This window comes from Mucilaginibacter phenanthrenivorans (assembly GCF_024721155.1).
Taxonomy (GTDB): Bacteria; Bacteroidota; Bacteroidia; order Sphingobacteriales; family Sphingobacteriaceae; genus Mucilaginibacter; species Mucilaginibacter phenanthrenivorans.
Genome location: NZ_JAHVAP010000007.1, coordinates 115,344 through 173,014, shown reverse-complemented (window position 1 = coordinate 173,014; position 57,671 = coordinate 115,344). Strand labels below are relative to the sequence as shown.

Annotated in this window: 34 protein-coding genes (2 of these 34 cut by a window edge); 2 read left to right on the top strand and 32 right to left on the bottom strand. The window is 43.1% G+C overall.

All coding sequences use genetic code 11. The annotated features are described in order from the left end of the window. The 7 genes from KXD93_RS18155 to KXD93_RS18125 form a co-directional block, all read right to left on the bottom strand. Nucleotides 1–1,211, bottom strand: the 5' portion of a protein-coding gene (locus tag KXD93_RS18155) for a BamA/TamA family outer membrane protein (protein ID WP_258138754.1). It extends 136 nt beyond the left edge of the window; 1,211 of the gene's 1,347 nt are visible here — the first part of the coding sequence; it begins with the start codon at nt 1,209–1,211; its stop codon lies off the left edge, out of view. A gap of 234 nt (nt 1,212–1,445) precedes the next feature. Next, on the bottom strand, nt 1,446–2,609 hold the full coding sequence (locus tag KXD93_RS18150; RefSeq protein ID WP_258138753.1) for a beta-1,2-mannosidase: 1,164 nt from the start codon (nt 2,607–2,609) through the stop codon (nt 1,446–1,448). Between the two features lie 19 nt (nt 2,610–2,628). Beyond that, a complete protein-coding gene (locus KXD93_RS18145; protein WP_258138752.1) occupies nt 2,629–3,969 on the bottom strand; it encodes a sugar porter family MFS transporter in 1,341 nt (446 codons plus the stop codon). A 28-nt stretch (nt 3,970–3,997) separates the two neighbouring features. After that, nucleotides 3,998–5,053 carry a LamG domain-containing protein gene (locus KXD93_RS18140; protein WP_258138750.1) on the bottom strand — a complete coding sequence of 352 codons (1,056 nt, stop codon included), beginning with the start codon at nt 5,051–5,053 and terminating at the stop codon, nt 3,998–4,000. Nucleotides 5,054–5,078: 25 nt separating this feature from the next. Continuing rightward, nucleotides 5,079–6,587: a RagB/SusD family nutrient uptake outer membrane protein gene (locus KXD93_RS18135; protein WP_258138749.1), complete on the bottom strand. Its 1,509-nt coding sequence runs from the start codon at nt 6,585–6,587 to the stop codon at nt 5,079–5,081. A gap of 17 nt (nt 6,588–6,604) precedes the next feature. Beyond that, nucleotides 6,605–9,916 carry a SusC/RagA family TonB-linked outer membrane protein gene (locus KXD93_RS18130; RefSeq protein ID WP_258138748.1) on the bottom strand — a complete coding sequence of 1,104 codons (3,312 nt, stop codon included), beginning with the start codon at nt 9,914–9,916 and terminating at the stop codon, nt 6,605–6,607. A gap of 253 nt (nt 9,917–10,169) precedes the next feature. Next, complete coding sequence (locus tag KXD93_RS18125; protein ID WP_258138747.1) at nt 10,170–11,258, bottom strand: FecR family protein; 1,089 nt, start codon at nt 11,256–11,258, stop codon at nt 10,170–10,172. A 140-nt stretch (nt 11,259–11,398) separates the two neighbouring features. On the opposite strand from KXD93_RS18125, the gene KXD93_RS18120 reads away from it, so the two are divergent. After that, nucleotides 11,399–11,941: an RNA polymerase sigma factor gene (locus KXD93_RS18120; protein WP_258138746.1), complete on the top strand. Its 543-nt coding sequence runs from the start codon at nt 11,399–11,401 to the stop codon at nt 11,939–11,941. A 63-nt stretch (nt 11,942–12,004) separates the two neighbouring features. Further along, entirely contained in the window at nt 12,005–12,853 is an 849-nt protein-coding gene (locus KXD93_RS18115; RefSeq protein WP_258138745.1) for a 3-keto-disaccharide hydrolase, read from the top strand. A 4-nt stretch (nt 12,854–12,857) separates the two neighbouring features. Here KXD93_RS18115 and KXD93_RS18110 read toward each other — a convergent pair whose 3' ends face one another. The 25 genes from KXD93_RS18110 to KXD93_RS17990 all read right to left on the bottom strand — a co-directional run. Next, a complete protein-coding gene (locus KXD93_RS18110) occupies nt 12,858–13,880 on the bottom strand; it encodes a LacI family DNA-binding transcriptional regulator (protein ID WP_258138743.1) in 1,023 nt (340 codons plus the stop codon). Nucleotides 13,881–13,996: 116 nt separating this feature from the next. Then, nucleotides 13,997–15,235 (bottom strand): sugar MFS transporter, encoded by a 1,239-nt coding sequence (locus tag KXD93_RS18105; RefSeq protein ID WP_258138742.1) that lies wholly within the window; start codon nt 15,233–15,235, stop codon nt 13,997–13,999. A 132-nt stretch (nt 15,236–15,367) separates the two neighbouring features. Continuing rightward, nucleotides 15,368–17,644: a GH92 family glycosyl hydrolase gene (locus KXD93_RS18100; protein WP_258138740.1), complete on the bottom strand. Its 2,277-nt coding sequence runs from the start codon at nt 17,642–17,644 to the stop codon at nt 15,368–15,370. 114 nt (nt 17,645–17,758) lie between these two features. Beyond that, on the bottom strand, nt 17,759–18,964 hold the full coding sequence (locus KXD93_RS18095; protein ID WP_258138738.1) for a DUF5005 domain-containing protein: 1,206 nt from the start codon (nt 18,962–18,964) through the stop codon (nt 17,759–17,761). After that, nucleotides 18,961–20,130, bottom strand: coding sequence for a prolipoprotein diacylglyceryl transferase (locus tag KXD93_RS18090; protein ID WP_258138736.1), 1,170 nt, complete (start codon nt 20,128–20,130; stop codon nt 18,961–18,963). The genes KXD93_RS18095 and KXD93_RS18090 overlap by 4 nt, the downstream gene beginning before the upstream one ends. A 140-nt stretch (nt 20,131–20,270) precedes the next feature. Continuing rightward, complete coding sequence (locus KXD93_RS18085) at nt 20,271–23,408, bottom strand: SusC/RagA family TonB-linked outer membrane protein (RefSeq protein WP_258138735.1); 3,138 nt, start codon at nt 23,406–23,408, stop codon at nt 20,271–20,273. A gap of 34 nt (nt 23,409–23,442) precedes the next feature. After that, complete coding sequence (locus KXD93_RS18080; protein WP_258138734.1) at nt 23,443–25,161, bottom strand: RagB/SusD family nutrient uptake outer membrane protein; 1,719 nt, start codon at nt 25,159–25,161, stop codon at nt 23,443–23,445. A gap of 26 nt (nt 25,162–25,187) precedes the next feature. Next, nucleotides 25,188–28,304 (bottom strand): SusC/RagA family TonB-linked outer membrane protein, encoded by a 3,117-nt coding sequence (locus KXD93_RS18075; protein ID WP_258138733.1) that lies wholly within the window; start codon nt 28,302–28,304, stop codon nt 25,188–25,190. A 152-nt stretch (nt 28,305–28,456) separates the two neighbouring features. Beyond that, complete coding sequence (locus tag KXD93_RS18070; protein WP_258138732.1) at nt 28,457–29,497, bottom strand: DUF4961 domain-containing protein; 1,041 nt, start codon at nt 29,495–29,497, stop codon at nt 28,457–28,459. Nucleotides 29,498–29,516: 19 nt separating this feature from the next. Beyond that, nucleotides 29,517–29,942 carry a DUF5004 domain-containing protein gene (locus KXD93_RS18065; RefSeq protein WP_258138731.1) on the bottom strand — a complete coding sequence of 142 codons (426 nt, stop codon included), beginning with the start codon at nt 29,940–29,942 and terminating at the stop codon, nt 29,517–29,519. A gap of 51 nt (nt 29,943–29,993) precedes the next feature. After that, on the bottom strand, nt 29,994–31,718 hold the full coding sequence (locus tag KXD93_RS18060) for a RagB/SusD family nutrient uptake outer membrane protein (protein WP_258138730.1): 1,725 nt from the start codon (nt 31,716–31,718) through the stop codon (nt 29,994–29,996). A gap of 359 nt (nt 31,719–32,077) precedes the next feature. After that, complete coding sequence (locus tag KXD93_RS18055) at nt 32,078–32,911, bottom strand: alpha/beta hydrolase (RefSeq protein ID WP_258138729.1); 834 nt, start codon at nt 32,909–32,911, stop codon at nt 32,078–32,080. 20 nt (nt 32,912–32,931) lie between these two features. After that, nucleotides 32,932–34,320: an SGNH/GDSL hydrolase family protein gene (locus KXD93_RS18050; RefSeq protein WP_258138728.1), complete on the bottom strand. Its 1,389-nt coding sequence runs from the start codon at nt 34,318–34,320 to the stop codon at nt 32,932–32,934. Nucleotides 34,321–34,335: 15 nt separating this feature from the next. Beyond that, nucleotides 34,336–36,660, bottom strand: a complete 2,325-nt coding sequence (locus KXD93_RS18045; protein WP_258138727.1) for a GH92 family glycosyl hydrolase — start codon at nt 36,658–36,660, stop codon at nt 34,336–34,338. A gap of 117 nt (nt 36,661–36,777) precedes the next feature. Continuing rightward, nucleotides 36,778–39,351, bottom strand: a complete 2,574-nt coding sequence (locus tag KXD93_RS18040; RefSeq protein WP_258138726.1) for a glycoside hydrolase family 38 C-terminal domain-containing protein — start codon at nt 39,349–39,351, stop codon at nt 36,778–36,780. A 19-nt stretch (nt 39,352–39,370) separates the two neighbouring features. Beyond that, the gene (locus KXD93_RS18035; RefSeq protein ID WP_258138725.1) at nt 39,371–40,765 is read right to left on the bottom strand and encodes an SGNH/GDSL hydrolase family protein; all 1,395 of its coding nucleotides are present in this window, start codon (nt 40,763–40,765) and stop codon (nt 39,371–39,373) included. A gap of 164 nt (nt 40,766–40,929) precedes the next feature. Then, on the bottom strand, nt 40,930–41,658 hold the full coding sequence (locus KXD93_RS18030) for a hypothetical protein (protein ID WP_258138724.1): 729 nt from the start codon (nt 41,656–41,658) through the stop codon (nt 40,930–40,932). Nucleotides 41,659–41,790: 132 nt separating this feature from the next. Then, nucleotides 41,791–44,001: an alpha-galactosidase gene (locus KXD93_RS18025; protein ID WP_258138723.1), complete on the bottom strand. Its 2,211-nt coding sequence runs from the start codon at nt 43,999–44,001 to the stop codon at nt 41,791–41,793. A 73-nt stretch (nt 44,002–44,074) separates the two neighbouring features. Then, a complete protein-coding gene (locus KXD93_RS18020) occupies nt 44,075–46,402 on the bottom strand; it encodes a glycoside hydrolase family 95 protein (protein ID WP_258138722.1) in 2,328 nt (775 codons plus the stop codon). Between the two features lie 12 nt (nt 46,403–46,414). Next, the gene (locus KXD93_RS18015) at nt 46,415–47,716 is read right to left on the bottom strand and encodes an alpha-L-fucosidase (RefSeq protein ID WP_258138721.1); all 1,302 of its coding nucleotides are present in this window, start codon (nt 47,714–47,716) and stop codon (nt 46,415–46,417) included. 4 nt (nt 47,717–47,720) lie between these two features. Beyond that, nucleotides 47,721–49,679 (bottom strand): SGNH/GDSL hydrolase family protein, encoded by a 1,959-nt coding sequence (locus tag KXD93_RS18010; protein ID WP_258138720.1) that lies wholly within the window; start codon nt 49,677–49,679, stop codon nt 47,721–47,723. A gap of 357 nt (nt 49,680–50,036) precedes the next feature. Then, nucleotides 50,037–51,281, bottom strand: coding sequence for a DUF4998 domain-containing protein (locus tag KXD93_RS18005; RefSeq protein WP_258138719.1), 1,245 nt, complete (start codon nt 51,279–51,281; stop codon nt 50,037–50,039). Between the two features lie 27 nt (nt 51,282–51,308). Then, the gene (locus KXD93_RS18000) at nt 51,309–52,553 is read right to left on the bottom strand and encodes a DUF5000 domain-containing lipoprotein (protein WP_258138718.1); all 1,245 of its coding nucleotides are present in this window, start codon (nt 52,551–52,553) and stop codon (nt 51,309–51,311) included. A gap of 41 nt (nt 52,554–52,594) precedes the next feature. Next, a complete protein-coding gene (locus KXD93_RS17995) occupies nt 52,595–54,499 on the bottom strand; it encodes a RagB/SusD family nutrient uptake outer membrane protein (RefSeq protein ID WP_258138717.1) in 1,905 nt (634 codons plus the stop codon). Nucleotides 54,500–54,528: 29 nt separating this feature from the next. Next, nucleotides 54,529–57,671: the 3' portion of a SusC/RagA family TonB-linked outer membrane protein gene (locus tag KXD93_RS17990; RefSeq protein ID WP_258138716.1), read on the bottom strand. Its footprint extends 154 nt past the window's final position; the window shows 3,143 of its 3,297 coding nt (coding positions 155–3,297); its start codon lies off the right edge, out of view — the gene reads right to left on this strand; it ends in the stop codon at nt 54,529–54,531.

Below are 57,671 nucleotides of genomic sequence, written 5' to 3'. Positions count from 1 at the left end.
TGGAATAATTTGGTGCCTGATTCGTCGTTTGCGGTTTGTACGTTGGCAAAAGTTACGCCGCTTAAAAATTTATTATTCAGGATCGGGAAGCGGTACTCCACTTCAGAATAGTTGTATTTTGTTCCCTTAAAATAACCAGAGGTATAACCGCGTCCGCTACGGAACCCACCACCATCCTTAGATGTTCCGGGTAATTCAAGGTATGGCACGTTGCCGCTGATCAGGTATGATCCCCAGTTCCAGAAAGCAATAACGTGCTCAGGGTGCTCGTCAGACAGGCTGAAGTATTTTCTGAAATCGGTGGTAAACTGTACTGAATTTTTTGAACTGGCCAACCATCTCGAATTGATGCGAAACCCAGCGTCAATGTATACACCTTTGTAGGCGCGGTTTTGGTTATCGCGGGTAGTATATTGAACGTTGAAAAGCAAACCATCGGCGCGATAATCGCCCCCGTTGAAACCATGCCTGTCGTTATAAATATTATAAGGCGTTAATTGGTGGATTGATGTATCTCCCCTTTCCTTTATCCTTGTTCTGATGTCAAATGACGCGCCGGCCCCGATAAACAGGTTTTTTTCCACCTCCTTATACACCTTTTCCCGGATGTTAAAATAAAGGGAATTCAACGCCCGCACCTTGCGCTGCGGGTTAGCCAATATTTCGTCTACTCCGTTGCCACCGGGGTTGTTGCCAATTCCAAGGCCTTCATCCGGGCTCACAGTTTTTGCCACGACTAAATTACCCTGGAAATTCCATTTGTTGCCCGGCGTATAGATGTTATGGTTGATATAAAAATAAATAATGTTCTTGGTAGTTATTGATGCCGACGTGGCCGCCACAGACAACAGGGTATTAGGGTCATCGCCCAATTTCCTGCCCGCAACGGCTTTAATCCCTAATTGCGAGCCGATAGTTGGGTTTGATGCAATATTTGGCACGATAGTAATACCAGACGATTTTTTGACCGGGGCATCGGGATCTTTTTTGGGATGAAGAACAAGGTTAAATAAGTCACCAACGTCAAATTGCTTTTTCAGATCTGCCACTTGTTTTCTCTTTATGGCAGCTATTTTCGCGGTGTCGCTTTTAACCGAATCAACGGGGGCACCTACCTGGGCAAAGGTATAGTTGCTAATTATTATGAATGACAGAAATATTAATCCCTTAAATAATATATTAAACCTGCTACTCCCCTTATTATCCTTCACTTCTTGTTTGTAAATTAAAATCAAAATCAATGGCGCCGCAATATAGTGAACGGACAAACTCATTAACCTCAAAAGGTATCAAATGTTTCCACTTAAATAAACTTATGATTTTTGTATGATGGTATTTTTGCCCTATAGCCCTTATAAACAGCAAAAACGCGCATCAAAACTTAAATATTCGATGCGCGTTCGGTAAAATAAATATTATAAATATCAGCTATCCAGATATTAAATTCAATTTGCGGCAACAGGATCAGGTGGCGCAGGATGTTGCGGATCGTAAACCGCTACAGCAACCCTCGAATCGGCGCAGCCATAATATAAAAACCATTTCTTTTTAAAGTAAACCATTCCTTCTATAAAAACAGTTCCGTTCACATACTGCCCGCTTTTTTCAAAGGGCTCCATTGGGCGCAGGAACGGCAGATCAAGCCTTGTTATCGCTTTCGACGGATCTTTGCGATCAAATAACATCTGTCCCGCACAATACGAATTGGCTGTAAATCTTGTGTCGCGGCCGTCAGCCGGTTTATTTTTGCCATTGTAGAACAGGATGATCCCTTTATTGGTCATAATTGCCGGCGGCCCACATTCTGTTAGGTCGCTATCAAAATAACCATCCCTTGGTGAGATCAATTCTTTTAGTTCGCCATCCTTATTCACTACCGGTGCCCAATTAACCAAATCAGTCGAGGTTGCGCCATATACATGGTGCTCGCCCCAATACAGCCAATATTTTCCGTTGATTTTGATGATAACCTGTTTACCGTTAACCACTTTAGTTAATATCGATGCCGATTTGGTGGCGACATTAAAAAATTTGCCGTTATAAGCCTTTTTGAACATCGGCCCGTTCTTTTTCCAGTGGATCAAATCGCGGCTGGTGGCAGCGCCAAGGCGTGGTAAGTCGCGGTTCCATTCGGTATAAAAAACGACATAGGTACCATTAGCCGTTACAGCAACGCGGGGATCTTCACAACCGCCAGGCCATTCATATTTTTTTGCGATATCATTCGACGGATAAAGCACCGGGACAGGCTTTCTTTTAAACGTGATGCCATCGCTGCTCTCCGCATAACCAAGGCGCGACGTGCGGAAACCTATGCCGATGCCATAAAGATCTTCGGCACGGTACAAAACGACCACCTTGCCGTTTTTTATTGCCGCACCCGGGTTAAACGTGTCGTTTGCCTCCCATTGAACAGATTTTTTACTCACGGGATCAATAAATCTCGATGAAGTATCGGGCGAAATAATGGGATTAACCTTTTCAACCCGCACAAAACCTCCGAAAGCCCACGAGGGCAATTTGTTTTCAATTTGCTGCGAAAAGCAATTGTGGCTCAATAGCAAGAAGCTTAAAACACTTCCTGCTTTTAAAATATTTTTTGTATACATATATGATAACTAATAATAACTAAACCTGGGTGTATAGTGCTTCAATTTTTTCTAATGGAACGCCTTTTGTTTCAAATACATAACGGCTTACAAACAATACCATGCTGATGTTGATAACGCCATAAACACCAAAGGTTACTGCAGCGCCGCAGCTTGCCAACATAATGGGGAACGTAAGTGATACTATTGAGTTTGCTACCCAGTTACCAAAAACGGCAATGGAAGTTGCAGTACCACGGATTTTGTTAGGAAAGATCTCCGCAACATAAACCCAAAGCACCACACCCCAGGTACAGGCAAAGCCGCCGATGTACACGAAAATGGTTATCAGCACAAAGTAGTTTTGCAGCATATTCAGGTAGAACAAAGCCGCCAGCGTAAACATGCACAAACCCATCACCCATGATCCAAAAATCAATAGCTTTTTGCGTCCGAGCCTGTCGATCAACCAGAATGCAATAACGGTAAAAATAAGATTAACAACGCCAGTCAGCATAGTTTGATACAGAACGCTGCCGCCAACGTGTGTTTTTTCAAAGATGAGTGGTGCATAATAAAATACGATATTGATTCCGGTTAGCTGCGCGATTGAAGCAAAAACCAACCCAATGATAACCACTTTTCTGAATCTTGGCGTAAACACGTCCTTTAAAGCAGGGGTGCTTTCTGAGGCAATATCATCGGTTACAATTTTCACCTGCGCAGTGCTTTCGGCATTTGAGTAAATATTACCGAATACCTTTTTCGCCTCATCAATCCTGTTTTTCAGCACCAGCCATCTCGGGCTTTCAGGCACCAGCAGTAACAGGATAAAAAAGATAACCGATGGTATCACAGCTGCGGCCAGCATATAGCGCCAAAAATTATCATTACTTAAAAACGAATAATGTGCATTTACAATCAGGTAATTTGAAATAAACGACAGCAGAATCCCGGTTACAATAGCCAGTTGCTGCAGCATTCCCAGCCTGCCCCTGAACGTTGGCGGGGCAACTTCAGAAATATAGATTGGAGCCAGCGTTGATGCCATACCGATAGCTACCCCGCCAATAAGGCGGTAAACCACCAATTGCACAAAACTGCCCGCAATACCGCTACCCAGCGCCGCAATAATATACAGCAGCGAGGTTACGATCATTAGTTTCTTACGGCCAAAACGGTCAGCTAGTCTTCCGGCAAACAAGGCGCCGGGGATACAACCAAGTGATGCCGCGGCAACAACTAAACCAATCTGCGCATCATTCAGCTGGAAGAATGGCTTTAAATATTGGATAGCACCGGCAATTACTGCGGTATCAAACCCAAATAGTAGCCCCCCTAAGGCGGCTACTATTGAAATTAAGATGGTGTAACTTTTCATGTGTTATTAAAAAACATTGATAATGTTATCAATTCGGGCTTTCCTGTATAAATATGGAATGCACCTCCGCATCGGTTAGTACTTTGTTGTATAACCTCATGTCATCAATCGACCCCATAAAGAAACTTGCTCCATAAAAATATTGCGGGCTGGATGAGTCGGTAAAATTATAGCCCCCCTTAGGCATTTCGTTACCTATAGCCAGGTTCACGATGGTTGGCAGCGGAATTGGTGTTCCCGGCGAGCTAACTGTCTTAGTAAGCACACCGTTGATGTAGAACGTCGCAGTACCGCTGGTGTATGAAACAGCAACCTGCGCCCATGTGCCAATTGCTACAGCGCCCGGGTTATCGTCGATATCATGATCGCCGGCATCGGTGTTTATAGTTACAAAAGGAAAATTGTTGGATTGCAGCTGGAATTTGTAACCGTTCCACCTGTCTAAAGAAAATATATAATTTCCATTGCTTGCGGCAGCTACCTTAACCCAGGCGGTAATGGTAAAGCTTGATGGCCGCAGGCTGGCTGCGTACGGAACTTCGATATAAGCACCGTTATTAAAAGCGTAAGCCATATTTGCAACCCCATTCCTGTCGGTTGTTAACGTTGGCAAGGTACCACCATCACTAGCTGTGGCTACTGAGCTTCCCACCCATCCGGTCTTTAGCGTACCGTCATGCCCGTTACCCGAAGCATCCTTAGTATCGCCATCAAATTTCCAGTAAGCTACCAAGTTATCCGGTGACACTTCCTGGATAATATTAGTATTGAATGCTGTTTCAGCGCGCTTTAAGTTTGCCGCGGCATTATTTACCTCCTGTTGAGTAAAGCTTCCGGACTTAACACCTACTGCAAGGTCGATAGCCGTTTTAAAAACCGTCTTCGATCCTATGGAGTAATCCCCTGCTGCCTTGCCCTCTATTGCTGCGCTGTATAATGTTTGTGCAGAATCTATTTGCAGGCTAAGCTTGGTTTTATCGGAGTTGTAGTTTGGTTTGTTATTGTTTTTTTTGCAGGATTGTATGCTGAATATAACAGCAATCACCGCAATGATCACTGTTATTATTTTTTTTGGTTGTTTCATTTTTTACGATTTAAAAAATTAACTACTATAAACCTAACTTCAAATTAGTCTCTCTTTCGCTTTCAGGGATCGGGAAAAACTTATTCTTGTCATAATTAAACAACGGCTGATTTGATAAGGCTGAATTTGCATAAGCCGACCCATAACGGATGATATCAAAGAAACGGTGAAACTCCAGTGCCAGTTCTGAACGGCGCTCCCTGCGTATAATATCACGCAACGTAGCCTGATCTGTTGTTGTAATATCAGGTAATAACCCCGCCGGCACAGTACCATAACCCGGCAATGTAGTATCATGGAGATAACTTTCCCTTGCACGTTTACGCACCCTGTTTAACGGCGCCAATGCTTCCGCACCGTTTCCGGCTTCATTTAACGCTTCCGCTTCGATCAATAAAACTTCTGCAAAGCGGATGGCCTGGTAATTTAAGTTTCCATCACCTTTAACAGTCACCGGAATTTCTGACAATGGCTGGCAATGTTTTTTGCTCAAATAGCCCGTTGATGTCCACGTTGGATCAAAAGCGCTGTCGAAGTACGGATGCCCTGCTCTCGCAACTGAATAATCCAGTCTTGGATCATCTACCCCACCTGCTGATTTCTCAAAGTTGTTAACAAGGCTTTGTGTTGGATAATAAAAGCCGTACCCGTTTATTGAACGCGGAGCAAACCAAACGTTTAAGTTGTTTCCCTGGAATGGTACTAAACCTGTTTGATGCTGAACAGAGAACACGCCCTCGGCATTATTCTTTGTGGCTGCCCTAAAATTATCGGCAAATACCGGCAATAAGCTATAAACACCTAATGCATCTACTGACTTTGCTGTTGAAGCCGCCAGCGCCCATTTTTGTTCGAATAAATAGGTTTTAGCAAGCAGCGCCAAAGCAGCGCCTTTGGTAGCACGGCCTAAATCACCGCCAGTCCAGCTAGTTGGCAAAGCTGATGCAGCAGCAGTGCAATCCTGTTCAATTTGAGCGTAAATTTGAGCCTGGGTTGATACCGGCTTTTGTGCCTCCTGCGGCGTTTCAACCTTTAAATGCAAGGGAATATTACCATAGGCTACGGTTAGGTTGAAATAATAGTAAGCCCGCAGAAATTGCGCCTGGGCCAATGCCTGGGCTTTAACGGTAGCAGATACGCCTGAGCTGCCCGCCGCAGATAATCCGTCGATAACAACATTACAGGTAAAAACCCCCTGGTAATACCGCTTCCAAACAGCTTCAACAGCGGCATTTGAGGGGTTGATGTTAAATTGATTGATCAACTGAAAATCTGCCTGATCACCGGCGCTGCCGCCTTTTATTGCATCATCTGATGCAACATCACCCAACACCCAAATGGCATTTGACGATGCATCTGTAAACGTAAGCGAGGTGTATGCCGCGTTAACGGCAAGAACAGCGTTTGCGTCATTTGTGAAAAAGTTACCCGTTTGGTATTGCCCTAATATAGGCTGATTCAGGATCTTTTTGCATCCCATAGTTGAAAAAAACAGGATCACTAATAAATATATCGATATATTTTTTGCTTTCATCTTTCTGTAAATTAAAGTTAGAAACTAGCGTTAAGGCCACCTGTAATTACGCGTGCCGCCGGGTAGGTTCCCCAATCAATACCTACAGCTCTTACGCCATCGCCTAAGTTATTGCTGTTGCTGTATTGCTCCGGATCAAGCCCCGTGTATTTGGTAAACGTAAGCAGGTTTTGCGCACTTGCAAAAATCCGTACCGATGATAAGCCAAGGCCTTTCAAAACATTCTTCCCTAATTTATAACCAAGCTGAACATTCTTAAGCCTTAAATATGATCCACTTTCCAGGAACCGGGTAGACGGTTGCTTGTTGTTTGTAGCGTCGGACCATGACAATAACGGTAAGGTATTGCTTGTGCCGGGTCCGCTCCAGCTTTGCGTAGCTGCTCTTTCAGTAAGGTTAAAAGGCCTGTAGAAACCCTCAATATCCGTATTGATCTGGTTATAGATCTTGTTGCCGGATACGCCCTGGAAGAATAGGCTAAGGTCGAAGTTTTTGTAAGCAACATTACCTGTAAATCCATAAGTGAATTTAGGGATCGGGCTGCCAACTATGGTTCTGTCGGCATCATTGATAACGCCATCACCGTTAACATCCTTGTACATAACATCACCCGGCCTGATGTTTGGCCCCTGGTAAGCATGTGTAAATACCTGCTGTGCATTCTGGAAGATTCCCTCCTGCTGCAGCAAATAGAACGAACCTATCGGATGCCCTACCTCGGTAAGCGTGGCAAAGTAGTTGTTATCGATGCGACCACCTGCTATCGGCGGTGCGCCATCAAGGGAAATAACCTTATCGGTCAACGTTGCGAAGTTGCCGCTGACACCAAAGCTCCAATCATTATTGATCGTATGCTTGTAGGCCACTTCTAACTCAAAGCCCTGGTCGCGTACTTTGCCGGCATTAACAACCGGGGCTGCTGCACCTCCTGCACTGGTTGGCAATTGTAACGGTAACAACACGTTGTTTGTGTTCTTGATATAATAATCAGCGGTTACCGTAAGGGAATTATTCAAAAATCCGATGTCTAAACCCACGTCTTCCTGTGTGCTTACTTCCCAGCGAATATTTGGATTACCTATCGAATTGATGGTGTATCCCTGGTGAGTAGTGCCGCCAAACGGATAATAACTATTCCCGCTTAAAGTTGATACATACGGATAAGCACTCAAACCTTGTGCGTTACCCACCTGGCCAACGTCAACCCTTAATTTAAGCGACGAGATCGGCTTGATGTTCTTCATGAAATCTTCCTGGTCAATCCTCCAGCCTAACGAACCTGAATAAACCGATTGCGACTGCGCATCTGGATCGAGCTTGGAAGAAGCATCCCAACGGTAGTTGAAACTTGCCAGGTATTTGTTATTGTACTGATAGTTAACACGCCCAAATACAGAAGAATAGGAATAATGAGATTCACCACCTCCGTTTTGCTCGCCGGTGAGGCCGCCATTATCAAGGTATTGAAAAGCTGCAGTCTGGTTTACGTAACCTGTACGCGAACCTGAAAGCCCCTGCTGATCCTGCTTAATAATTTCAGTACCTGCAAGGAAAGTGAATTCATGTTTGTTAATGGTTAGATCATATGTAGCGGTATTCGTCCAGTTATAATTCAGGTCGTTATTATGCGATTGCGCCAGTGAACTCGGTGAATTGAAAGAGCGATCTGCACCATAGGTCGCAAAAAACTGCTTGTAATCGGTTTGGACAAGATCGAGGCCAACGTCTGATCTGATCTTTAATCCCTTAATTGGCGTCAACTCAACAAATGCGTTACCCAATACGGTGTAAGCATAGTTGTTGTCATTAGTCGCGTTCGCTTCCTGTGCCGGGTTTACACCATCTCCAAGAAAATTCCCTAAAACCGGGTCTTGCTTTGGAAGATCGACAAACTGTCCGTTAGGTCCATAAACCGGTGTACCCGGCGTACGAAACAATGCATAGCGGACCACGCTGGCCGCTGCACCAGAATAACCATCTCCCGATGTACCAACCATCCTGTTTTTTGAATAAGCCAGGTTAACATTGGTTCCTATTTTTAAATACTTGGTGATGCTGCTGTTTACAGCAGTACGCAAATTGTAACGACTAAACGACGAATTTTGAATTAAGCCGGTTTGGTTAAATATATTAGCGGAAACAATATAATTCGAACTCTCATTTCCGCCGCTAACAGCTAAGTTAGCATTGGTTATTGGTGCTGGTTTAAGCACTGCTTTTAGCCAGTTTACGTCAGATAAGGTGCTGGCCAAACTATCTGAGATCCGTGGCCTGCCGTCATTTGTAGCAGCGGTGTTGTAAGCGCTTACATACTGCGCATTATTTGCCATTTTTATCAGGTTGTCGGCAGTTTGTACACCTGCATACATACTCAGACTAAGCTTGGATTTTCCCGAAGCGCCATGTTTAGTGGTTATGATCACCACACCACCTGCTGCACGGGCACCATAAATAGCTGCCGATGAGGCATCTTTCAGGATGTTGATGCTTTCAATATCATCAGGCGCAACTTCATTTATACCATCGGTGGTCGGTACGCCGTCAACAATATAAAGCGGATTAACGCCATTGATAGTTCCTAATCCGCGGATATGCACCGAGATAGCATCGCCCGGCGCACCTGTATTTTGGGTTACCGAAACACCAGCTGCTTTACCCTGCAAGATCTGGTCGACCCCGCCAACGGGTATCGCGTTGATGTCCTTGCTGCTGATCACAGACACAGATCCGGTAAGATCCTTTTTCTTTTGTGTGCCGTAGCCTACAACTACTACCTCATTTAGGCTGCCTGCCGCTTCTTTAAGCACAACTTTAATAACTGTGTTGCTGCCAATAGGTACTTCCTGTGTGAGGTAGCCTATGTAGCTTACCAATAGCACCGTATTTTCCGGTACGGTTACTGCAAAGTTTCCGTTTGCATCAGTAACGGCTAAATTTTTACCGTTTTTTATGCCGATGGTAGCGCCAGGCAAAGTTTCGCCCTTTTCGTCGGTAACGGTGCCCGTAACTTTTATATCAGCAATTTGCGGTGCCGATTTAAGCGTTATTACAATAAGTTTTTCTGATAATACCTTGTAAGATAAGCCGGTGTTTAATAAAGCGTTATCTAAAATTTGAGGAACGGTAAGTTCCTTAGCGTCTACGTTTATGGTTTGGCTTGGTATAGCCTGGTTATTGTACAGGAAGGAATAATTACTTTTTCTTTCCAGGAGGTCAAAAAACTTCTCGAGGTTAACATTTTTTACATTAAGATTTAGTTTTTCCTGTGAATGCACCGTTGCAGAAACATGCAAGAGCGTTACCAGGATTAAAACACATGTTAATTTCACGCAGAGTATAATTTTTTTGACAATAGGACGCTTGATGAAAGAACTAAAAGTTTTTTTCATACTTTTGATTTGTTGAGGTTAATAAAATCTAAAAAAGCCTGAGATCCAGCCAGATATTAGGTTAATTGGAATATAGCCGCAATGGAGGAAGTGTTCCCGCACTTCCTTATTTTTTGGCTATCAAATTGGTGATGTAGCCTTTATGTCATATAGTTTCCCTTTCTTCCCGTTAAGTTTATTGGTAACTGGTTAATTACCATATATGTATTTGGTTATCTATTATTTTATAGTGAAATGCCTGCGTATACTGTAAGGCACGCATTACCTCGTTAATATCCTGGTCCTTAAATCTGCCAGTAAACTGCTTATCAACGTATTTACCATTATCAAAAATGATCTTCACATTAAACCAGCGTTCCAGTTGACCGGCCAGTTCTGTAAATCCCTCCTTTTTAAACGTCAGGTAATTGCTCACCCAGGCAGTTTCGTCAATTTCGTTGTTTGGAATTGCAGGTTTAACAGCTCCATTGTTCGCTGTTCCCACAGAATCGGCAACGGGTTGCTTATTTACTATCGTGATTTTTTTGACGATGTTTACTTCAGTGTTTACCCTCACCTTTTCATTTGGGTACAATACTATACCGGCGCCCGGCTTGGCGTCATTTAAAATTTCAACCTTACCTCTTATCAGTGTGGTTTCAATAAAAGCATCAGAATTGTAAGCCTTCACATTAAAGGCTGTACCTAAAACAACCACATTTAGTTTACCGGCATGTACAATAAACGGATGTTCGGCATCATGCTTAACATCAAAATAAGCTTCGCCATTAAGTGTTACTTCGCGCTTGCCACTTTGTGAATAGCCCGTGTATTTAACAGAGGAACCCGAATTAAGCCATACCACTGAACCATCAGGAAGCGTGGATTGAATACGCTTGCCATAATCAGCAACAATCAACTGTGGTGGCTCTATCTTTTTTGATTCAAAAAAGCGAACTGCAAACAGCCCGATTACAAAAAGTGATATGATGGAGGCGGCTATCATCCAGCCTTTATAGTTGCGGTTTGGTAATGGCTCAAGCCTTTGATTGAACAATGAACGTTCGGTAAACTCGTTTTCTGAAAAAATACGGTCGAATTTATCAAGCCCGCGTTCCATCGCCCGGCGCTCGTCTATTGAAGATTCAGGAACTTCCAGCCTTATTTTTTTTAGGTTCTCGTAATCAGCGCGGCGTTCTGGCTCGTTAATAAAAATCGATTCCATTTCCCTGAGTTCAGCAGGAGAAATTTCGCCTGCCAGCGCCCTTGAAATTAAAAGCCATATCCTATCTTCTGATGCCATATGTATAAAGACACAGAAAAAGTAAAATACCCCCAAACCCAACAAACAAATATTTTACAAAAAGCTTTTTAAGCTGATGATTAATATATCGTTAAAATAACACTACCTTTATTTCGCCAATTATAATACTGCAAACTACTATGCAAGTAATACTTAATGAAAAATTTGAGCGGTCTGTTCTTAAAGACGAACTTGTTTTTAAGAACGTGTATCGCCAATATTTTGTTAAGCTTTACAGGTTTTCATTCTCCCTTGTTCATTGCAGGGAATCAGCTGAAGAAATAGTTCATGATGTTTTAATCAACCTTTGGAAAAAACGTAACGATTTTACCGGCATAGAAAATCTTAATACCTACTTATATGTGTCTGTAAAAAACCTGTCCCTTAACTATCTTAGAGACCAGGCTAAACATAACCATGTTGATATTGAGACCATTTATGATGAGTGTAATTTCATTAGTATTGATCCGGAAAGTCTGCTGATAACCAAAGAGCGGGCAGAAAATTTAAACGCGCTGATAAACAACCTGCCTGTAAGGTGCAAAATGATCTTTAATTTGATAAAGATAGATGGCCTGAAGTATAAGGAAGTAGCCTCGTTATTAAATATATCTGCAAAGACTGTGGAAAATCAGCTATCTATAGCGATTAAAAAAATAGCCGAGGCCGTTAAAAGATCCTGATGGAATTAACTGCCAATTTTAAATTGGATCTGCTATATCGTTAGAAAACTAAACCCCGCTATAATGAAACCTTTTAAGCTTTTATCATTACCGCTGCTCTGTGCAGTTATATTTGGTTTTACCATTACCGTAAAGAAAGATCATTGGAAACAACTCTTCAATGGAAGAGACCTGACAGGGTGGGATACCTACATCGGCCCCAATCTCGACGATAACGGCAAGCCAATAACCGGTGAACCCATTGGCTTAAACAACGACCCCAAACATGTTTTCACAATTGTAAAGGACAACAACGAAAACGTGATCCGAATTTCGGGCGAGAACTGGGGTGCCATATCAACCCAAAAGGAATACGAAAATTACCACCTGCAACTGCAGTTTAAATGGGGAGCGCTTTCATGGGGACAAAAAAAAGGTAAAAAGAAGGACAGCGGATTGCTCTACCATTCCGTTGGAAAATATGGCGCCGATTATGGCGCATGGATGCGTTCGCAGGAGTTCCAGGTAGAGGAGGGCAATTGTGGCGATTATTGGGGTGTTGCCGGTGGTTTTGCTGAAATCCCTGTAATTAAAAAATCGGAAACCGATTACGTGTACAGCCCGCAAGGGGTGCTTACCGTATTTAAAGAAGGAAACAAAGAAGGCAGGCACTGCATAAAGGGCGGTGATGCAGAAAATCCATCGGGGCAGTGGAACACTGTCGATCTGTATTGCCATGGCGATACCAGCGTACACGTAATTAATGGGAAGGTGATGATGATATTATACCACAACAAGCAACTGGAAAACGGGCAGGAATTACCGCTTACAAAGGGAAAAATACAAATTCAATCAGAAGGTGCCGAAATTTACTATAAACAAATAAAAATCCAACCGATTGACAAGCTACCTGGTGAACTTTTGAAACAATAAAATCTTATTCAGCTTTTTTTGACGAGTTCCTGATCCTAAGCTCTGTTTTTAAAACAATGGCCTGTGGCTTTTGATGAGTTGATGAATTGTTAAGCCTGCTTAGTAAAACGGTGATCACATTATCGGCTATTTCTACTATCGGCTGGGCAATTGCGGTTACCGGTGTCGCATAGAGCTTAAACACATCATAGTCATCAAACGATATTACGGCTAAATCCGATGGTACTTTAATACCTAAGCTGTTTATCACTTTTAACCCGCATGTTCCCACATGGTTGGTACCAAAAAACACGGCATCCAAATCCTTATGCTCTTCCAAAAACGCTTTGATGGGCTCTATTATAAGCTCCTCATCCTGGTTAAAAACAATCTCTTTTATCACAGGCTTTAAGCCTTTGGCAATTAATGCATCCTTATAGCCCTGGAGCCGTGACAGCATCTGCGTTTGTTTAGATGCGAAGGTAATAAAAGCTATATTTTTATAACCCTGTTCAATAAGATGCAGGGTAGCATTATAGGTACTGAAAAGATTATCAATCTCCACAAAGTCTGTATCAACCTTAGGTAGGTGCCTGTCGAACATAACTACCGGCATTCCGTCTTTTATGAGTGAGGTAACATCGTCTTCTATTCCCTCTGGCGGCGCAATGATATAGCCATCCACATGCCTGTCGCGGAACATGCCGATCAAATCCTGGGTTTTGCGGGTATCATTGTCAGTGCTGCAATAAATTATTTTATAGCCGTTTTTGTAGGCCCTGTCTTCTATAAGCCTTGCTATACTCGCAAAAAACGGGTTGGAAATATCCTCGACCATTAAGCCAATAATGTTTGATTTACCGGTGCGTAAACTCTTCGCCAGCGAATTTGGCTTGTACCCAACTTCCTCTACAAATTTCTGAACCCGCTCAACCAATTCAGGACTTATCCGTTTTTCCTGGGCGCGCCCGTTGAGGATAAATGAAACCGTAGTTTTTGATACATTTAGGCTTTGGGCGATATCAACTATAGATAATTTTTTTTTCACTGGCTATGATATTCATCAAATATAAGGTAATATACTTATTAATTCAGCTTAACAGCAATAGCATTTTACCGTTTTACCTACAAAATAAATCGATTTACTAAATCAAATATAACGGTTTAAGCCATATTTTTATTCAGCCGCGGATACAGGTAGCCAAACGAAAATATTACCGCATAGCAAATAATAGGCAAATAATAAGCGGTGGCTACATTATGGTCAGCAACCCAGCCCATCAGGAACGGGAACAGCCCGCCCCCGACTACGCCCATAACGATAAACGACGAAGCCTGTTCAGTGTGCTTACCCAGATCCTTTAATCCCAAACTAAAAATGGTTGGAAACATAATACTAAAGAAGAAATTAATCATTATCAATGCAACGAATGAAACAATGCCGAAGTTTTGCGCTACAATCAAACACATGATGATGTTGCATACGGCAAAGATCCACAACAGTTTATTTGGTGCGATTGCATAACGCATCAGTAACGTTCCAACTAATCGTCCCAATACCATCATTAACATGCTCAGGCTAAAAAAGTAACTGGCTTTAGACGATGAAAGCCCCATGATATCATGCCCATAATTAATAAAATAAGCCCAGGTACCGCCCTGCGCTGCCACATTAAAAAGCTGCGCTACAGCCGCGAATACGAAATGCTTATGCTGGAATAATTTTTTCTCAACCTTTTCAGCTCCGGCAACGGCGTAAGAATCATTGGCTATAACATGTGGGTCGGCTAATACCGGAACTCTTACAAACGAAAATAAAACAGCGATAACGGCTATTCCAGTACCGATAATTAAATATAAGTTTTTAACGGCCACCAAATCGTTTGAGTGTATATTCCCTTCAGCCAACACAAAATAGCCGCCAACCAGCGGGCCGATTATGCCACCTAATCCGTTAAAAAATTGCGAGAAGTTAATGCGCTGATCGCTGGTACGCTGATCGCCAAGCGAAGCCACAAATGGGTGGGCAACAGTTTCCAGCGTTGCCAGTCCGCAGGCTAATACAAACAGTGCAAACCTAAAGAAACCGAATGATTCAGCATTGGATGCCGGTACAAACAAAAATGCCCCTGCAGCATATAAACTAAGCCCCAGCAATACACCGTTTTTATAACCAAACCGTTTCATAAACAAACCCGCAGGGATCCCCATTACCGCATATGCGCCAAATAGCGATAATTGCACGTAGGCCGACCTGGCTTTGGAGATGTGCAGCACATTCTGAAAATGCTTATTCAATGTATCTCCAAGCGACATGGCTATCCCCCAAAGCAAAAAAAGCAATGTCACAAATAACAGGATCACTACGTATTTGCGTTCGGTAAAATTGGGTTTAGCATCCATTACGGAGTTGGTTAAATAGTTTAAAATTGGAGTCGTAAATTAATTGAAAACTTTTTAAAAAACCGATAGGTTAAGATTGTTTATTTACCTACCATCACCACGAAACTAATTTTTGTTTATCACGATAATAAATTAGTTGTTTTTTGACAGCGAGAATGGTTTGTCGTCTTCGGCAAGTCCGCGGTTTAATGCCGGTTTATTGCTCATTTCAAAATGGAGCACGCCACCGTTCATTATGTCTGCATGGCTGATCCAATTATGTGTATAAGGCTTGCCGTTTAAGGTTGCCGACTGGATATATACATTTTGACTGCTGTTATTATTGGCCTCAACCGTGAATTTCTTTCCATTCTCAAGCGTGATAGTAATTTTTTTAAACAGCGGACTGCCGATAACATACTGATCAGTACCGGGGCAAACACTGTAGATCCCTGCGGCACTCAGCACGTACCACGACGACATTTGTCCCTCGTCTTCATCACCGGGATAGCCGTTTTCAGAAGCATTATACATTTTGTCCATCACCTCGCGCAAATGTTGCTGCGCCTTCCACGGTTGACCTGCATAATTGTACATATACAGTAAGTGATGAATAGGCTCATTACCTTGCGCGTATTGCCCCATGTTAAACTTCGCCATCTCCGTCATTTCATGAATCACGGTGCCATAGCCGCCAACCTTTATGGTGCCGGGTTCGCTGAATACGGAATCAATTTTTGAGGTGAAGTTTTTATCGCCGCCCATCAGGCTAATCAAGCCCTGCACATCCTGGAAAACCGACCACGTCCAATGCCAGGCATTGCCTTCGGTATAAGGGCCGCCCCAGTCCATCGGGTCAAACGGTTCTATCCAATTTCCCTTCTCATCCTTTGCGCGCATAAATCGCGTTTTGGGGTCGAACAGGTTTTTGTAATTATACATTTGCCGGCCAAACACGTTTTCATAAAATTGGTTGCCGGTCGCCTTCGCTAACTGGTAGCCGCAAAAATCATCATAGGCAAATTCAAGTGTCCATGCGCTGGCTCCGAGTGTTTTTGGCGTATATGGCACATAGCCATTTGCAAAATATTCCTTCCAGCCGGGCCTGCCATTGGCGCTGCCCCATGGGCCTTTGTTAGTCGCTTCGTGGTAGTAAGCTTCCAATGCTTTTTTGGGGTCGAATGTCCGAATACCTTTTACCCATGCATCCGTTAACAACGAGATGGAGTGATTCCCCAACATCCCGCCTGTTTCCGCCGGGAACGACCATGCCGGCAACCAGCCGCATTGTTGCTGCGCGTCAAGCAAAGCCTGGCAATATTGCCCTTCCATTTTTGGATGGATGATGGTATTTAAAGGAAATTGCGCCCTGAAGGTATCCCAAAAACCATTATCGGTATACATATAACCATCATGGATCTTCCCATCGTACGGGCTGTAGTAATAGGGCTCGCCCTCTTTATTGTATTCAAAAAACTGGTGCGAAAACAAATTAGCATGATAAAGGCACGAGTAAAAAGTAGCTTTTTGATCTTCTGTCCCGCCTTCAACCTTCATACGCCCCAGCAGGTCATTCCATATCTTATCGGCTGCCTTATGGGTATCATCAAATGTTTTATAGCCGCCTAATTCGGTTTTTAAAGTTAATTCCGCCTGTTCCGGGCTGATGTATGATGAAGCAACTTTAGCAGAGACCGTCTCCCCATCCTTAAATTGAAGATAAGCGCCTATTCCATCACCTTCGGCTGTTAAATTTTTTGCTGATAGCTGATCCTTTTTATTTTCCCAGGTACCGTAATCCTTAAAAGGTTTATCAAAAGCAATCACGAAGTAATTCTTAAAGTTTTGCGGCGCCCAGCGGCAATTGTTTACGTACCCTATTATCTTTCGTTCTTCAGGGATAATCTTCACCATGCTCATTTTGGTGTAACCATCAAGTACAATGTATGAGCCTTTGCCTTTCGGAAAGGTAAAGCGCAAATGTGCGCCGCGCTCGGTTGGGCTCATTTCTGTGGTAATATTGTTATCCAGCTTAACCTTGTAATAGCTCGGTTCGGCTATTTCATTTTCGTGTTTAAATGGTGTTGCACGTTCATTTTCGTTAACCGTTAGCCTTCCAGTTACGGGCATTAGCGAAAACACTGCATAATCATTAACCCATGAGCTGCATTGATGCGATTGCTGAAAACCACGGATGGTATGTTCAAAATACTGGTATTTCCAACCATCGCCGTTTTTGCCGGTTTGCGCCGTCCAGGTGTTCATACCAAATGGCAGCGCCGTTGCCGGATAAGTATTACCATACGAGAATTCGTATTTTGAATTGGTTCCCTGGCGGGTGTTTGCATAGCTAACAAGGTTGCTTTCCTGCGCCATCAGGCAATTAGCCGAAACCAAGGTAACCAGGTATATAAGTAGGTTTTTCTTCATTTTAATTGGTTGGAACAAATTGGTCTGCCAAATCTAATCAGCAAACAAAAATATTAAATAAATCGATTTAGCAAACTCTATATTAAAAATAATACAAAGGCTTAGAAACCGCAACTATTGAAATTTAACCCTGATAAAACGTGGGCGGTACAAATTAGGATGCTTTTCCAGGTCCTTAATAAACTCCACGGAATTGATGTTATAGCTAATCAGCAGTTCACCAGGGGCAGAAAGGCTTGGGTGCGCTTTTGCATTGTAAACCAAATAGGTTTTTTCCTCCAGGTCAGGCTTACAATCCCAAAGTTTGATAATTGGGCCAAATGGGCCGTAAGGGGTCTTCCCTATCCGCATGGCTACGTCGGTACTCATACCATTCACCTGGAAGACAAGCGCATAGCGGCCATCGGGTAATTCTGTTAAACTAAGTTCGTTTGATACATGGTTGGTAACATCGACCACTTTATTAATATCATTGCTCCAGTTTGTTCCATCATAATAGGTCCATTTATCAAAATGCTCAAAGTCCTTTGGTAAAACGCGTGCTACCATTACTTTTTTAGTGAACCCTCTTACGCCATAAACATAAATATAGCCATCTGCCTTAACCGCATGGGCCGCTTTGGTGTTTACAAACACCCCAGCTCCAAATGAGCCACTCTCCCCAGCTTCGTCAGTAAGGTAAAGTGGTGTGTCCATTTGGGATTGATCTGCATAAGGTGGTTTGCTACCATGCGGGATTTTTATTAACGTATTGCCGACTTCCTTAAACCCAAATGCGCCGCCGCTTACATTGCGTACCCGGTAACCGAAAATATAAATATTATTATTCAGTGCCTGGTTTACAAAGCCATCTCCAAGCCAGTAATAATCTGTTTTTTCAGTTTTTGGGGTATTAGGCGAAAAGATAGACCCAGCACCGTCCTTATCATCCTTTTTCCAATAAAAATTAATATTATTTGCTAAAGGTTTGTTACCATCCAGTATCGCTACTGCATTATGGATCATTTTGTAACCCGGCACCATAGTATTATTGCGAATGTTGCCTATCATGCTATCACTGAAAATGAAAAGTACTTTATCTTTTGCCGCTGCGACCCTGTTTTCAACGCCGTTTAATGGAATGGTGTAGATCCCATCACCACCAAACCAACCGGAATTGCGTTTCAAGAGATCGGACCACCCGGGTGCAGGGCTTACAGTAAATTTAATATGCTCCAGGTCGGTGGTATCGCTTTTTTTAGACGCAATCTGCCCGTTTGACGATAAATCAGCCAATAAAACCACAACGACCACAAAAGCAAGCTTCTTAATTATACTCATGTAAAAATCCTTTGATTCCTTTTTATTTTGCGATAGATCACAAATCCAATTCCTATAAATCCACCTATCAGCATCGCAAAGCTGATCCATTCCGCCTGGCTAAAGTTAATGCCTAAAAACCTATATTTTATATTAATTCGAATGGTTTCAATAAAAATTCGTTCAACACCACTTATAATTAAATAGATATAAAACATCAAACCAGCAGCATAAATATACCGTCGTATCGCCCACATAAATATAAACAAAAGCATACAAAGCACAACTTCATAAAACGGTGTCGGGTAAACTCCATTGATCAATTCGTTACAGAAATTCCCAACGCATCCTTTTATTGGCACACCCGCATTTATTTCGTTATGCGGATACTTGAAAGACCACATCCAGTCGGGCAACCATTGTAGCCAATTTGGTTTGGGGTTCATGTTTACTATCCCCCAATCACCGTCGCCGGATAGTTGACAACCAATACGACCTATGGCATAAGCCAGCATCATTCCCGGCGAGCCAATATCCGCCAAATGTGAAAGCTTCATTCCCCTTTTGTAGCAGATGTACAGGTAAGCAAGTGCCCCGAACACTAATCCTCCATAATAGGAAAACCCATTTGCTGAAAAGAGCACGCCCCATGGATCATACTTAAATCTGTCCAGGTGTTCAGCCATATCAAAAAGTTTGGCGCCGATAAACCCCCAAAAGCCAAGGCACAGCGTAAGATAAGGCATCAGTTGATAAGGGTGCACGGTTTTCTCAACCACCACTGGCTTAGGTAAGCGTTGCTTTTGCCTGTCGTACCAGGCCCAGCCTCCAAAAGCAATCCCGCAAATTATCCCGGTCACCAGATTACCGCGCGTTGAAACAATAAACGTTTTAGGATCATACAAAAACAGCTTGTACGCCAGTGCGGCTCCAATTATCTTAAAGCCAAACAGAAAACCAAGCAGCCCGTTAACAAATAATTCTAATGCAGATGCAGGATTACCGATGATTGTCTGTTTTGCAAACGAATGAATTTTCCCATCCTTTTCCTTGCGCTTAAATTCCGAAACAAAAACCTGGAACGAGAAAATAAAGGATAACGCCATAAAAAGCCCGAGGGTTTGAATGGGCAGCGTTATGTGGGTATGCAGCAAATAATTTATAAGGTCTGCAAGGGTTGGAAACATACCTCTAAATTAGGGTAAAAATTTGTCGTTCTGAATGAAGTGAAGAATCTTATGTAGTTGGCTAGTCTGCGTTACACATGGCGCATTCTTGTCGCTTGAATAAGATTCTTCGCTCCCGCTCAGATTGACAAACTGCGCTATTAAAACCCAATCTGCAAGCCTAAATTCACTACGCGTTGGTTAATGTAGGCATCACCCACGGTATTGGTGGCAATTTCCGGATCCTGTTGGTATTTGCTGTAATTATCCCAGGTTACCAGGTTATAAGCACTCATGTAAATACGGGCGTTACTAATATGGAACGGCAGCATCTTCGATGGAAACTGGTAACCAATATCAACCGTTTTTAACCTTACATAATAGGCGTTTATCAACCAGTAGTCAGATGGATATGCCGACGGGCTGTCAACTGTTCCCGGTACAGATGTTAACCGCGGAAACTCCGCAGTTGCTGCGGTGGCAGGTGTCCATCTTTTTAAATCAATTGGCTGAAACTGGCTCTGGAAAGGTTCAATTGCGGTGCCTGATAATATAAAGCTATAGTTGAACGCTCCCTGGAACAATGCCGTAATGCTGAATCCTTTGTAAACAATACCAACTGATAACCCAAGCGTTGTATTTGCCAGGTTTGGGTTACCGATAGCACGCTGATCATACACGTTGATCACGCCATCGCCATTCAAATCCTGGTATCTTAAGTCGCCCGGTTGCAACGGTAAGCCGTTATCGGGAATTGCAATTGGGTTACCTACGTTAGTTCCCTGGTGCGATGCCTTCCAGTTTGCAATTTCTGTTACATCTGCAGCAGTATAGTATCCAAGGTAATGGTAGCCAAACGGTTGGTTTATCGGGTGACCGGTACGCAATAACCAGGGATATGCCGGAGTTGATTCACTTTCGTACAGGATCTTGTTTTTTGCATACGAAAATACAAATGCAGTGTTGTATTGAACCTCTCCAATGGTATTATGATAACTAATCTGCCCGTCAAACCCCTGGTTTTGAACGCGACCTATATTAATTGCAGGAAGCCCCACGCCTAATAGCTCGCTGATACCCCCCGGGGTGATCAATTGATCATATCTCACATCATGAAAAACATCGATTGTAGCAGAAAGCTTGTCATTCAAAAAGTTCATATCAATCCCGATATCCGCTTTTCTGTTCTTCTCCCAAACCACATTGTCATTACCCAGCGAGCCTTCATAAATGGTAGTGTAGTTTTGCGGACTTTCGCCAAAGTTGTAGCCTCCACCCTTGTTATAATTTTGCGTATAAACATAACGGTTACCGGGTGCTGCATCCGACCCAACCAATCCAAATGAACCCCTGATTTTAAACAGGCTAAATGTAGGGAAGGCTTCTTTAAAGAATTTCTCCTTCGCCATGTTATAACCTACACCAAGTGCAGGGAAGAAACCGTAGCGGTGTGCTGCTGAGAAGCGATCGGTACCGTTATACGCAACGTTTAAGTCGATCAAATATTTGCCATCGTAATCATACCCGGCCTTGCCGCTGATCCCGCGGAATTTTTGCGGAACGCCAACATCAGCAGAGCCAAGCGTTGGATTGCCGTTACCATCCGCAGCTGCATATGGTGTGTATGACTGCTGGTTCAACAATAATAAACCGGTATAATGATTTTTCCCAAAAGACCGCTCGTAATTTGAAAAGAGCTGTATGTTTAAGTTGGTGTTATAAATATTGGTGTTTCCGAAATATATATAAGTGCCAAACACATAAGGAGCATTTGGTTTTAATGAATAACTATTGGTTACCGGATCGTAATGATAGGACGGATAATTGCCGAAGTTACTAACCCCCCTTGAAAACTGATCGGTACTTGCATAAGCTACGCGGGCAGTAACTGATAACCCCTGTGTTATATTGTCCAGTTTTTGAACTGCACCAAATAACGTATTGAAATCAGTACGCCTGAAATGCTGATAACCATCTCCGGCCAGCCTGGCATTTAAGGTTGGCAGTGCCCCCGGCGTAAACTTTGAATAGTTATAAGCAAAGCTGCCATTTGGATTGATAAACGGCGCCGAAAACGGAGTTTCCTGTGTAAAGTTATAAATCCCGTTTATGGCATTTTCAGAACCCGGTTGGTTGATATCCGAAAAACGGGTGGTAATATCCAAACGCAGATCCAATGTTTTATTAGCCTTCAAATCCAAATTCGAACGGAAGTTGTAGCGTTTAAAATAGTAATTGGTATTTACCTGGTCGGTTGGGTCTTCAAAATCCCTATTCAAACCATTTTGAGAAAGCGCACCGCCAGAGATAAAATATTTAATTGTGTTATTACCGCCTGATATATCAAGGTTCGTATTTGCCTGGTATGAGTATTTTTTAAAGATCTTGTTATACCAGTCAACATTAGGGTGTCCGTAAGGGTCGCTGCCGTTTTGAAACAAGTTCAAATCGTTTTGTGAAAACGTTGGCACCAGCCCGTCATTGATCTGCGCCTCATTGATCAATTGCGCTGTTTGGTATGAGTCAAGAAATTTCGGTGTGATGGTCGGATTTTGCAGGCCGCCCTCAACCCTGAGGTTAATTTTAGGTGTGCCTGATTTACCACGGCGGGTTGTTACCACCAATACGCCGTTCGCTCCTTTTATACCATAAATAGCTGTTGTTGACGCGTCTTTTAAGATAGTGATATTTTCAATTTCGTTTACGTTGATCTGCTGCAATTGATCGTAGCTGTACTCAATATCATCAACCAAAATGAGCGGCTGATTTCCATTTGCATTCAATGAGCTGATACCCCTGATAAAAAAATCGGAAGCATCCTTACCAGGCTGACCTGAAGATTGCTGCGCAAAAAAGCCCGGCAATTTGCCCATTAATGCATTTTGAACGTTAGCAGTTGGTACCGTACGGATCTCGGAAGCAGAAATGGTGCTTGAGGCGCCTGTACTGGTGATACGTTTTGATGGGGTAAAACCTACAATGGTTACCTCGTCCAAACCGTTGCTGTTAGCCTGTAAGGTAACGTCAACCGATTTTTTACCGCCAACGTTGATCTCCTGGCTCACATAGCCGATAAACCTTACGATGATAATATTGGAGGTGCCTTTTAATGTCAATTTAAAGTGCCCGTTATTCTCGGTCACCGTGCCATTGTTGACTACGCCCTTCTCAATTACCGCAGCACCCGGAAGTGTTCCCCCCAAATCTTTAACCGTACCCGTTATTTCCCTGCTTTGCGCAAGTAATATACCAGGCAGCAGCATTAATATAAGTTGAAAGAAAAGTATTATTCTTTTCATAATGTCGTGATTAATTGGTTAATGTGAATTTTAACTACCATCCGGGATTTTGTTTCATATTTGGGTTCTTCAACACTTCATCGTATGGTACCGGGTACAAATACATTTTAGGTGCTACAAACTTTGTGGTGAGTACATTCACTGTGTTATAAGTGAATGAGCCGCCTGACTGGAAAACTGATTCTCCCTTGCGTGGCTGGTTCATTATGGCATCGGCAATTTTCCATCTGCGGATGTCAAAGTACCTGCTTTCCTCAAACGCAAGTTCAATTCGCCTTTCATTCTGGATTACTGTACGCATATCGGCCTGGCTTAAGTTTGCTTTAAGGCCGTAATGCCCATCTGCTCCGGGAGCAATACCCGCACGTAGTCTTAATTTATACAAGGCGTCGTAAACGTCGCCTTGAGCAGAAGTTGTGGTTTCATTCTCTGCCTCTGCATAGTTTAATAAAATCTCGGCGTAGCGAAATATTACCCAATCCTCGCTATGTGAGCTATATGAATTTGTACTTTCAAAATTTCCCATAAACTTACGGGCATAATAGCTGGTAAGAGTTTGTTGAAGGCCGTTATTTGGCTTACTTTGCCCGCCTTCATAGGTTGCCAGCGTGGTATTCAACCACTGCGACCCATTGTGCAATGTGGTGTATGACAAACGCGGATCGCGGTTTAAATAAGGTTGATCAGGATTGTAACCAGATGTTGGATCGGTAATTGGTAACCCATTTGCCATTGGATATGCTTCCGCAAGTTCTTCTGTGGGGCTTGTTCTGCCCAATGCGTTTGCAGCGGGAAAGCCTACCGGGCCATTAGCACTTTCAACTGAATTGCCATTATCGCCCTGGCGGATGAAGATCACCTCCGAATTATTTTGCGTAAGGAAAACATCCGTAAAGCTATTGTCAAGCGAATAAGCACCGAGGTCCATAACGTCCTTTGCGGCGGCGGCAGCCTGTTTCCAGCGATCTGCATTATTGCTCGAATAGCCTGTAAGTGGGTTTGATCCATCAATATTACCACCGTTAAAAAGTGGACTTGCTGCATACAACAAAACACGCGACTTTAAGGCCATAGCTGCCCCCTGCGTGGCCCTGCCGTAATACGCATTTGCTGATATGATTGGCGAAGTAAGCATCGAACCTTTTATCGCATCGCACTCGCTTACTATGTATTTGACGCAATCATCAAACGAGTTACGCGGTAGGGCTATATTATCGGTAAGCCCATAAACCTTGTCGCCCAATAATGGTACGCCACCGTAACGCTTTACCAGTTCGAAGTAAAAGTATGCACGTAAAAACCTCGCTTCGGCCTTCCATGCATACTTCATGGATACGCCGTTATACGTTTGCTGAACAGGTACTATGTCGATATTATTGACAAATTCGTTCACCATTCTTATTCCCGCCCAATAGCTTTTAGAGCCCGACCACACATTTTCGTCTGCAGGCATAGTAAATGAGTTGTAGGTTGCAGTAGCAAGTATGGTAACCGAGTTACTGCTTGACGCTGCCGATGATACGGCATCGTCGCTCGCAGCATCCAGGTAATCTCCTCCAACTGCGTTCCGTCCGTTCCGCAGCAACGCATAAATTGAATTTAAGTATTGGTGCGCATTGGTGCCTAATGAGTCATATTTATCAAACACAATATTAATTGGCACTTTGTCAACAGGAAATTGCTCATACTTTTTACACGCGCTAAAAGCCAGCAGCAGTAAAACCAGTCCTATTATATTTTTGTAATTCTTCATAATTTCAAATTTTTACCGATCAACAATTAAAGCTTAACACTTACCCCTGCGTTTATTACCCTTTGAATAGGATATGGATTAGGATTCAACGGATTTCCAAAATAAACTTCCGGATCGATGCCCTTAAAGCTGGATAGCGTTGCCAGGTTCTCTCCGTTTACAAAAACTCTTATGCTTGATAATCTTAATTTTTTGCTTACGCTGTATGGCAATGTATAACCAACCTCTGCATTCTTAAGTCTCATGTAATTTCCTGATCTTATCCAGAATGATGAAGTTGCGGTATTGTTAGCGTTACCTAAAGACAGCCTTGGTAGTTGGGCGGTGTTAGCAGTCTCAGGCGTCCACCGGGTGGTCAGTCCTTCATATCCCTGGCCTACGTATTGATTACCAAATATTCCCAGGCCATTAAAGCCCGAAAACTGGTTATCATTTATGCTGATCTGTCTGTTGGTTACACCCTGAACTATGGCGCTGAAGCTAAAGCCTTTGTAATTAAAACCAATTGTTGTCCCAAAAAATATCAGCGGCTTTGTGCCGGCTATAGGCGATTGATCAAATTGATTGATAACACCGTCGTTATTTAAGTCCTTATACCGAATGTCTCCGGCAACTGGTGTGTAACCAACAGTTGTTGGTGATGACGCTGCTTCCTGTGCAGTCTTGAAAAAACCAAGAGCGGTATAGCCGAAAACGGTACCCACAGGCTGACCTGTGCGTTTTACCCACGGATATGGCAATGGTTCCTCATCTGAGAATAATACCTTCGACGATTGGATTGACACGTTGCCGGTAACGAAGTAATTAAAATTATTAACATGATTGGAGTACGTTAACGATAACTCGAAGCCCTTGTACAGGTTAATTCCCAGGTTTTCGAAAGGATAATTAGTACCAAGCAGCGCAATACTGTTACCACGCTGTTGCAGCAAGTCATAATACTTATCGTGATAATAATCGGCTGTAATTTTAAGGCGTTCCTTAAATAGCGATATATCTGCGCCTATGTTAAACTTATGAGCATTTTCCCAGCTAATGTTCGGGTTGGCCAGCGGGTCGGCTATATAGCCGAATCCCAGGCTTCGGTCAGTTCCCTGCGGATAAGCTCCGTATACTGAACTGTAAGTTTGCGTATATTGAAAATAACCGTAATTATCAATGTTGGCATTCCCTGTTTTTCCATAGGTAGCCCGCCATTTCCATGAGTCTATCCAGCTAAAATTATCCTTTATAAAATCTTCCTTCCCCATCTGCCAGCCTATCCCTCCGGCATAAAACCAACCGAACTGATGACCAGGCGGGTAACGGTTATAACCGCTATTGTTGACCGCGCCTTCAATAAAGTACTTTTCGTCATAATTATACCCGGCCTTAAGCGCCCTGTTTGAGGCGGTCGTGCTTAAGTCGTATGTTAACGATACCGTCTTCACATCAGCAAGCAACATTGCTGATACATTATTTTTACCAAATTGCCTGTCGTAATTAAGACCGCCTTGCCCAAAGGAATAGCGCGCGCTGGTAACAGTATGAAATTCATTGCTTTCAGGAACTGTGGCGCCAACTGCGGCATAGCTGCTGTCTTTAACGGAGTACTGATATCCCTGATTTTGCAGGTTACGGGTAACAGCTGTTTGCGACTCGATAGACAAATTTCCCTTAGCCTTAAATGATAATCCCTTTACAAAACTGCTTAAATCATAATTCAAATCCAGGTTGGCCAATACATCATGGCTGTTGGATTGAACGTAGCCGGAATATTCTGTTTGAGATAACAGGTTATTGCTGTAAAACGCAGTGCCCCCAAAAGAGCCGTTCGGGTTATATACCGGGTAGGCATTATTGGGCGTACTATAAATTTGATTCAAAATATTGCTGTAACCGGCCCCTGGTTCAGTTCCGTTCTGAATACGTCCAAACAATTGCAGCTCAACTTTGAATTTTTTAGTTACATCAACACTCAGGTTCGAGTTGATAATATACCTGCTCAAATCATTGTTGGTGTTGTACGGGATAGAATTGGCTGTTTTGAAGATCCCGCCCTGATCTAACGAATTTAATGCGATGGTATAGCGGGCTGTTTCAGTTCCGCCGCTAATATTTAGCTTATAGCTGGTCATCGGCGAATACTCATTCAATAATGTTTTGAACCAGTTAACATCCGGGTGCCCGAATGGGTCTGTATGATTGCGGTAGGCTGTGAAATCCGCAGGAGAGTAAATGGGAGGCTTATTGTCGTTTTGCAATGCCTCGTTATACAAATAAGCATATTGATAGGCCGGCAATGGCGTTGGCAATCCCAACGATTGCTGTACGCCGGTTTGGGCGGTAAACGAAATGCGTGGCGCTCCGGCCCGTCCCTTCTTGGTGGTTACCAGCAAGATCCCGTTCGAACTGTTAATACCAAGCAATATATTTGATAACGCATCCTTTAAAACCGATACCGATTCAATGCTTTCAGGATCGATCGAAGACAATTCGCGCTGTACACCATCAATAATGGTAATTACACCTTGCCCGCGAATTTTCATACTTATTTCAGTATTATCATTAGGAACCACATTATGGCTGGTTACTACGTTGGTAAATATGCCGCTTTGTGTTTGAATGGCTGTTTGTGCCGATGTGAAGCCGCTATATTGCTGAGTATATAAACCAGGCAGCTGGCCCGGCAATGCATAAACATACATTGAAGCCGGAGTTGTAGTAAGCTGGTTGGTGTATATGGTTGATACGGCGCCCAGTGAGTTTTCCTGCTTTACTGTACCATATAAAATATCAATGTTTTTTGGCGACTGCAGGTAAGTATCCAACAATCGTACAGTCAAATCAGCACCGTCGGCTACCTTTACTTCCATAACATTATGGTTTGGATAGGTAAATACCAATATGCTGCCCGTGCCTGCTTTTATTTCAAAGCTGCCTTTAGCATCAGTGGCAGCGGTTATCGTAGTTTGTTTTACGGTAACCACAGCTCCTTTTAAAGGGCGTGCATCCTGGTCTATTACAGTACCGGTTACCATTCCGGGGGTTTTAACTGCCGTATGCACGGTTGTATCCTGCACAACGGCAAAGCTGGTTTTCACCAGGAACAGCATCAGTATGATGAATCCCGTAACGCATTTTTTTGAGTAGCAATAAGCCATAGTTTCAGTTTTAAATTGTTGGCGAAAAATTGAAAACATATTTTAGTACCTGCATAGCAACCCTAACCTTATATTAAAAAGGAGGTTAAAACTTTATAATTTAAGGGGTATGCACTGCCTGCAATGCAATAGTTATCTCTTCATGGTTTATGTTATTTACACTTAAATGTATAGGTGAACGGTGATGCCGTATTTCCATACCCCACTTTTATATTCCCCGTCGCGTCCGTTATGTAGTAGGTCATGTTCGTGAGCGTTTGTGCGTCCGTTATTCCAAAAAACTTTCGCGGCCAAATGGTTATCTTGTACCTGTTGCTGTTGGAGGTTGTTTGCGTAAGCTTTGTTTTGGCAGTCTGCTCGCAAACCGTAATTGATTTTCCATCGGCTGTATTTCCGGTTGCACACAGGTACACCGCAGCCGGATTTTTCAGGTCTGTATCTGCAACTGTTCCATCGTAAGTAATGGTAATAAAGTCGTTGTCGAGGGCTTTAGGCGGGTCGTAGCTGGTAAGTTGCGGGTTACAAAAATCTACGATGTCGCCGGGGCCACCTGTTAACTGAAAGCAGGGAGTGATCATTTCCGCAAAATATTCATATTTAACACCGGGGTCTTTATCGATAGAACCATCGGGATCATGTAGCCCGTCGCTCGTCTCTGCAACTGCATAACCCAGCTTGCACAATGTGTTATTACCATCGGCACCCATTTTCATATCGATAGTTAATTTTACGGATATATCCCCGCCATTACTTGTCACAACACTCACATCCGACTGATAAACTACCCACTCCATATCATCAATAAGGTTGCCGCCAATACCAAACTTTTTCTTCATAGCTGCAGACCAACTCAGGCCATTGCTCTGGGGCTCAATAGCAGCAGGATCCATAAGCTTCATGTTACCGATGCCTGAAGTAGCCGTACTTGTGTAAGTGATTTTTGCGTTTTGAGCCGTCGCCCAGCCTTTGGGGGCAAGGAAACCGAACACCAGGCTTTGGGTTTTGGATTGGTAGATGTTGTGATAGGTAAATTGAACTTTTATTGTTGTATTGGCACCAACAACCGCAGTATCGGGCTGATCGACAGTAAAATTGATAAGACTGCAGCAGGTAATTATGATTGCCATAATTATCGCAGCACACATCCCCCATAAGATGCGCCCTTTTATATTAATGTGTAAAAATGATCTCATATATATTTTTTTAGCTTAATTAATTGGCTTTCTTAAATGTGTACACATAGGTATTGCCCGGGCAGCCGGGGCTAAATGTTAGTGTCAGCTGCCTTATACCGTTCACAATTGGATAAGTGAATGCCGTAGCAACCGCCGTTTTGCCTGTTGGCGTGAAACTTATTTTAAACGGATATTGCGGATCGTCGAACGAGTAAGCTCCATCATTACTTACCAAAAATGGAAGTTTATTGATCAGCGTGTACTTTCCATCCTTAAAGCTTACCTTAAATTGCGAAAAATCAACTATGCTCATCAAATCCGTACCATTACGGGTTGCCGAAATAACCGTCCAGTCTCCCGAGATGTCTTTTGTACTTTCAGCTACCGGGGTCAGTCTTTCCACTTTGCATGATGCGAAAGTCATCACAGCGATAAGTACAAGCAGCCATGTTATTCTATTCATTTTGTAAAGCTGTTTCATGCTTTTATATTTTTTTGATGTTATTCTATTTAATTAATACCCCGGATTCTGAACCAAGTCGGTTGATTTAGCAAGTTCTCCCTGCGGAATTGGCCACAGGTACATTGCCTTCCTGAAATTGTGCTTCCTTACATTGAAGCGCTTGTAACTGGCCGTAGTATTTGTCCGGGTAATTTCCATACCGGTCATTTCCTGGTTTTCAGTCTGATCGGCAATCATCCAGCGCCTAACGTCCCAAAATCGATGTCCTTCGAAAGCGAGCTCAATCTGCCTTTCATTTCTAATCACATCCCTCATTTGGTCTTTGCTCAAGCCGGTCGGCAGCTGATAAGGATTAAGGCCAGCCCGCATCCGTATTTGCTCAACAGCGTTATAAACATTTGAAGTAGGACCTTCAAATTCATTAGCGGCTTCAGCATAGTTTAGCAATATCTCTGCGTAACGGAAGATCGGTAAACAGCGACTCGTATTGTGCAAAGCATCTGTAGATGCCGCATTAGGGTCAAGCATCTTGTTGGTATAATACCCGGTTGGCGTACCTGTGTAAACTGCATCGCTTCCTGCGGCAATGCCGTTGTAGGTTCCGAGATAAATATTTACCGGCGAAAAACCTGTTCCTAACCTGATTATAAGCGAAGTTTGATCGTGAATAATAGAATAGCCCATTCGTGGGTCGCGATTAGCGTACGGATTATTCGGATCATATCCCGAAGTTGGGTCTGTAATAGCTTTGCCATTACTCATCGGGAATGCATCCACAATTTCCTGGTAAGGAAACCCACCGCCAGAACCCGACCGCGATGGCGGATCCCAAACTCCCTCCAGGTCCCAATTGCCAGTCGGGCGCATTAGCGGTAAAATATATTCGGTATTATAACGCATTGGGAAAAGACTCTGAAATCCCTTACCAGGAGTCGAGTTGTCAATATTTAAACTGTAGGATTCCGAGCTGATAAGTTGGCCTGCTGCGTCTTCTGCCAGTTTCCACCTGTTCGCATCAGCTGTTGGATAACCGATAATCGATGCCAATGATCCGCTGGCCAGGGTAGTTCCGTTAAACAGCGGGCTTGCAGCGTACAATAATGTTCTTGAAATCAGCGCCATACAGCTTCCCCGTGATGCGCGTCCGTAGCCTAATCCGGTTTGCACAGAAGGCAAAGCCAGTGCCGCTGCATTACATTCTGATACTATATAATTAACACAATCAGAAAAATTACTGCGTTTTACCGGGATATGATCTGTATATGTGTAAAGAGTGTCACCAATCAGCGGCACACCTCCGTAGTGTTCCAACAGGATAAAATAATAGTATGCTCTCAAAAAGCGGGCTTCGGATATTATTTGCGATTTAGTGAAAGCAGATACCGGCGTATTATGAATATTTTTTAACAACTGGTTCACCGCCCTTATATTATTATAGCAAGTGCTGAATGCATCATCACTAACTATACCCGCATTGATAGTTCCTGTGGCCCAATCGCTGGCTAATGAAATATTTGTATTGCCTACCTCGCTCTCATCCGAAGCTACATCCAGGCCACCGTTGCCAAACCGGGTAACATTTACCGGGAAACCTATCTGGCTGTAAATGTTTGCAAGGAAATACTCCGTGTTGCTACTGTCTCTAAAAACAGTAGTTTCCGTTAAATTTGAAGTGGTGGTGGGAGCCAGGAAGCCACCTTTTTTACACGACTCTACGCTCAACAGCACAACAACGGGCACAATAAAAGCAATAACCTGAAAGTAAATTTTCCTCATACTATATGGTTTATATAGGTTAAATTTAATAGACTCTCTAAACAACTTTAAATAAGATTAATAAAATTTACAAAATCGTTTTAGCAGATTGTTATAAATTCCATTTATTCAGTCATTATCAAGATTCTCTTTTTGAATATTTATAATTGGTTTATATTATCAGATATAGAATCTGGTACTAATTTAGGATATAAAAACGATTTAGCAAATTTTTTTTCAAATTATTTTTATCCGCTCTATTTTTAATTTCTGTTATTATTTCGTTCATTTTCCGGTTTTTAAACATCTAATCCAAAACCTGTTAATACTGTTAATATTTAGCCGTGTTTTTTAAATTTCCGGTAAAAAAATGACTCAAATCAATTAACAGGCTTATTGAAAAAACGACTAAAAAACAACGCCTGGTAATTGATAGAATTACCCCAAAACTCCCAGGTATGCGCGCCCGGTCTTACCGTATAATCATGCTGAATTTTCCTGTACATTAATTCTTTGTGTAAAGCCTCGTTTGAGGGATACATGAAATCGTCGTAACCAACATCAAACGTTATTGCAAGCGAATTTGGCTTTATCATATAAAGCATGTTTATCACGCTGTTTTTCTCCCACCTTTCGGGATACTCACTGTATTTACCCAATACCTGCTCCACACCGAACGCGTCCGAAAATTGTCTTATATCCACTCCCCCACTCATGCTGCCAACTGCGCCGAAGGTGTTCAAATGTTTAAATGCCAAATAAAACGCACCATGCCCGCCCATGCTTAACCCGGTAATGGCACGACCATTCCGGTTTTGGATGGTGCTGTAATGCTTATCAACCCAATTTACCAACTCAACGGCCACATATGTTTCAAATTGCCATTCTTTACTCACAGGGCTATCAAAATACCAACTGGCAAAACCACCGTCGGGGCATACAATTATTAGGTTGTATTGATCGGAAAGACTTCTTATCGATGGCACTTTAAGGATCCAGTCAGAATAGTTACCGCTAAAGCCATGCAACAGGTACAAAACAGGAAATTTTTTATTGGCCGAATAACTATCAGGCCGGATAACTACCGCTTTTAAATCCTTATTCATAGCCGCGCTGTGCGTTAAAACAGTGTCAACAGTAGCGGCATTTACCCGTACGCAATTGGCGATCATGAAAATTATCGCCGGCAGAAAAAATCTTTTTATTCTATTCATTTTATTAAATGTTCTGTTTCTTATTTAGCGGCAGCTATGGTAATCCGGTGTGTCTGCGGTTTGTTTATGGCGTAAATCTCGTCGATGATCACGTTCATCTCTTTTTGCCAGGTTTCCCTCACGCTTTTATAGCGGGCGCGGGTATAATTATCCTTGTTGCCGTTCACAAAAACGTCCTTAACGGCATATTTGCTTATGGTGTCCATAGCGGCATTATTATCTTTATAAAGCATATTTTTTCCCTTCAAAAAATCATACTCCATCCACATATACATCCTTAAGCGACGTTCAATTTCCCAGCGTTCCTCGTTTAACTCCCGGATCTGTATAGCCTGCTGATATTGCGGTGTCCTGGTCAATTCCGCCATATTAACACCATCACTAAAATTTTGGGCGGCATAAGTGGCTATGCGCTCGCCATCTATCATTAAATTATAATTACCAGCTTTTAAGCCTTTAACAGTTAATATTTCCTGGTTAAATTCCTTTGTAAATGGTACCAGCTTTAGGGCATCAGCCTGTTTTTTCTTATTACCCCAGCTACGTGGAATGGTATCAATTGGGTAAGGCAATGAGTTGGCCAGATAATTAAATGAAAGTGAATCAGCAGAAGCCATTACATTCGAGATCCTGCAATTAACCGATTTGGTCACTTTCTTGCTTTCGGCGTTGATGGCAATATCCGCTACCGCCTTATTGTCCAATCCCTGAGTTTTTAAAAACAGGTATGCCATTACCAGGTGCCCATCATTATCGGGATGTACCCTGTCGTTTGGCGCAAGGCTGAATGTGGTATCCTTCGCCTGTTCGCGCAGGTTAATAGCAGTCATCGGGTGATAAAAATCAACAATGCCCCAATTGTTTTTCTTAGCAGCATCCTGCTGAAAATCAATAACTTTACTGAAGAGCGCTGTTTTTTTTGGATAGATATTCTTTGTGGTGAACTTTGTAGTTTCATCATAAGGTGACCCAAGGATAATTATCTTCCTGATCTCCGGTCGTTGTTTCAGCTTATCCTCAACCAGTGCGTAAGTTTTGTACGAATCACCAATCCTTTTATCCATAAAATCCTGTGCGTCGGCGCGATACCATTCAAAATAGCCGGTATCGTTCATGCCCCATGTTAGGGTTAAAACCGTTGGATTTTTAGAAAGTGCATCATCGTCAAAACGGGTATTGATCTGCCCTATCGCGTCCCCTCCTATCCCAACATTAAAACAAGTAATCCGCATGTTTGGGAAATGTGTCATGTAGTACAACCAGATATACGAGTGGTAATGGCCGCCATCGGTAATGCTATTACCTACGAATGCCACCCGGTCACCAGCTTTAAAGGGTGCTACTGTTTGCGCGTAAATACTGAAGCAGGCAGCCAGGTTGATCAATAAAATTGTAAATATTTTTTTCATGCTAATATGTTCGGTTTATTTTATTCCCCAGGTCTTATTCGGTGTATCGTCCATTGTTAATTCAAGCGTACCGCCTGCGGCTATGTCTTTATAATCGATGTAGCAATGATTATATACCTTTCCGTTTAGCTTAGCTGATTGGATATAAATGTTTTGAGCTGAATTATTTTTGGCGACGATGCTGAAGGTCTTTCCTTTAGCATATTTAGGATCGAGTTTAAAGGTCACCTTGTTGAATACCGGGCTGGTAATTTCCTGCCGCGGATCACCGGGGCAAACGGGATGGATACCACTCGCTGCCAGCACATACCAGGCAGACATTTGCCCCACGTCTTCATTGCCTACCAGACCCTCAACCGAGTTTTTATAAGCCCGGCGACAAATCTCTCTTGTCCATTTTTGAGTAAGCCATGGCGCACCTAAACGGTTATATAAGAAAGGCACATGGTGAACCGGCTCATTGGAGTGGTTATAATAATCATTCCACATCATGTTATCGGGGGTTTTTTCAAACAGGTTATTGAGATCGGCTATTGTCTTATCCCTGCCGCCCATCAGTTTGGCCATTCCGTCAACGTCCTGCGGAACAAACCAGCCCTGTTGATAGGGGTTACTTTCAATCGTACCATACCACTGCTTCAACCTTGCAGAATCAGGCCATGGCAGCCAGTTTCCGTCCTTATCCTTTGGCCGGAACCACCTTTTTTCAGGGTCGAATATATTTTTGAAGGCTTCGCCGCGAAGCGCATATTTTTGTTCATCTGCCGGTTTATTCAACCGTTTAGCCATTTGCGAAACGCACCAGTCAGCATAAGCATATTCCAAAGTATAAGACATGCTCAAAGGCTCGGTGGTATAACCTTTTTCACCGTTGCCAAATTTTTCAACAGAGTTCACGGAAAGCTTATAAGCTTCCGGAACATTAAAATTCCGGATCCCCTTGGCATACGCATCAGCAATAACAGAAACTGCGGGATTGCCGATCATACAGCCGCTGTAAGAGTTTAAGATCTCCCAGCGCTCCAGGTAATCCCTTTTCTTCTCGCCCGCAAGGGTAACCAATGAATTGATCATGTCATTAACCAACGATGGATTGATGATGGTTTGAAGAGGCATCTGACTACGGAATACATCCCAGCCGCTAAAAATGGTGCGCTTTTTAAACCCATTAGCACGGTGAACTTTTCCGTCACCCCCCATATAATTACCGTCCACATCATTTACAATCCGGGGATCGATCATGGTATGGTAAAGTGCGGTATAGAAAACTGTCTTTTGTTCCGCTGTACCACCTTCTATGCTTGCTTTTGACAGGGCGTTGTTCCACAAATCAACAGCGCGTTGGTGTACAGCATCAAAATCCCAGCCTTTTATTTCGGCAAGCAAGTTTGTTTTGGCGCCTGCTACGCTCACAAATGAAATACCTGATTTTAGCAGCACCTGCTCTTTGTTGGTAGTCGGGAATTCTGTATAGAAGCCTAAATGCTTGCCTTGCTTTTCTTTAACACCTTTTAAAATTGCTGCATGTGCAACCATTTTCTGGTATTTTTCGCTGGTTACATCTTCCAGTTTCCTTCCCTGTCCGTCAGGAATATCAGCGCTCCAAACACCAAAGTTTTTTATGGGCTTGCTGAATTGGGCATAAAAGTATACCGTATAGTCTGCGTGACCATCACCATTACCCCATCCGCCGCCATCGGGCGTGCATTTCATCCAGCCTTCAATGGTATGGTCATCAACCACCTTAACGTATTGCAAGGTTGAAGTACCGCCAACCCTGCGGGCCAGGTCAATTTGAATCCGTGATTGTTTATCTTCAGGGAACGTAAACCGTAACATCCCGCTATGCGGCTGGGCGGTCATTTCGGCCTTTACTTTATATTTTGTTAAAAATGCGCTGTAATAACCTGCCGATGCCTTTTCACTTTGTTTATCATAATCTGAGCGATAACCTTCTCCCGTATTTTTAAGCGAGCCGGCACTTGTCTTTAAATCGCCAGTGGTTGGCATCACTAAAAAATTGCCCAGGTCTCCATACCAGCCTACGCCGCTCATTTGGGTAAATGCAAACCCCTCAATACTGGTATGTTCATAGCTGTACCCGGAGCCATTGTCACCGCCGGTTATGGTATTAGGGCTCAATTGCACCATGCCGTAAGGCGTAGCAGCACCCGGAAAGGTTTTACCAAGGCCATGGTATACGCCTGCATCGGCTGTACTGGTGCTTGCCCCGATAAAAGGGTTCACAAATGATGCCGGGCCATGTGTTTTATTTTGTCCATATAAGGACATAGAAAAACAAGCGAATACTAAAAATAAGGCAGTATTTTTAACGTGCATATCCGATTTAAAAGTTAAGAATAATAAAGGCCAATTGGTTGTTGGTGATAAATTATCGTCCAAATTATATAAAAAAAACGATTTAGCAAATTTTAGCGCGTTTATTTTTTAATATTATTACCGCTTACTTATTATGTTTATTCCACTAAGCTTTATCGTCCTGAAACCAAACCGTGGTATGGTTAAATTTATAAGGGTTTTATCCCCGATTTTGGTTATTTTAACGTCACTCCTTTTCGTGCCGTTCAGCTCTACGAATTCGGCTTTGCGAACTTGAGCGCTAAAGGAAATTATCTTTAGTGAAGTATCTCCTTCAGCATTATACAGCCGCACCGACAGGTCATCACCATCAAACACCATCGATGAAATTTCAATGCCGGGCTTGTTGATGCTTATAAATGAAGCTGATTTATTTTTTGCAGCTGATTGTGAAACGGTTGTTATTAATGGCTCTGCCCATTTAGTAGTTGCCGTCCATGTGCCGCTTTTATCCCATTTGCCGGCATGAGGGATCAACGCATAGCTGATAGCGCTTGGCCCGTTTATTTTATAGTCCCGCCCCCACAAACCCATACCGGAATATTGAAGATCCAGCCCCAAAGGAAAATCCTTTCCATGTGTGTAGCTGGTGGTGTGGTCCGTTAACATGGTCATGCCATATTTGCCGGCGCCGTCGGTCACATCAACCCAATGTAAAATCACGTTGTTCTTGATACTATCCCAGCTGTTATAGAATGTATTTTCCAGCTTACTCTCTGTTACGTCAAAAGGTGCATCTTTGTAAACCTTTTGATTAGGCAGATTTAAAGGGAACAATGCAAGCATCTTAAAGCGGTCATCGTAAAATGCTTTGTTTGGATTTTGCCATTTATAGGTACCTGCCGGCGTTGGTTCGCCAATTCCCGGGTTACCCTTCCAATCGATGTTAACACTAAGATCGATCCTCTCCTCTCCCAGTTTTACCGTAAGCAATTGTATGAATTGATTATTTGCGATCGTCCCTTTTATCGCCAGCTTTATCATCAACGGTCCTTGCTGTAATATTTCTATCATTGCAGGGTTTTCTTCGCTCGATCTGAAACCACCATCGTTATAAAAATTTCCACGCAGTTCATTAAAGCCTTTCGGGTTTGCTTTGTCTACAAACTCACGGTTGTTTAATTTCTTTGCTATTAAGCTTTTGATAATGCCGCCTTTTTTAGGATCGATCAATATGGTATAAAGGTCAGTTTCTACCTGATACAGACCGTTGGGAAGCTGTTTTATTGTAGCGCCTTTTGTTACAGTCGACTTGCCTGGCAACAGTTTATAAGTGCTATACCCAATAGACGGGACATCGGCTTTGAACATTATTTTCTTAACACCATTATCTTCATTCACCTGTGAGACAACTTCCTGTCCGTTCGCATCAATAACTTTAAGCGACGCGCCAGCCAATTCTGCCGGGACGGTAGCAGCTACCATTTCGTTCCGCTTTGCTCCAACCGTGTTGTAAACCCTTACATAGGTCTCATTATTTTTGCTGCCTGCGAAGGCATTCGCTGAGGAAGCTATAATACTGTCGCTTTTACTGATTGTATTATTAGTCCATAATAAGATCTTATCTGCCCAGGTATTGCCGGGCTTACCATTATACGGCACTATCCATGAATCATGGTGCTGCGACAGCAATAGCGTGCGCCACGCAGCATCCAGGCTATCGGCCGGATAAGTTGTATCATTATAGATCTTTGCCAGCGAAGCCATTTTTTCGGCGCTAATGATCTTATTTTCAGCTACCCGCACCTCCTGTGCTATCTTCTGCATTACCTGCGATCCCCATACCAGGTTTACCAGCATATCTTCCTGCGTTGGCTTCCATTGTGGTTTAGCATCGCCGGCTGTTACGTTTTCAAAATAATTGCGCCAGGTGGTATATGTAGTTGTAATACCAAACCGGGCACCTATCCCCATAAATGGACCGCCTTTCCAACCAGCATCCTGTATCGTCATACCGATTGGATGCTTAATGCCGTCAGCATAAGAAGCGTTTACAAATGCCGGCGAATTTTCCCAGCCGATAGTTTGCCACGTTGATTTGGTGGAAAGCTTTTCAACGCCATATCGGGGGGCCGTGGTTATCCCTGTACCATCCGGCCCGATCCATGTCACCAATTCGCCGCCATGTGCTGCTGCATAGCCGCCAAAGCAGGTATTTGGATTTTTAAGGGATGCGTATTTATAACCAAAGGATCTAAGGATCTGCGGCAGCGCACTTGTAAAACATGGCTCCTCTGTTGAATAAGTACTAAACACAGCATCGGGAAAATGCATCTTTATCTTTTTTATCCCGTAACTGAACTGCCGGATAATGCTTTCGCCGGATATATTATATAAATAGCTTTGCGCATAAGCCGGGTTTATAAATTCAATCCGCCCGTTAGCAGACTGATCGGCGGCCAACGCCTTAAACTCGTTATAGGCTGCAGGGTCAACTAATTTTGCCTTGTCCCATGTTTCCGGTTCAATCTCGATATTGATACGCCAGTCGGGATGCTTGTTGAGCATATCCACCATAAAACGCGTAAAATTATCCGGGTACCCGCCGTAAACTCCGCCATGATAGCCATCGATAAAATATGCTTTTTGAGCAGATACGGTACCTGCTAAATTCACAAGTAACACAACCAACAGCAACAGTTTAAATTTCATTGACCGCATGTGTTCAGGCTTAGTATATTAAGGTTATCTCAACCCGGCGATTTACCGGTTTATTTGTTGCATAAATTTCGTCAGTAAGCAACGCGATCTCTTTTTTCCAGGCGTCGCGTACGCTTTTAAAGCGGGCCTTTTGATAGGTAGGAAGTGTTACAGCGACAAAAAAATCCTTCTTTGCAAATCTTTGCAGTGAGTCTACAGTTGCATCCCCATCGTTAAACAGCAGGCCATGAGGTTTTAAAATTGAAAAATGGATCCAGTAGTATTCACGCAGGCGGCGTTCAATTTCCCAGCGTTCTTCGTTAAGCTGCATTACAGCCATTGCCTCCTGGTATTGCGGAGTTTTATTAAGCACGGCAAGGTTGATACCTTTTTTGTACTCATCGGCACCCCAGGTTCCTATAATTTTATCATCTATCTTTAATTGATAATTTCCTGTTGATTTCAGCCCCTTTACGCGCAGGATCTCCTGGTTAAACTCTTCAGTAAAGGGTACAAGTTTTAAACCAGCTGATTGTGCCCTTTGAGGTTTGCCGAAACCGCTTTCAATGGTATCCATCGGGTACGGCAATGCATTAGCCAGGTAGTTAAATGTAACACGATCTGTAGTTGCAGCCAACGCCGTTACTGCGCAATTATCGACGCTTTCCACTCTGGGAGTCGAGGCGTTTATTACTGACTCAGCCACCTTTTTCCCGGCCAGGCCCTGCGCTTTTAAAAACACGTAGGCCATCACCATCATTGCATCGTTGGTAGGGTGCACTCTGTCGGCATTCTCCATGGTGAAGAGTGAATCCCTTTGCTCTTCCCTGATATTGATGGCGGTTAAAGGTCGGTTAAAGTCTACGAAGTCCCAACCGTCGGCTTTGGCTGTTTGCTGCTGTACGTCGGCAATTTGTAGCAAGGCATTATTTTTTCCGATGAAAGGTGTCAATTTACTTTTTGATGTTTCGTCATATGGCGGCGATGCGATCATGATCTTCCGTACCTCCGGATGTTGTTTGTATTTATCCTCAATCAGCCTAAAGCTTTTAAGAGATTCAGCGATCTTTGCTTTATAGGTAGAATCGGCAACTGCCGCAGTCATATATTTATAGCCGGTATCATTCATTCCGAAAGTAAGCGTAACCACTGTGGGATTATGCGAAAACACATCGTCATCAAGCCGTTCATAAATTTGTTTAGATACATCCCCTCCTATCCCGGCATTATATATATCAATTCTGCTATTGGGGAACCGGGTCATGTAATACAGCCAGATGTAAGAGTGATAATGCCCGCCATCCGTAATGCTGTTGCCCACAAACACCACCCTGTCGCCTGTTTTAAATGGTTTTATTGTTTGCTGGGCGATAGCGTGTATAACGGAAAAGGCAAAGCAAAAAATTGCAGTAAAGGTCCTGATCATAATTGGCTAAATTGATTTAGCAAATAAAATCAAAAAAAACGATTTAGCAAATAATATTTGAATGTTATAGGTAGATGTTACAATGTATTATTCCTGTACGCTAAAAGAGATTTATTTCAGGCCAGCAGCATGAATACCTGCGATAAATATTGAACGGGATACGGCTATAGCTTTCTATCTGCCCTTTTTGCCAAAGCTGGCAAGTCTCTGAACAGCGCCATCATAAGTTCATCCAGGGCGCTTTCGCACAGCGGCTGCACCTTTGCCGGGGTAACAAAAGGAATACCTTGTACAAGCGCGCCAGATATTTTTGACAATGCCTCTTCCTTTATCGAAAATACTTTATCGCCCGCTTTATTATAGATAATGATATGTGCACGTGCGTTTACCTTCACAACCGCCACGCCACCGAAACCCTTCTTTTGCAGATCAAAATCTACATAAACCTTCATTATTCCATCGCAGTCATTAAACATCTGCAATAGCTTTTTTTCATTCTCGGTCGACTTTAAGGACTGAACAACCTTATACCCTTTTATTGGCAGGTTAACGTCATCTTCCAATAGATTAGCGCTTGCCTTCATTTCTGGCGCAAAGTCTCTATAAGAATCATTCTTTATCACCTGTTCCTCCGGCAAAAACTGCAAGGGGAAATTTTTCAGGCAATCTCCAAAAAACTGATCGTGAAACCGTTTGAACGATGGTGTCAACTTAAAATTGGGATCGTTAGCAAGTCGTAACACGGCATCAGCAGTATTGGCGGTTCCAAAGTCCGATACATCGATCTGTTTATTAACGTAAAAAGTAACAACTGCTACTTTTTTGTCCTGGGCCTGAATTGTTGTAGTGAAAATTAGAATAAGAACTGGAAAAAGCAGCAATAATTTCTTCATGTTAGCGTACAGTAATTTAACGTGCGTAGCGTTGTTCAGCGCAAAAATAGTAAATAAACAACATCAGCCGCCTTTTACTATCTATGCTAAACTAACCCGATAAACGCGCAATTCAAAGCTTTGTTTCCCGCCTTAATTGATTTCGCTTATTTGCAGCACCACGCTGCTTCTTCCTGTATTAACCTGCGGATTGAATCCAACCTTCATCAAAAAGTCGCCCTGGTAAGTTTTTTCGCCATCTATTGATGATGAAGCGCCGGGATAAAGATTAATTTCCTTCAACTTATAATTCTTTTTCGGATCCAGCCCTTTTAGCCTGATCGGCGTTTTACTGCCCTGGTCGTAACGGTAATTTACAAGGTAATTAAACATTACACCATTGGCTTTGGCTGCGTCCAGATACATTATCGATGCCACATTTTTTTCACGCGGATCAGACAATCGGTATTGATCGCCCTGCCAAATAGTTTGCTTTACGGAGTTATAGGTCTTAACAGCATCCTGCGCAAATTGAAGATCGCTGCCACTCAACTTGCTTACCACAATATCAAAACCCAATCTGCCCATCATGGCTACATCCGTGCGGAACTTCAATGGTTGCTTGCCCCAATCGGTTACGTGGTTGGCGCTGGCCATTGCCGGGTAAAAATAAGAGTACTCCCATTGAATAAAGATGCGTTCAATCGGGTCGGTGTTATCACTTGGCCAAAATTCTGTGAAGTATTGAAGTGCGGCATAGTCAACACGTCCGCCACCGCCTGAACAAAGCATCATCGGCACAACCGGATATTTAGCCCTGATCCGTTCCAGCACTTTATATAAGCCGCGTACATAATCTACATAAAAGTGAGATTGATCCTTCAGACGGGCAGAATAAGCGTTATAGATCACCGCATTACAGTCCCACTTAATAAATGCCAGGCCTGGATTTTTAACGAACAATGAATCCACAATATTGAATACAAAGTCCTGTACTTTAGGATTGGTCAGATCAAGCACTAATTGATTCCTGAAATAATATTCATCCCTTTTAGGTTGCTTAACTACCCAATCCGGGTGTTTTTCATATAAAATACTTTTGGGGTTCACCATTTCCGGCTCAATCCAAATCCCGAATTTCACACCATCAGTTTGTGATTCCTTAACAAGCGCAGCTATTCCATTCGGCAACTTGCTTTTATTTTCCTGCCAGTCGCCAAGACCTGCGTGATCGCCATTACGCGGATATTTATTGGCAAACCAGCCATCGTCCAGCAAAAACAGGTCGACTCCCAACTTTTTGGTATCCTTCAATAACTCGCTTAACTTTTGCTCGTTAAAATCAAAATAGGTCGACTCCCAATTGTTCAGCAATGTCATGCGTGTGCCTTTTCCATCAAGCAGTTTGTAGTTGCGCGCCCAGCTTTGCAGCTTGCGGCTGGCATCCCCCCGTCCTTTGTCCGACAGTGTATACCAAACAGCGGGTGTCTTGAAATCCTCACCTGTTTTTAATGTATATGCCGATGCGTAATTGTTGGCGCCTGCAATTATCCGCAAGTTATCAGTTGGATCAAGCTCAAAATCCTCCCGAAAGTTACCGCTCCATTCAACGCCGCCATAAAGTACGGTGCCTTCGTCCTCTGTCGCCGGCTTATCCAACGATACCATAAAAACCGATGGCTCAAATAAATTAGCCCTGGTTCCTAATTTGGTGTCGATGGTTTTTACACCGTGTGTTATCTGTGTTTCTTCAGGCTGCATTTCCTTTGCCCAGTCACCGTGATATTGCCTTAACCAAAAGCTGCCTGCCTTTAAATACAGGTTAGCGGAGGCGAATTTATTAAGGGTTACTACACCTTTTTCATTGTTCTTTATCGTGCTCCATTGCTCAATTACATCGTCTTTAAAATATGATTTATAATACAGCGTAACTTCAAAATCATAAACCGGATCCTTAAGTTGTATTGTCAGTAAGCTCACATCATCGCTTACTTTGGTAATATTATGGCTAACATATTTTAAATCAAGCGAGTTATTACCATCTGCATGGGTAACGCTGATGGCGGGCTCAACCAGGTTGCGTGAGCCTGAAGAAGTATAGGCCGAGTTCAGCATCCCTGTATAGTCATCCTGGTTATAAACACCTGGTACCTTCCCGTATTCAGCAGCATTTGAAAGCTTAACACCGAAGTATATCGTATTCAGGTCCTTGTTTTTAGCAACTTGTAATACCATCGCATTATTTGCGGTTTCTATGGGGATGGTAGTCTCCTGCGCAAAGGTTGCGGAGGCTGCTACTGCAAAAAGAAATAGCAACGCAGCTGATTTATATCCCGATTTTAAGTTTGACGAATTAAAGCCCATTATGATGTTTATGTATTGGTAAATAATTTCCTGCAGTTGATGATCGGCAATTGGTTTTGCGGGGTTAAGATATCTATAATTTCACAGATGTAATATCCTTAACTTCCCCGTTAATTTTAATTTTTACTTTATGTGGGGTAACGGATGCAACCCGGTAGTTGGTAATTTTACCATCTGCCCATTTCATATCAACAGTAAATCCGCCCCGCGCTTTTAACCCTTTGGCCTCGCCGGTTGCCTTCCATGCATCGGGAATCGACGGAATAAACTCAATGTATCCCTGGTTACTTTGGATCAGCATTTCGGCGATGCCTGCGGTAGTGCCAAAATTTCCGTCAATCTGGAAGGGTGGCCCGGCAGATAACAGGTTCGGATAAATCCCGCCTCCAGCTCCGTAGTTTATCCCGGTCTTCAAAGTAGGCTTCATGATCTCCTTAAACAGCTTATAAGCCCTGTTGCCATCATGCAGCCTGGCCCAAAATAACAATTTGTAAGCTATAGACCAGCTTGGACCATCATCTCCCCTAACGTTTAATGTTTTCTTTGCGGCTTCAGCCAAATCAGGCGTACCATCAGATGTTATCAGCGATGCAGGGTACAAACCGTACAGGTGCGAAATATGCCTATGCTGTGGTTCTGTTTCCTTGTAATCTTCCAGCCACTCCATAATCCTGCCATCCTTTGAGATTCTTCCCGGTGGAGGAAGTTCTTTAAGCTTTGCCTGTAATTTACTACTGAACGCAGCATCCAGCCCCAAAACCTTTGAGGCGGTGATCACATTATTAAACAGCTCGCGGATGATCTGGTTATCAATAGTAGCGCCCATGCAAATACTGGCCGTTTTACCATCGGGCAGGTAAAAACTATTTTCGGGTGATGAAGAAGGCGCGGTAACCTGGTACCCGGTCTTCGGATCTTTGATCAGGATACTGTTATAAAACTGCGCCGACCCTTTTAATATCGGGTAAATGCGTTTTAAGTACGCTTTGTCATTGGTGAAGGCGTAATGCTCCCAAAGATTATCGCATAGCCAGCCTGCGCCGGCTTTTGTAATTCCCCATGAAGCGCTTTCACCGGGCTCAGTATACCCCCAAACATTGGTGATCACGTGTGCAATCCAACCGTCGGCGTTATAGTAAGCCATGGCTGTTTTCTCGCCGTGCTTTATCATCCCTTCTACCAAACTAACCAACGGCAGGTTTAGTTCCGACAGGTTTGATACCTCCAGCGGCCAGTGGTTCATCTGCACATTTACATCGAGGTGGTAATCACCGTTCCAAGGCGTGTGCACCTCATTGGCCCATAAACCCTGCAGGTTTGGTGGCAACAAGCCCACACGGGTGCTGCAAATGCTCAGGTAGCGCCCAAATTGATAAAACAACACCGGCATACCCTTATCTGCATCCGGGTTATTGTGGAATGAAATGAGCCGCTTATCGGTTGGTTCGTTTGCAGCTTCACTATCGCCTAAGTTTATCTTTACTCTGTTGAACAACTTTTGAAAGTTGGTTGTGTGCTGCTCTTTTTGTTGATCATACGATTTGCTGATAGCGGCAGCAAGCTTACCGTCAACACCGGCGATATAAGCTGGGTTTTTAAAATCTGTTCCTGCAGAAATATAAATTGTAGCCGCTGTGGCGTCCTTAACTATTAATGTATTGTTCTCAATAACCTGTGAACCACCTGTAAGCTTTGTTTTAAGCTTTGCCTCATATTTCATACCCTTCCCATCGGTTCCATTATCCAACTGACCAGCCAGTTTCAGTTCGTCACCAATAACTGAGACAACACCCCGTTCAGGCCTGCTTAAAGAAAGCGAAAAATTCAGCATTCCAGGCTTATCGGCGCTAAGCCTTATCACACTTACGTCATCACCAAAGCTGGTAAAGTATTCACGCTTATAGTTTACGCCATTAACGGTAAAACTACTGGTGGCAATGGCATTATTCAATGATAATTCACGGTAGTAGCCTGTAAACTTCACATCGCTGCCAGCATCCTTGTAATCGTATTTCAAATTCAGATCGCCAAGTAACTGGTAGCACCCAAACGGCACGCCACCTGATCCTTTTCCCACACAAATAAAATCCTTATCAATCAATGCCTGCGCCTCGCTGTTTTTTCCGGCCAGCAGCAATTGCCTTATCTCGGGCAGCTTTTTGTAAGCCTCATAATTATTGGCGTCCTGCGGCGAGCCGGACCATAAGGTAATATCGTTTAATACCACCTTCTCGGCGGTTACTCCTCCGTCCGGCATCATACCTAAATGGCCGTTGCCTAAAGGCAATGTTTCTTCCCAAACCTGTGCGGGCCTATCATACCAAAGTTTTAAGGGTTGCTGCGCAAAAGTGGCAGTAGCAGTAAAAAGGGTAACTAGTATAAAAAGATTTTTCTTTAGCATTTCGGCGTTGTTTTAAATTACCGGGATCAGTTCAGCATTTTTGTCGATGTCCAATTCTATAACCGAAACATTTTCGTCCGGCAGTGTATCAGGCAGGTTTATTTTGATGCCATCATTTTGGGTAAAGGTTAATGCGTTGCCACTAAGCCAGCCCGCTTTGGTTATTTTAATACCGGGTATGGCTGGCAATGTTAGCATCGCACCATCTTTTTTGAATAGCTCAATGTAGATCTTATTGCCTTTTCGGGTAGTAGCGTAACTGTCGTTTGGCTTGTAAGGTCCGCCTTTTGTACTGTAAATGGCGGTTCCGTTTTGTTTTAGCCAGCTGCCTATTTCAGCCAATCTCTTTACCTGTCGGGCTTCCATACGGCCATCCATCATTGGACCAACGTTAAATAACAAGTTACCGTTTCCACCGGCTGTTTTAGCCAGCGTTTGCAGGCATTCTTTTAACGATTTCATGCTATCGTTTGGCTTCCATGCCCATTGGTTACAAATGGTAATACAGCTTTCCCACGGGTTTACCATATCCAGCTTGCCTATCTGCTGCTCCGGTGTCAAATAATCGCCTACTGATCCCTCTGAAAATTTTGTTGGGTCACCCTTACCAAGTCGGTTATTAATAACCACACTGGGATCGACAGTTTTTATATACTGATAAACTTCCTGCCCGTATTCCTTTGTCCATGGCTCTTCCCAAAAACCGTCAAACCAAAGCATGGTGGGTTTATAATTTGTAATCAACTCATGCAGCTCATTTTTCATCCTGTTCACAAAAGCCCGCATGTCACCCTTTACGTTGAATTTTTTATCATTCGGATTATGGATGGGATAATCAGCGTCATGCCAGTCCAATACGGTACAGTAAATACAGAAAACTATCCCCTGCTTTTTGCAGGCTTTGGCCAACTCGCCCACTATATCCCGTTTAAAAGGCGAATTTGAAATATTATAGCCGGAATACGATGTGGGCCAAAGGCAAAAACCATCATGGTGCTTTGCCGTAATTGTAAGGTATTTCATCCCCGCATCCTTAGCTGCTTTTACCCATGCATCAGCATTAAACAAAGCTGGGTTAAACTCCTTGTAAAGCGAATCGTAATCGTCCTGCGCAACCTGCTGATTACGGCTCCATCCTATCTCCGTTCCGCGCAGGGTTACAGGGCCGAAATGAATGAACATACCAAACCGCATGTCCATAAACTGGTCAATCTTATCCTTGGGTGTTTTAAGGAAAGTTGGTGTGCTTTGCTGCGCAATAGCACCGCAGACAGTAAACACAGTAATTATTAGCAGGAATATTCTTTTTTTCACGATTTTAATTATTGTTCACTAGAAAGTATACTATCCGGCAGGCGTTTCCCTTGCTTGCATTATTTTTATCAGGGCTGATCTTAATTTTTAAAGTATGGGCCTTGTTATCTAAATGATCCCCCAACAGTAAGTACCAGGGTAAATGCAGAAAGCTGCTCCACTGCGTATAGAGGTCACGATCCTTAAAAGGGGCGCCATCTATTGAAAAGGAAATTCTCCCGGCATCTCCACCTGACACAACGGCTATCCCAACGGCATTTCCCTTAAACGAAAATGAGAGTTCCGCGCCTGGTTTGGTTGCACTCAGTACCGGCACGTGTACAAAGCCATCGCGGGTTTGCAAGCCATCCTGCGGCGTCCAATCCTTTGTGATCGTCCAATCCTTATCGTGTCGGGCATTTTCAATATTGCTGTAGCTGCCGTTCTCAAAGTTTGCTTTATTTAAAGGATGAGGGAGTCCCGACTTCAAATTATTGCCGGCAATTCCGGCATCTCCAAAACAGGTATTCAATAAGCTTTTGATGGTCGCGAAGTATAGTTCCTGTCCAAAAACTGCCGGGTGCAGGTCCTTAAAATCATCGTTCCAGGTAAACTCCTTATTGTTCATTTTGTCCCTAACTTCCAAGGCCAGGTTGATAAATGGCAGATTATAATGCCCTGCAACCAATTGGTGATTTTTTATTTCGACGGGCGTTATTCCCTTATTGTAATCAGCAGTTTTATCCGGGTCGGCAAAAGCCATGAAGACTACATCCATAGCAGGGTTGCTTTTCCGGGCATGGCGTACAATACCTTCCAGATCAAGCAGTTGAGTTACACTATCTGTACCATTTACCCTGTCATTCACCGCCGCTTCAACAAACAATAGGTCGACTTTGCCGGAATCAAGCACATCCCTTTGTAGTCTAAATGCATGAGGCAGGCTCCCTAATGATGGGATCCCGGCGGCGATAAAATGAAAATCAGTTTCAGGGAAACGTTCCTTTAAATACCTGCATACCTTTTGCCGCCAGCCGGGGTTGAAGGTTATAGATCCCCCTAAAAAAGCTACGGTAGCCTTTTTTTGAAGGGTTGCAGCATTATAAAAGCGCGGCAAACCTCCCGCGGTCTCAAAGTATTTATTATATGGCAAGGGCTGCTTTACTGGATACGAGTTATCGTATATAAATTTTGCGTAATAATCCGGCCTGTCTATCGGAAAGTGGTGCCCCTGCAATTCCTGTGGACCAATAGTTACCGGGCTTACACTCATGGGCCCTCCCGCAGCAATATAACGTTGCGCAAACAGGTTGCTATTTTCGGCAATAGGGGCAAGTTTATCATTCAACCCTATTACATGCAGAACAGGCACCCGGAATGATGCCAGGCCTTCTAGGTTATCAACCGGGTTATCATTGTATGCGAGGGCCTGTGCCTCTGTAAAGTGATACGCTTGTTTAAGTTGTCGCCATAAAGCGGTGTCGCCCGGGCCTTTTCCCTTACCACCCGGCCAGCTTTTAATATCGCAAACCGGGGTTTCGGCGTAAATGCAGCTAACCTTGTCTGGATTGCGCTTTGCCCAACCATAGGCATACAATGCACCACGACTTACCGCTTCAAGCGCAACCTTTGGAGCGAACAACATTTTGGCAGTAAGGTAATTGTAAAACTGATCCCAAATTTGTAATGATTGCGGGCTGCCGTACTGGTCATCAACATTGATATAGGCAACATAAAAACCTTTGGCCAGTAAAATACTATCCATATCCGTATGCCAATCGGGGAAAGATGATCGCCATATCCATGGGTTTCCGGACAAAGCGTGCGCCGGCGTTACATAATATGCCTGGTGCCCGGCTATTGAAAAATTAGTTCTTTTAAAGCCCTTCCAGTAAACCTGCCCGCTTTTATCCTGGCCTTTTACAGCAGCACAAAACAGGATGAATATGATTATTAAAGTAAAACTATTAAATTTTGTTACCACTTTATACAGGTATAATTCAGCGTTCGTCACCATAAACAAATTAACCAAAATCAATCAGTTGTTGCTATAAAACCCGGTTTTATTATATGAAACAGGTAATTGATTATAATTTGGTTTTGTTATCAGATTGGTAAATATATAGGCTTGCAATGCATCCAAAAATGGATAAACCTTTTAATAAGATGGATTATTAAATTATAACAATAGTCATAATTCTAAAGCATACAGCAATTATAACTTCAACACTGGACAAATCAATTAGTTATACCGCAATAATTTTTATTATAAACAAAAACCGGTAAATCATTCTAAGCAGATGACTTACCGGTTTTAACGGTTTATGAAAAGGTATGTCTGTTAGTTAAGCACGTTATAAAACATTGTGATCTCGCTTAAATTGGTGTAGCTGCCTTCACCATCGACGTTATGGATTATCCGAATCCGTACATAACGTACCGGAGTGCTGGTATTATCCAGGTTAACTTTAAGCGCAGCCTGCCCATCATCTGATCTTTTAACAGTTTTAAGCAATTTCCATCCTTTTGCAATAGCTTCATCGGCCCAGCCCGGGTCGTTTGGCTGTAGTTTAGTTGCGGCATTGGTAATGTCGGCTATACCCCATACCTCAAAGTTGTCGGGGTTATGACAGCAATTACGGCCGGTTTCTTCAATCTGGGTTACACTATTATAAACTTTGCCCATATCAAAGGTTAATGTTTGTGGGAGCGGGTGTGCCCCATCACTGTGAAATATATTGGGGTATCCCTGCGGACCGACGCTGCCATCCCATAATCTATCCTCGTCGGTATCACCTTCGTAAGGGTTCATATCATAAGGTAATTTCACCTTGGCAAAAAGGGATTTATTACAAGCAGCATATCCAAAAATCTGCGGGAAAATAGTGTAAGTAGCAACATTAAAAGTATCAATGGCTCCTATAACCGGCACATAGGTTGATCTGTAATCTAATGTAGACCCGCCTTTAAAATCAGTTATGGTTATACTGCTATCCCTGAATAGGTATTTTTGAGTGGCTTGCCCCGCTCTGTTCGTATACCTTATGGTTGTCGAAGTGTTATGAGCAAAGCTGAATGACTCACTTGCAGTATCTATCTTGTAAAAATTCAGGGTTACATTTCCGTTGGCATCCACTGTATATGGATTTGCTACCTTATAGGCCCGGTTAACAAGCCCTGACTGGTAATTCGGACCAAAGATCTTAACATTATTGATATTAAGCGGAATAGATCTATTGCCTTGTGCATCATACGAGTAAACTGTGAACGAATAAGAATATTCATTAAGATTCGGAACGATCACCTTTAATGTATCGGACGGGTTATGGTTTGTTGAAGTGTAGGTCAATGAATCGGCCTTGTTGTTCCAATAGATCACGTATTTGGTGATACTTGGATCCGGGCTCGGGTTAAACATTAATTGAACCCGTAAATTACCTGGGCTCGAATGCGGATTTGTTCCTATGCCCGGGTATATCAATTCCTTGTTATTTAAAAAATCCTTAAACTGCGTATCCCTTTTTACACAACCGGTAACTACTGCAAACAGCACCAGTACCATTGATATTTTGAAAACTAATTTCATATATTTTTATTTAGGCAGTAATAATTATTACTGCGGGTTACCATAAATAGAGAATTCCATTACGTGGGCAAAATCACCGTTCGACCACGTGGTATGAACCAATAAGCGGAAATATTTTACCACCGGCGCACCTGGCGGGATATCAAAATTCACCCCTGCTGACACAAAGGCTGCATCAGCAGCATTGGTGAAGCCGGGTGTTAAGCCGGACGGCGGATCAGGATAATGATAGTTGCCTATATTTACCCAGTCGCCAACCACAGTTCCAACAGGTGCCGATTGCGGTAACAACGCATCCTGCGGAGCCGGCTTATTTGAGCCCCATATCGAAAAATCTTTAGGGTTACCATGTGCATAAGCATATTGATCAGGCCTTTCCCACATAATAAACCGGCTCAATTGTGCCGATACGCCCATGCTGAAAGTACATTGTATAGGAGCAGGCCCGCCGGGAGCCGTATGCCAGCCGTTTGAATAGCCATCCGTTTTGTTGTCCCATAAATAAGGTACTTCCCACCCATACGCCGTAGGGCTGTCAGTTGGTAATTTGTATATTGAGAACTTGGTTTTGTCAAGCAGCGTTTCAAATATTGGCGTTACCACCGCCAATGTTGTGTCTGATATATTACCGTACTTGTCGGTAATGTAAACACCAACCTGGCGTGGCGTTGGTGAAAAGCCGCGTATGGTATAATTAATGGTATCCGTACTTGTGTAATGTTGATCCACTATTTCCAGGCCGTGGGTGGAGACATCGAGGCTTATCAGTATAACGCCTACAGGTGTTTTCCCCCTGTTTATCGCCTTTATATTTACTCCGCCAAAATCTGCTGCAAGTTTAACCGTTGGTTTTACCAGCAGATAATACGGCGTATCCGGGTGTACCGTTACGCTGACAGGATCCGACTGAATGTTTGCACGGCTAACCGACCATAATGTAACCGTGTAATCCTGGCTCTTAGCAAACCCGTCAACCAAAACGGTATCCGTGTAATAACTTGACTTGGTTTCACGAACGGTTTTTCCGTTGATATTGTATCTTGCCAACACGTATAAAAGGTTCTGTGAATTCGGCAGCGTATAAGTTATATACGCTGCTCCGTTCAGGTTTTTAACCTTTATGTCAGTTACTACGCCTGGCTTAGTTTTGTCGTTTGACACCGGCGCTGTGTACCCTTCGTTCTTTTTACAAGAGCCTAAGCCTAACAGGGCTACCAGCAATACCGTTAACAACGGTAACAGCTGCCTTGAATATTTTTTCATCTTTATCATCACTTTCAATTTTTTAATTTACTAATCGGGTTTAAGTACTGCTACCAGTAGGGGTTCTGTACCAGGTTATTGTCCACAATTATATCATTATCCTTAATTGGCCATAAGTAATTTTGAAGGCCAAAAACAGGGATCAACACCGTACGCGGGTGATAATAGTTACCAGCTTCAGATTCATAAATATTCCATCCCTGTAATGGGCTGCTTAATACGCTTTGTAGTTCCTTCCACCTCCGTAAATCCCAGCCACTTTGTGCCTCAAAACAAAGCTCAATTCTGCGTTCCTGGTGAATAATTGTCCTTAAACCATCTTTAGTTGAAAATTTCGATGGATTCTTTGAGTAGGTTGTCCATGCTTCCTGTACACCTTTAAGTCCTGCCCTGTCGCGTACTAAATCAATATACTTAAATGCATCCGGGGTTGGGCCGTTCACTTCATTCAATGCCTCAGCATATAACAGGTATAATCCAGCCAACCGCATTAAAGGCAGATGAAAATCGTTTGATACAAAACCATCATCGTAAACAGAAAGATAGCTGGCCAGCTTTTTAGGCCAATAGCCGGTGATGTTCAATGTATTCAAATCCTTGGGGCCGGCAAGCGAAGCGTTTCCCCGGGCCTCAACGTGATACATGTCGGCGGTAGTAGTTTTACCATTGCCAAACCAGATTCCTCCATCAAATGCGATGTTGGCATAAAATCTTGCCTCCCGGTTAAAATGCTCCTTTATGGTTGTATAACCAGGCTGAATATAAAAACGGCTCGCATTATCTCCAACCTGCAGGTTAAGCCTGCCTGCGTAATCGAATGTGTTATCTTCATTCAAAGGCACACCTTTATCAGTATAAAAAAGTTCGGCCGTTGAAATAGGTACAGCAAATGTAGATGGATTAGAAAAGATATTCACCGCTGATTTTGGGGTCATCCTTGGTGTAGCATAGCCCTGGCAGGGAAATGTTGGGTTTAAAGCCCATATCAATTCCGGGTTTTGATCCCATTTTTCGGTTACCGCATTTTGTGCAGTTAAAACTTTAGTTAAAGAATCAGGAACACTTATAGCCGCAGAATTAAACTTGTATAGTTTTAACCCCGCACTCGTTGATGCGTCAATAGCAGCCTTGCACGCGTCTGCTGCCTTTTGCCATTTTGTTGCGTCGTAGGCAGATGAAAAAAGTGGCGTACCATTTTTGTTCTTAACACCGGCAAAATCAGGATTTCCGTTAAACAAAGGGCTTGCTTCGGTAGCTAATACTTCTGCTTTAACCGAAAGCGCGATAACTGATGTTATACGACCTAACTCCTGCGCCTGGTTAGTAATTACCGGTGGTAAGTTTGGTGCTGCCTCATCCAACAATTGGGTTATGTAACTAAACACTGAGTCAACCGGCGATCTTGCTATACGCACTTGCTCGGTAGTTGCTGTAATATCTAAATTGGTTTTAATGATAGGGATCGGACCGTACAAACGTACCAGGTAATAGTGGTAATATGCCTTCAGGAATTTCACCTCGGCAATCCAGCGTTGTTTTTCTGCCTGGGTTAAATCAACCGGCTTATCAATGTTCTCCAGCATAATGTTACACCTGCGGATAGACCGCCAAACCGCCTGTCCACCGTTTTCTCCATCCCAGAAATTAAGCCCTACATTGGCACTGTTTTGAGTGCCGCGGATAAGTGCAAACCCGGTTTCCATAATCGGGTGGTTGGTTAAGTCATTAGGATAGATTATCTCTGACGAAGTTGTAAACCCGGCATTTGCGGTTGGGTCATACAGCTGCTGCAAAGTAGCATAGCAGGTGAAAAGATAGTTTTCTGCCTCGTTACGGTTTCTGAATGCATAATCAAGCGTGCCTGTATTATCAGGTACAACATTCAGGTATTTTTTACATGATGCACCGCAAACAAGCAGCGCTACCAGCAATAAACTTTTATAATATTTTTTCATAATTCTCTTATTTATCATTATAAACATTCCTATAAGGATACATTTATGCCCACGTTAAACACTTTTTGGATAGGATATGCAAATCCATTACCCCCCAATTCCGGATCCCATAATTTAAATGGCGCCCAGGTATACAGGTTTAAGCCGTTAAAATAAATGCGGCACTTGGTAACGTTTATTTTTTTGGTAAGCGATACCGGTAGTGTGTATCCAATTTCAACAGATTTAAGGCGTAAGAAACTGCCATCGCGCATCCAATACGTACTGTTCTGGCGGTTATTTTCTATTTGGTTACCAGTAACACCCAGCCTTGGATATTGAGCATATAAGTTCTGGTTATCTTCAGACCAATGGTCGTCTGCAAAAGCCTTTAGCAATTGTGTGTTACCATAAATGTACGGGTCAGGGCTTTGGATGAACGGGCTAACCCTGCTTGGATCAATAAAAAATGATACCCTTGTTTGACCCTGGAAGAATGCAGAGATATCAAGGTTCTTGTAGCCGGCTGAAATACCATATCCATAAACAATTTCAGGAACAGTTGGGTAACCAATAAAGGTTTCGTCCGCACCATCAATCTTACCGTCGCCATTTAAATCGCGGTATTTAATATCACCTCCCATTGGCGGGATGCCATTAGCTGAAAAGATTTGTGAAGGCGAGTTACGGGCTTCGTTATCATCCACAAACAAACGTTCGGCAATGTAACCGTATTGGCGGTTAATAGGCTGACCAGATTCATAACGATAGGCCTCTTTGTATTGCGGCTGTTCAAAGTTACCATAAGTACTTGTTGCATAAGTAAAGTTACCGCGGCCCTGCATCCAAAAGTTTTTGCTGAATACTTGTTTATAATCCATTTGCAGATCTATACCTTTTGAGTCAGCAGTACCTATGTTTGCAGTAACATTTGGCAGACCGGTATTGGGGTCAATTGCTTCAAGCCCCATTGTAGCAGGCAGCGAAGAACGCGTTTGTAAAATATTATACCTGTGGTATTTGTAAATTTCAGCAACCACATTTAAATTTTTCAGCACAGTAAACTCAAGGCCGATGTTTGCCTGGCGTGAAGTTTCCCACGTAATATTTGGGTTGGCATAGTTGTTAATGTAAACACCGTTACGGGTATAGCCATTGTTGGTACCAAAAGTTGCTGGGTTTCCACCACTCAGGTTAACATCCGAAAGGTAGAAGAAACGCTGGTTCCCGATATTATCATTACCCACAGTACCGTAGCTCGCACGCAGTTTTAAGCGTGATATAATGTCATATAATCCCTGGCCCCAGAATTTCTCGTCGGAGATTATCCATGATGCACCAAGCGTAGGGAAGAAACCAAAGCGGTGATCTGCCGAAAAACGTTCTGTTCCGTTATACCCGAAGTTGAATTCTAAAAAATAGCGACTTTTGAACGAATAAGTTGCGCGGCCTGCTACCGTTATGTTACGGTATGGCAATGAATACTGTAAACTGTTATGGTCCTTAGTAATAGGATTGTACGCATCCGAATAAATAGTTTGCTGCTGGGTAGCAATTAACGAACTGCTTATATTATGATTTTTACCCAACCGCTTGCTATAATCCAAAACTCCCTGGAAAAACACATACGTATTCTGGCTATCGGTATATGGATCACGATAGTAAGATAAATATTCAGTTGCAACATTATTGCCCGTAGGCTGCGGATTTAACCATTGCAGCGTGTATTGGTTTGTTGCCTTATCGTAATTCTCTACGTTATAGTAAAACGGTGAATAACCCTCCTGCGACTGAAAATAGGAATACCTGTTGGTATGAAACAATCCGTGGAAGGAAAGGCCATCTGTTATGAAATTTAAATTCTGGTTAAGTTCCAACTGTGCAGATAACCTCGATTCGTTATAGTTTTTATGTCCTCTTAATAGCGCAGCATAAGGATTGTTATATTGGATACTGTTATTGCCGCCAACGTTACCGAATAAAATATGCTTGGTATTACGGTTCGCTGAATCAGCAGGGAAATACGCAGGAAATAACACCGGGCTGGTATGTACCGCTATATTATAAAGATCGGTTTGAAACGATGCATCAGAGGTAAGTGGGCCATTGTACTCGTTAAACATACCTTCCAGGCGAACAATCAGTTCTGTTGTTTTCGTTAGGTTGATATTAACGTTTGAGCGAAGCTGGTAGTTCCTGAAGTTAACGTTGTTGTTATTATTGTTGGCGATGTCTTCTCTAAGAATACCATGATCAATGCTGTATGAGCCGGAAACATAATATTTTGCCAGTTCGCTACCGCCGCTAACACTCATATCTGCCCTTTGTGTAAGGGTTGACTTTTTAAATAACATCTTAAGCCAGTCAACCGCCGGATAAACGTACGGATTGCTACCCGGCGCGTGATCAACAGTTGCTTGCGCATTTATGATCTGGTTTGGTGTAAAGGCTGGCTGGGCAAGCGGATCTCTTGTAGTTGTTGCCTCATTAAATAATTTCATGTAAGTAATAGGATCGGCAAGTTGCAGTGTTTGTGCTGACTGCGAGATGGAATTCTCATACCTGAAATTAATAGTAGCCTTCCCTATTTTGCCCTCCTTGGTGGTTACTAATATAACTCCATTTGCACCACGCGCTCCGTAAAGGGCGGTAGCACTTGCATCTTTTAATATGGAAAAGCTGGCAATGTCATCAACCTGCAATCGTGCCAGGTCATTCGCCGATAGCTCAACGTTATCGATCAAAATCAACGGGCTCTTGTTGTAACCAAACGTGGTTACACCCCGGATAAAGAATTGCGCGTTATCCTGGCCCGGCTGCCCGCTGGGCTGGTAAGCAATAACACCCGCAACCTGCCCTGCAAGCGCATTGGTAAGGTTACTTGCAGGAATTTTCAGATCAGCCGGAACAACGGTAGTAACAGAACCTACTACGGCTTCCTTACGTTGCTTTCTACCGTAGGCCGTAACAACCACTTCAGCGGTTTCAGTACTTGAACTAACGAGGATAACGTTATAAAAAAGCTTATCCGCCGAGACCGTTATCTTTCTTGTAATGTAACCCACAAAGGATACTTCCAATTCAGTGCCATCGGGTGCACTTAAAGTAAATTTTCCTAATGCATCAGTAACCGTGTGAAGCTTTTTGTTTCCAACGGCAGCAATGTTGGCACCCTGGATCTTTGCACCGGCGG

Coding starts and splice junctions, on each gene's coding strand:
- KXD93_RS18150 (WP_258138753.1), bottom strand. CDS start 2,609: ATGTATACAAAAAATATTTTAAAAGCAGGAAGTGTTTTAAGCTTCTTG.
- KXD93_RS18145 (WP_258138752.1), bottom strand. CDS start 3,969: ATGAAAAGTTACACCATCTTAATTTCAATAGTAGCCGCCTTAGGGGGG.
- KXD93_RS18140 (WP_258138750.1), bottom strand. CDS start 5,053: ATGAAACAACCAAAAAAAATAATAACAGTGATCATTGCGGTGATTGCT.
- KXD93_RS18135 (WP_258138749.1), bottom strand. CDS start 6,587: ATGAAAGCAAAAAATATATCGATATATTTATTAGTGATCCTGTTTTTT.
- KXD93_RS18125 (WP_258138747.1), bottom strand. CDS start 11,258: ATGGCATCAGAAGATAGGATATGGCTTTTAATTTCAAGGGCGCTGGCA.
- KXD93_RS18120 (WP_258138746.1), top strand. CDS start 11,399: ATGCAAGTAATACTTAATGAAAAATTTGAGCGGTCTGTTCTTAAAGAC.
- KXD93_RS18115 (WP_258138745.1), top strand. CDS start 12,005: ATGAAACCTTTTAAGCTTTTATCATTACCGCTGCTCTGTGCAGTTATA.
- KXD93_RS18105 (WP_258138742.1), bottom strand. CDS start 15,235: ATGGATGCTAAACCCAATTTTACCGAACGCAAATACGTAGTGATCCTG.
- KXD93_RS18100 (WP_258138740.1), bottom strand. CDS start 17,644: ATGAAGAAAAACCTACTTATATACCTGGTTACCTTGGTTTCGGCTAAT.
- KXD93_RS18095 (WP_258138738.1), bottom strand. CDS start 18,964: ATGAGTATAATTAAGAAGCTTGCTTTTGTGGTCGTTGTGGTTTTATTG.
- KXD93_RS18090 (WP_258138736.1), bottom strand. CDS start 20,130: ATGTTTCCAACCCTTGCAGACCTTATAAATTATTTGCTGCATACCCAC.
- KXD93_RS18085 (WP_258138735.1), bottom strand. CDS start 23,408: ATGAAAAGAATAATACTTTTCTTTCAACTTATATTAATGCTGCTGCCT.
- KXD93_RS18080 (WP_258138734.1), bottom strand. CDS start 25,161: ATGAAGAATTACAAAAATATAATAGGACTGGTTTTACTGCTGCTGGCT.
- KXD93_RS18075 (WP_258138733.1), bottom strand. CDS start 28,304: ATGGCTTATTGCTACTCAAAAAAATGCGTTACGGGATTCATCATACTG.
- KXD93_RS18070 (WP_258138732.1), bottom strand. CDS start 29,497: ATGAGATCATTTTTACACATTAATATAAAAGGGCGCATCTTATGGGGG.
- KXD93_RS18065 (WP_258138731.1), bottom strand. CDS start 29,942: ATGAATAGAATAACATGGCTGCTTGTACTTATCGCTGTGATGACTTTC.
- KXD93_RS18060 (WP_258138730.1), bottom strand. CDS start 31,718: ATGAGGAAAATTTACTTTCAGGTTATTGCTTTTATTGTGCCCGTTGTT.
- KXD93_RS18055 (WP_258138729.1), bottom strand. CDS start 32,911: ATGAATAGAATAAAAAGATTTTTTCTGCCGGCGATAATTTTCATGATC.
- KXD93_RS18050 (WP_258138728.1), bottom strand. CDS start 34,320: ATGAAAAAAATATTTACAATTTTATTGATCAACCTGGCTGCCTGCTTC.
- KXD93_RS18045 (WP_258138727.1), bottom strand. CDS start 36,660: ATGCACGTTAAAAATACTGCCTTATTTTTAGTATTCGCTTGTTTTTCT.
- KXD93_RS18040 (WP_258138726.1), bottom strand. CDS start 39,351: ATGAAATTTAAACTGTTGCTGTTGGTTGTGTTACTTGTGAATTTAGCA.
- KXD93_RS18035 (WP_258138725.1), bottom strand. CDS start 40,765: ATGATCAGGACCTTTACTGCAATTTTTTGCTTTGCCTTTTCCGTTATA.
- KXD93_RS18030 (WP_258138724.1), bottom strand. CDS start 41,658: ATGAAGAAATTATTGCTGCTTTTTCCAGTTCTTATTCTAATTTTCACT.
- KXD93_RS18025 (WP_258138723.1), bottom strand. CDS start 44,001: ATGGGCTTTAATTCGTCAAACTTAAAATCGGGATATAAATCAGCTGCG.
- KXD93_RS18020 (WP_258138722.1), bottom strand. CDS start 46,402: ATGCTAAAGAAAAATCTTTTTATACTAGTTACCCTTTTTACTGCTACT.
- KXD93_RS18005 (WP_258138719.1), bottom strand. CDS start 51,281: ATGAAATTAGTTTTCAAAATATCAATGGTACTGGTGCTGTTTGCAGTA.
- KXD93_RS18000 (WP_258138718.1), bottom strand. CDS start 52,553: ATGATAAAGATGAAAAAATATTCAAGGCAGCTGTTACCGTTGTTAACG.
- KXD93_RS17995 (WP_258138717.1), bottom strand. CDS start 54,499: ATGAAAAAATATTATAAAAGTTTATTGCTGGTAGCGCTGCTTGTTTGC.